Origin of the sequence: Streptomyces sp. AB3(2024) (assembly GCF_041862025.1) — a bacterium.
In the GTDB taxonomy this organism is placed as follows: Bacteria; Actinomycetota; Actinomycetes; order Streptomycetales; family Streptomycetaceae; genus Streptomyces.
On record NZ_JBGWAB010000060.1, the window covers coordinates 1 to 43,981 of the forward strand.

The 43,981-nt window shown below is 72.7% G+C and carries 45 protein-coding genes and 2 pseudogenes; 30 read left to right on the forward strand and 17 right to left on the reverse strand.

Annotated features, from left to right (window positions below):
* Positions 1–196: pseudogene (locus ACEPPI_RS22665) on the forward strand (2-oxoacid:ferredoxin oxidoreductase subunit beta); the annotation flags it as partial.
* A 240-nt stretch (positions 197–436) separates the two neighbouring features.
* Positions 437–1,300: a polysaccharide deacetylase family protein gene (locus ACEPPI_RS22670; protein ID WP_373917120.1), complete on the forward strand. Its 864-nt coding sequence runs from the start codon at positions 437–439 to the stop codon at positions 1,298–1,300.
* Between the two features lie 3 nt (positions 1,301–1,303).
* Here the strand turns inward: ACEPPI_RS22670 and ACEPPI_RS22675 are convergent, their stop codons facing one another.
* Together ACEPPI_RS22675 and ACEPPI_RS22680 are read right to left on the reverse strand one after the other, a co-directional pair.
* Positions 1,304–2,146: an alpha/beta fold hydrolase gene (locus ACEPPI_RS22675; RefSeq protein ID WP_373917078.1), complete on the reverse strand. Its 843-nt coding sequence runs from the start codon at positions 2,144–2,146 to the stop codon at positions 1,304–1,306.
* Entirely contained in the window at positions 2,146–2,769 is a 624-nt protein-coding gene (locus tag ACEPPI_RS22680; protein ID WP_373917079.1) for a TetR-like C-terminal domain-containing protein, read from the reverse strand. The genes ACEPPI_RS22675 and ACEPPI_RS22680 overlap by 1 nt, the downstream gene beginning before the upstream one ends.
* Positions 2,770–3,125: 356 nt before the next feature.
* On the opposite strand from ACEPPI_RS22680, the gene zapE reads away from it, so the two are divergent.
* Entirely contained in the window at positions 3,126–4,178 is a 1,053-nt protein-coding gene (gene zapE / locus ACEPPI_RS22685) for a cell division protein ZapE (RefSeq protein ID WP_373917080.1), read from the forward strand.
* Positions 4,179–4,243: 65 nt separating this feature from the next.
* Here zapE and ACEPPI_RS22690 read toward each other — a convergent pair whose 3' ends face one another.
* From ACEPPI_RS22690 to ACEPPI_RS22700, 3 genes are all read right to left on the reverse strand, one after another.
* Positions 4,244–5,029 (reverse strand): aminotransferase class IV, encoded by a 786-nt coding sequence (locus ACEPPI_RS22690; RefSeq protein ID WP_373917081.1) that lies wholly within the window; start codon positions 5,027–5,029, stop codon positions 4,244–4,246.
* A gap of 183 nt (positions 5,030–5,212) precedes the next feature.
* On the reverse strand, positions 5,213–5,626 hold the full coding sequence (locus ACEPPI_RS22695; protein WP_373917082.1) for a rodlin: 414 nt from the start codon (positions 5,624–5,626) through the stop codon (positions 5,213–5,215).
* A 130-nt stretch (positions 5,627–5,756) separates the two neighbouring features.
* On the reverse strand, positions 5,757–6,245 hold the full coding sequence (locus tag ACEPPI_RS22700; RefSeq protein WP_373917083.1) for a DUF3515 family protein: 489 nt from the start codon (positions 6,243–6,245) through the stop codon (positions 5,757–5,759).
* 131 nt (positions 6,246–6,376) lie between these two features.
* On the opposite strand from ACEPPI_RS22700, the gene ACEPPI_RS22705 reads away from it, so the two are divergent.
* The 5 genes from ACEPPI_RS22705 (at position 6,377) to ACEPPI_RS22725 (ending at position 8,813) form a co-directional block, all read left to right on the forward strand.
* Positions 6,377–6,667, forward strand: a complete 291-nt coding sequence (locus tag ACEPPI_RS22705; RefSeq protein ID WP_373917084.1) for a DUF4287 domain-containing protein — start codon at positions 6,377–6,379, stop codon at positions 6,665–6,667.
* A 91-nt stretch (positions 6,668–6,758) separates the two neighbouring features.
* Positions 6,759–7,169, forward strand: a complete 411-nt coding sequence (locus ACEPPI_RS22710; protein WP_356225169.1) for a VOC family protein — start codon at positions 6,759–6,761, stop codon at positions 7,167–7,169.
* 32 nt (positions 7,170–7,201) lie between these two features.
* On the forward strand, positions 7,202–7,666 hold the full coding sequence (locus ACEPPI_RS22715; protein ID WP_373917085.1) for a helix-turn-helix domain-containing protein: 465 nt from the start codon (positions 7,202–7,204) through the stop codon (positions 7,664–7,666).
* Between the two features lie 5 nt (positions 7,667–7,671).
* Positions 7,672–8,301 (forward strand): glyoxalase, encoded by a 630-nt coding sequence (locus ACEPPI_RS22720; RefSeq protein WP_373917086.1) that lies wholly within the window; start codon positions 7,672–7,674, stop codon positions 8,299–8,301.
* Positions 8,302–8,360: 59 nt separating this feature from the next.
* Positions 8,361–8,813 (forward strand): hypothetical protein, encoded by a 453-nt coding sequence (locus ACEPPI_RS22725; RefSeq protein ID WP_373917087.1) that lies wholly within the window; start codon positions 8,361–8,363, stop codon positions 8,811–8,813.
* Between the two features lie 749 nt (positions 8,814–9,562).
* On the opposite strand, the gene ACEPPI_RS22730 is transcribed toward ACEPPI_RS22725, so the two are convergent.
* Positions 9,563–10,300: a TetR/AcrR family transcriptional regulator gene (locus ACEPPI_RS22730; protein ID WP_373917088.1), complete on the reverse strand. Its 738-nt coding sequence runs from the start codon at positions 10,298–10,300 to the stop codon at positions 9,563–9,565.
* A gap of 133 nt (positions 10,301–10,433) precedes the next feature.
* Here ACEPPI_RS22730 and ACEPPI_RS22735 point away from each other — a divergent pair, with 133 nt between their 5' ends.
* From ACEPPI_RS22735 to ACEPPI_RS22750, 4 genes and pseudogenes are all read left to right on the forward strand, one after another.
* Positions 10,434–11,576: an FAD-dependent oxidoreductase gene (locus ACEPPI_RS22735; RefSeq protein ID WP_373917089.1), complete on the forward strand. Its 1,143-nt coding sequence runs from the start codon at positions 10,434–10,436 to the stop codon at positions 11,574–11,576.
* 203 nt (positions 11,577–11,779) lie between these two features.
* Positions 11,780–12,154, forward strand: a pseudogene (locus ACEPPI_RS22740) (hypothetical protein); the annotation flags it as partial.
* A 124-nt stretch (positions 12,155–12,278) separates the two neighbouring features.
* Positions 12,279–13,121 (forward strand): hypothetical protein, encoded by an 843-nt coding sequence (locus ACEPPI_RS22745; protein WP_373917090.1) that lies wholly within the window; start codon positions 12,279–12,281, stop codon positions 13,119–13,121.
* 32 nt (positions 13,122–13,153) lie between these two features.
* On the forward strand, positions 13,154–13,420 hold the full coding sequence (locus ACEPPI_RS22750) for a DotH/IcmK family type IV secretion protein (RefSeq protein WP_373917091.1): 267 nt from the start codon (positions 13,154–13,156) through the stop codon (positions 13,418–13,420).
* A 77-nt stretch (positions 13,421–13,497) separates the two neighbouring features.
* On the opposite strand, the gene ACEPPI_RS22755 is transcribed toward ACEPPI_RS22750, so the two are convergent.
* A complete protein-coding gene (locus ACEPPI_RS22755; protein WP_373917092.1) occupies positions 13,498–14,298 on the reverse strand; it encodes a response regulator transcription factor in 801 nt (266 codons plus the stop codon).
* Between ACEPPI_RS22755 and ACEPPI_RS22760 the strand changes: the two genes are divergently transcribed.
* The gene (locus ACEPPI_RS22760; protein WP_373917093.1) at positions 14,275–15,198 is read left to right on the forward strand and encodes an amidase family protein; all 924 of its coding nucleotides are present in this window, start codon (positions 14,275–14,277) and stop codon (positions 15,196–15,198) included. The genes ACEPPI_RS22755 and ACEPPI_RS22760 overlap by 24 nt on opposite strands.
* 2 nt (positions 15,199–15,200) lie before the next feature.
* Here the strand turns inward: ACEPPI_RS22760 and ACEPPI_RS22765 are convergent, their stop codons facing one another.
* A complete protein-coding gene (locus tag ACEPPI_RS22765) occupies positions 15,201–15,860 on the reverse strand; it encodes a nucleotidyl transferase AbiEii/AbiGii toxin family protein (protein WP_373917094.1) in 660 nt (219 codons plus the stop codon).
* Positions 15,857–16,222 (reverse strand): hypothetical protein, encoded by a 366-nt coding sequence (locus tag ACEPPI_RS22770; protein ID WP_373917121.1) that lies wholly within the window; start codon positions 16,220–16,222, stop codon positions 15,857–15,859. The genes ACEPPI_RS22765 and ACEPPI_RS22770 overlap by 4 nt, the downstream gene beginning before the upstream one ends.
* 651 nt (positions 16,223–16,873) lie before the next feature.
* On the opposite strand from ACEPPI_RS22770, the gene ACEPPI_RS22775 reads away from it, so the two are divergent.
* From ACEPPI_RS22775 to ACEPPI_RS22790, 4 genes are all read left to right on the forward strand, one after another.
* Positions 16,874–17,149: a hypothetical protein gene (locus ACEPPI_RS22775; RefSeq protein WP_373917095.1), complete on the forward strand. Its 276-nt coding sequence runs from the start codon at positions 16,874–16,876 to the stop codon at positions 17,147–17,149.
* Positions 17,150–17,284: 135 nt separating this feature from the next.
* Positions 17,285–17,944 carry a hypothetical protein gene (locus ACEPPI_RS22780; protein ID WP_373917096.1) on the forward strand — a complete coding sequence of 220 codons (660 nt, stop codon included), beginning with the start codon at positions 17,285–17,287 and terminating at the stop codon, positions 17,942–17,944.
* Positions 17,945–18,209: 265 nt separating this feature from the next.
* The gene (locus ACEPPI_RS22785) at positions 18,210–18,560 is read left to right on the forward strand and encodes a beta/gamma crystallin domain-containing protein (protein WP_373917097.1); all 351 of its coding nucleotides are present in this window, start codon (positions 18,210–18,212) and stop codon (positions 18,558–18,560) included.
* Positions 18,561–19,039: 479 nt separating this feature from the next.
* Positions 19,040–20,254, forward strand: coding sequence for a Tn3 family transposase (locus ACEPPI_RS22790; protein ID WP_373917098.1), 1,215 nt, complete (start codon positions 19,040–19,042; stop codon positions 20,252–20,254).
* Here ACEPPI_RS22790 and ACEPPI_RS22795 read toward each other — a convergent pair.
* Positions 20,230–20,988: a hypothetical protein gene (locus ACEPPI_RS22795; RefSeq protein ID WP_373917099.1), complete on the reverse strand. Its 759-nt coding sequence runs from the start codon at positions 20,986–20,988 to the stop codon at positions 20,230–20,232. The two genes, ACEPPI_RS22790 and ACEPPI_RS22795, sit on opposite strands and share 25 nt — an antisense overlap.
* Before the next feature lie 296 nt (positions 20,989–21,284).
* Here ACEPPI_RS22795 and ACEPPI_RS22800 point away from each other — a divergent pair, with 296 nt between their 5' ends.
* Positions 21,285–21,704, forward strand: a complete 420-nt coding sequence (locus tag ACEPPI_RS22800; protein WP_373917100.1) for a universal stress protein — start codon at positions 21,285–21,287, stop codon at positions 21,702–21,704.
* A gap of 84 nt (positions 21,705–21,788) precedes the next feature.
* Here the strand turns inward: ACEPPI_RS22800 and ACEPPI_RS22805 are convergent, their stop codons facing one another.
* The 3 genes from ACEPPI_RS22805 to ACEPPI_RS22815 form a co-directional block, all read right to left on the reverse strand.
* A complete protein-coding gene (locus ACEPPI_RS22805) occupies positions 21,789–22,502 on the reverse strand; it encodes a cation transporter (RefSeq protein ID WP_373917101.1) in 714 nt (237 codons plus the stop codon).
* A complete protein-coding gene (locus tag ACEPPI_RS22810) occupies positions 22,499–22,837 on the reverse strand; it encodes an ArsR/SmtB family transcription factor (RefSeq protein WP_373917102.1) in 339 nt (112 codons plus the stop codon). The genes ACEPPI_RS22805 and ACEPPI_RS22810 overlap by 4 nt, the downstream gene beginning before the upstream one ends.
* 365 nt (positions 22,838–23,202) lie before the next feature.
* Positions 23,203–23,934 carry a hypothetical protein gene (locus ACEPPI_RS22815; protein ID WP_373917103.1) on the reverse strand — a complete coding sequence of 244 codons (732 nt, stop codon included), beginning with the start codon at positions 23,932–23,934 and terminating at the stop codon, positions 23,203–23,205.
* A 370-nt stretch (positions 23,935–24,304) separates the two neighbouring features.
* Between ACEPPI_RS22815 and ACEPPI_RS22820 the strand changes: the two genes are divergently transcribed.
* The gene (locus ACEPPI_RS22820; protein ID WP_373917104.1) at positions 24,305–25,024 is read left to right on the forward strand and encodes a hypothetical protein; all 720 of its coding nucleotides are present in this window, start codon (positions 24,305–24,307) and stop codon (positions 25,022–25,024) included.
* A 105-nt stretch (positions 25,025–25,129) separates the two neighbouring features.
* Here ACEPPI_RS22820 and ACEPPI_RS22825 read toward each other — a convergent pair whose 3' ends face one another.
* The 3 genes from ACEPPI_RS22825 to ACEPPI_RS22835 all read right to left on the reverse strand — a co-directional run bounded on the left by ACEPPI_RS22825 (position 25,130) and on the right by ACEPPI_RS22835 (position 31,591).
* Positions 25,130–26,518 carry an oxygenase MpaB family protein gene (locus tag ACEPPI_RS22825; RefSeq protein ID WP_373917105.1) on the reverse strand — a complete coding sequence of 463 codons (1,389 nt, stop codon included), beginning with the start codon at positions 26,516–26,518 and terminating at the stop codon, positions 25,130–25,132.
* 224 nt (positions 26,519–26,742) lie between these two features.
* Complete coding sequence (locus tag ACEPPI_RS22830; RefSeq protein ID WP_373917106.1) at positions 26,743–27,387, reverse strand: TetR/AcrR family transcriptional regulator; 645 nt, start codon at positions 27,385–27,387, stop codon at positions 26,743–26,745.
* 244 nt (positions 27,388–27,631) lie between these two features.
* Entirely contained in the window at positions 27,632–31,591 is a 3,960-nt protein-coding gene (locus tag ACEPPI_RS22835) for a type I polyketide synthase (protein WP_373917107.1), read from the reverse strand.
* 412 nt (positions 31,592–32,003) lie between these two features.
* Between ACEPPI_RS22835 and ACEPPI_RS22840 the strand changes: the two genes are divergently transcribed.
* Positions 32,004–33,248 carry a hypothetical protein gene (locus ACEPPI_RS22840; RefSeq protein WP_373917108.1) on the forward strand — a complete coding sequence of 415 codons (1,245 nt, stop codon included), beginning with the start codon at positions 32,004–32,006 and terminating at the stop codon, positions 33,246–33,248.
* Between the two features lie 51 nt (positions 33,249–33,299).
* Positions 33,300–34,127 carry an alcohol dehydrogenase gene (locus tag ACEPPI_RS22845; RefSeq protein WP_373917109.1) on the forward strand — a complete coding sequence of 276 codons (828 nt, stop codon included), beginning with the start codon at positions 33,300–33,302 and terminating at the stop codon, positions 34,125–34,127.
* An 81-nt stretch (positions 34,128–34,208) separates the two neighbouring features.
* On the opposite strand, the gene ACEPPI_RS22850 is transcribed toward ACEPPI_RS22845, so the two are convergent.
* Complete coding sequence (locus ACEPPI_RS22850; protein WP_373917110.1) at positions 34,209–35,816, reverse strand: FAD-dependent monooxygenase; 1,608 nt, start codon at positions 35,814–35,816, stop codon at positions 34,209–34,211.
* 255 nt (positions 35,817–36,071) lie between these two features.
* Between ACEPPI_RS22850 and ACEPPI_RS22855 the strand changes: the two genes are divergently transcribed.
* From ACEPPI_RS22855 to ACEPPI_RS22895, 9 genes are all read left to right on the forward strand, one after another.
* Entirely contained in the window at positions 36,072–37,145 is a 1,074-nt protein-coding gene (locus tag ACEPPI_RS22855) for an aldo/keto reductase (RefSeq protein WP_373917111.1), read from the forward strand.
* A 159-nt stretch (positions 37,146–37,304) separates the two neighbouring features.
* A complete protein-coding gene (locus ACEPPI_RS22860; protein WP_373917112.1) occupies positions 37,305–38,378 on the forward strand; it encodes a ScbA/BarX family gamma-butyrolactone biosynthesis protein in 1,074 nt (357 codons plus the stop codon).
* A 28-nt stretch (positions 38,379–38,406) separates the two neighbouring features.
* On the forward strand, positions 38,407–39,093 hold the full coding sequence (locus ACEPPI_RS22865) for an HAD family hydrolase (protein ID WP_373917113.1): 687 nt from the start codon (positions 38,407–38,409) through the stop codon (positions 39,091–39,093).
* A gap of 82 nt (positions 39,094–39,175) precedes the next feature.
* Positions 39,176–40,210 (forward strand): 3-oxoacyl-ACP synthase III family protein, encoded by a 1,035-nt coding sequence (locus tag ACEPPI_RS22870; RefSeq protein ID WP_373917114.1) that lies wholly within the window; start codon positions 39,176–39,178, stop codon positions 40,208–40,210.
* 3 nt (positions 40,211–40,213) lie between these two features.
* Positions 40,214–40,417, forward strand: coding sequence for a hypothetical protein (locus ACEPPI_RS22875; RefSeq protein WP_373917115.1), 204 nt, complete (start codon positions 40,214–40,216; stop codon positions 40,415–40,417).
* A gap of 137 nt (positions 40,418–40,554) precedes the next feature.
* Positions 40,555–41,754 (forward strand): MFS transporter, encoded by a 1,200-nt coding sequence (locus ACEPPI_RS22880; protein ID WP_373917116.1) that lies wholly within the window; start codon positions 40,555–40,557, stop codon positions 41,752–41,754.
* Between the two features lie 125 nt (positions 41,755–41,879).
* On the forward strand, positions 41,880–42,185 hold the full coding sequence (locus ACEPPI_RS22885) for a putative quinol monooxygenase (RefSeq protein WP_373917117.1): 306 nt from the start codon (positions 41,880–41,882) through the stop codon (positions 42,183–42,185).
* Positions 42,186–42,234: 49 nt separating this feature from the next.
* Positions 42,235–43,080: a cyclase family protein gene (locus ACEPPI_RS22890; RefSeq protein WP_373917118.1), complete on the forward strand. Its 846-nt coding sequence runs from the start codon at positions 42,235–42,237 to the stop codon at positions 43,078–43,080.
* 78 nt (positions 43,081–43,158) lie between these two features.
* Positions 43,159–43,884 carry an SDR family oxidoreductase gene (locus tag ACEPPI_RS22895; RefSeq protein WP_373917119.1) on the forward strand — a complete coding sequence of 242 codons (726 nt, stop codon included), beginning with the start codon at positions 43,159–43,161 and terminating at the stop codon, positions 43,882–43,884.
* The last annotated feature ends 97 nt before the right edge of the window (positions 43,885–43,981 follow it).

The window sequence follows — 43,981 nt, forward strand, 5'->3', positions numbered from 1 at the left end:
CTTCGCCCTCTCCCGCCTCGCCGACCCCGACACCCTCCACCACACCCCCATCGGCGTCTTCCGCGACACCACCCGCCCCGTCTACGACACCCTCATGGCCGACCAGCTCGAAGCGGCGGTGGAGCAGTACGGGAAGGCGGACCTCGGGGCGCTCCTCACCGGCACCGATTCCTGGACGGTGGCCTCGTCGCACTGAGGCGGTCGAAGGTGCATGGGAGTGCGGGCCCGGACACCCTCGGTGACCGGGACCCGGCCCCGGTCACCGGCGTGACCAACGACACCCCGGCGGCCACGGGCCGATCGCCGCAACGGTTCCGGGCGCTCCCGCCGCCCCGGGAGCCGATCGGGGGAGGCGGTCCCGAAGGCGCCTGACCTAGCCTGGAGCGGCAGTACGAGATCCGGGGGCCGAGCGCAAAGGAAGAGCGCGTCCATGGGCATGACCACCAGTTCCGTACGTCGTCGGCGTGCGGGATCCGCCGTGACGGCGGCCGTCCTCGGCCTCCTCGCGGCAGCCGCCGCACCGGCCCTCGCCGCCACGGACGGCCCGGCCGGCACTCCGGCACAAGGCGCCCACGGCTCGGCCCACACCGCCGTGCAGGGCGCGCAGGGCAAGGCCCACACCGCCGTGCAGGGCGCGCAGGGCTCCGCGCACGAAGCCGCCCGGGGTGCCGTCGAGGGCGCCGCCCGGACCCCGCTGGGGATCACGAGGCTCGCCCAGGGCCCGGGTCACGCCGTCGCGATCACCATCGACGACGGCCCCGACCCCCGCTGGACGCCGCAGGTCCTCCAGGTGCTGCGGCAGAACCACGTCAAGGCCACCTTCTGCATGATCGGGACCAACGCCCGGAAGTACCCGGACCTGGTGCGCGCGGTCGCCGCCGACGGGCACCGGTTGTGCGATCACACCGCGGACCACGACGAGACCATGGACCACAAGCCCGTCGCGTACCAGCGGCAGCAGATACTCGACGGCAAGGCCATGATCCAGAAGGCCGTGCCGGGCGTCGCCGTCGACTACTACCGCGCGCCGGGCGGTGCCTTCACCCCCGACAGCCGTGCGGTGGCCACCGAGAGCGGGATGCAGCCCCTGGGCTGGAGCGTGGACCCCAGGGACTGGAGCCGTCCGGGCCTGCCGGCGATCGTGTCCGCCGTGGAGGGCAGGCTGCCGCAGCAGCCGACCGTCCTCTTCCACGACGGCGGCGGCGACCGCAGCGAGACCGTCGCGGCCCTCAAGCAGTACCTGCCCTGGCTCACCGCGCGGGGCTACGCCTTCACCTTCCCGGTCCGCGCCACCCCGTAGACCTCAGCGGTCCCCGTCCCCCAGGACCTCCAGCAGCTGTTCCGCGAACTCCCGGGGCCGTTCCGTGCAGCCCAGGTGCCCGCCCGGGAACTCGGCGAAGGCGGCCCCCGCCAGCTCCGCCAGCCGCCGGGCCGGCCCGTACAGCGCCGGCTGCGGGCGCGAGTCCCGTCCGGCGGCCGTGACCAGCCGTGCGGAGGCCTCCCGCAGGGCCGGCAGGTCCGGGGTACTGCCCGTGAAAGGGCGCAGGACGTGTTCCAGGAAGAACGGCATGTTGCCGTACGCGCGCGGCATCATCTCCAGTACCTCGGGGGCCGGTTCGTCCGGCTCCCGCTCCGGCCGGGCCTCCCCGAGGCCCTCGCCGAAGCGCTTCATCGCGGGTCCGCCGCCCTCCTCCAGGAACAGCGCCCGGACCTCGGCGAACAGGGCCCGGTACGGTGCGGGGTCCTCCAGCACCTCCACCAGCGGCGGCTCGTGCGCCACCACCCGGCGCACCCGCTCCGGGTGGCGGGCCAGCAGGTCGAGCGCGACGATCGCGCCCGCGCTGCAGCCCAGTACGTACGCGGGTTCGTGCGGGGAGACCACGTCGAGCAGGCGGCGCGCGTCGTCGGCCCAGTCGGCGGGCCGCTGTTCGGCCGGGGGCCCGTCGAGGGTGCTGCGGGACTGGCCGCGCGGGTCCTGGGCGACGACGGTGTACCCGGCGTCGGCGAGCGCGGGGGCGATCGCCGCGTACACGGCGGCGTCGGCTCCGCCCCCGGGGATCAGCAGCAGTACGGGGCCGTTGCCCCGCGTCTCGTAGTACAGGGTCGCGCCGGGCACCTTGAGGGTGCGGGCGGTGGGCGTGTCCATCAGCGGTCCTCCCCGTCGTCTTCCGTGCCGTCTTCCGTGCGGTCTTGAGCGTCTTCGCGGGACGGCCAGTTCTCCAGCGTCACGTGCAGCGCGTCGAGCGACCGTGCCCAGGACTCCCCGACCGTGCGGGAGTGGTTGAACCCGCCGCCGAGTTCGAGGTGGATGAAGCCGTGGAAGGCGCTGCGCAGCAGCCGGCCCGCGTCGGTCAGGTCCGGCTCGCGGAGCCCGTAGGCGCGCAGCATTCCGTAGGTCAGCTCGACGCTGCGCCGCAGGGCGGCGGAGTCCACCACCTCCTCCGGCCGGAAGCGCATCTGCGTCGCCTCGTACCGGCCGGGGTGCGCGAGGGCGTACGCCCGGTAGGCGTCGGCGAAGGCGACGAGCGCCTCCTTGCCGGAGCGGCCCGCGACGGCGTCCGCGATCCGCCCGGTCATCTCCTCGGAGGCCAGCAGCGCGACCCGCACCCGCAGGTCCCGAAGGTTGCGCACGTGCGAGTACAGGCTCGCGTCCTTGACCCCGAAGCGCCGTGCCAGCGCGGACAGCGTCACCTTCTCGATGCCCGCCTCGTCCGCCATGGCGGCTGCCGCCTCCACGACGACGGCGGCATTGAGCCCCGCACGTACCACGGGACACCCCCTCGATTCTTGCCTAGACCATCTAGGCAGAAACCTAGGAGGTCTAGGTTCTGGTTGTCCAGTCACATGTGACCGAATGGCTGACCAACGGTCACGGCATCTCCAAGCCGCACGCACCCGTACGGCTGTTCTGCCTTCCGTGGGCCGGCGGCAGCGCGGTGACGCACCGGCGCGGCCGGCCCCGCGCGCCGGCGCCCGACGTCGACGTCGCCCGGATCAGAGGTGCGGACGGGGCAAGCGGTGATCCGGTCTTGGAGGGGTCCTGCGCGTCAGGAAAGATGATCGTCTCTTGACCGCTCGTGCGGATCAGGATTCGGTACCGAGGGGAAACGGGTGATCATCAGGTGATGCGGGAGTTCGAGAACGCCGCCCGGCAGGCCGGCTTCGTCCTGGACGACGCCCAGCGACAGGCCGCCACGAGGCTCGGTGAACTCGGCGCGGACGTCACGCGCAAACGGGGACTGTTCGGCCGCGGCGCCAAACCCCCGCGCGGGGTGTACCTGTGGGGGTCGGTCGGCCGCGGCAAGAGCTGGCTGACCACCACCCTCTACGAGGCCGTGCCCCTGCGGAACAAGCGCCGGCTGCACTTCCACGACTTCTTCCGCGAGTTCCACGCCGCCTACCACCGCCACCAGGGCGACCGCCGGGTCACCGACCTCGCCGTCACCGAGCTGCTGGGCGACTGCCGCTTCCTCGTCTTCGACGAGTTCCACGTCCACGACGCCGGTGACGCGATGCTGATCGGCCGCGTCCTGCGATCGATCCTCGACCAGAGGATCACCCTGCTCACCACCTCCAACTACCCTCCGGCCGCTCTGCTCCCCAACCCCGTCTTCCACGAGATGTTCCTGCCGACGATCAAGATGCTCGAAGAGACCATGGACGTCGTCGAGCTCGGCGGCGGACGGGACTACCGGGCCGAGTACGCGTCGGGCACCGCCCGCTCCGAGTTCGAACGCGGGGCCTACCTCTGGCCCGGCACCGAGGAGCAGCTCGCCGGACAAGGCCTCCGCCTGCCGCGGGCCGGCGACCGGCAGCAGGTGGAGGTGACCGGCGGCCGCACCGTCCAGGCGCTGGCGGTCGACGACGAGCGGATCTGGTTCGACTTCCACGACCTGTGCGACCGGCCGAACTCGACCGGCGACTACCTCGCGCTGACGGACCGCCACCCCGTCTGGGTGCTCTCCGGCCTTCCCCGCCTGGCCGACGAGGACCGCGACGCGGCCCAGCGGTTCGCGAACCTCATCGACGTGCTCTGCGACCGGGACGTACGCCTCGTCCTCGTCGGAGAGGCCCCGCTCGACGAGGTCCTGTGGGGCGAGTCCCTGCCGCTCGACGTCAACCGGACCGCGAGCCGCCTGTCGCTGCTGTCCGCCACGGCCGACTCCGGCGCGCACTGAGCGGGGCCCGGACGGTGCGGAACGCGCGGCCCCCTCCGCAGCACCGCCTGCCCGAACCGCTGCCGCTACCGGGGCAGCGGCACCGCGCCGTCCGCCCAGGCGGCCCGCCACTCCTGAACCCGCGGTGCGGGGCCGACGGCCACGTCGGCCCCCACCCACCCGGTGACCGGCCGCAGCCCGTGCAACGCGTTGGTCACCCACACCTCGCACCCGTCCAGCTCCGCCGGACGCACCCGGCGCCGCCGCACCGCGACGCCCAGTTCCCCGGCGCGCCGCACCACCCAGGCGGCCGTCACCCCCGCGAGGACCGGCAGGGCGGGATCGACGACGCACAGGACGTCCCCCTCCCACCACACCAGGCTCGCCGTCGCGGTCTCCAGCACCACCCCGTCGTCGGAGACGAGCAGCGCGTCATCGGCGCCCGCCGCGACGGCCGCCGCCCGCAGGGCCCCGAGCGCCCCCAGGTCCGGCCCCTTGCGCCGCGGCGCCCGCCGGGGGTCCTCGCCCCCGGCCCACAACCGCACCGCGTCCGTCCGCGGGGGCGCCGGCCTCACCCGCACCTGCAACCGTCCGCCGACCAGTTCCACCCGGGGGAACCAGCATCCCCGCCGGGGCAGCGCCGCGACGACGGCCTCCGGGAAGCCCGCCGGGTCCGGCCCGCCCGCCTCGGCGACGGCCGCCGCGAACCGCCGCCAGTGCGCGGGCAGTTCCCGTACCCGGCCCTCCTCGACGAGCCAGGAGTCGGCCGCCGCCAACGCCCCGGCCGCCTCCTCACCCTCGACGAGCCCGCCCGCCCCGTACAGGAGCACCCGCTCCCCGCCTCCACCGGCACCCGCCGACCCCGTTGTCATGACCCGGAGCATAGATCGTCGGGCAGTCCGGACCCTCGCCCCCCGACGCGCCCCCGGGCACGCCGGGCCCCGGGCACGCCGGGCCCCGGGCACGCCGGGCCCCGGGCACGCCGGGCCCCGGGCACACGGAAGGGCCGGCCGTGGGGGCTCGTGCGGACCCCCACGGCCGGCCCTGTCGGCGGATCAGCTGTTGGCGGAGACGTTGCCGGAGAGGACCGGGATGTTGTCCAGGATGTGCGAGAGCGGCTCGTCGCCCTTGGCCTGGGTGGAGTTCTCGGTGCACTGCTGGTTCTGCGGGTTGGCGAGGACGTTGACGTCCTGGACGCCGACGTTGGCGAGGATCGCGATCAGGGACTGCGCGTTGACCTTGACCGGCAGACCGACGCAGGGCTTGTTCAGGGTGCCCTGGATGGCGCTGAGCTGCGGGCTCATGTCACCGGCGGTCTTCTGGTTGCCGTAGATCTGGGAGGCGCCGTTGCCGTTGACGGTGTTGATCCCGTTGTCGTTGCCGATGGCCATGGCCGGCGCGGCAGCGGCAGCGCCCGCGCCGATCGCGGCGGCGGTGGCTGCTGCGGTGACCATCATCTTCTTCAGCATTCTCAAGCAATCCTTCGCTAGAGCGGAAACGGGCCCCTGCTGGGCGAGTCGACCTTCTAACGCCGACGTGCCACCGCCCGTGGCGGTCTGTCACCCGAATGCGCGCGCTCCGCCCCGCTTCGGCGCTCCCTCACGTGTCGCTCAGCGCCAGGCACTTGGAGTTCTGCGGGAAGCCCCGTACCCCGTTGTTGACCGCGATCAGGGCGTCGCCCGCCGGCCGGGAGCCCCCGGTGAACGCGACCTCGACGGCCGGCTCGCGCCCGTAGGTGGTGAACGCCCACACCCCGCTGCGCCCGGCCCGCTCGTCGTCGAGCACCCAGTCGACACCGTCGACGTTCACACAGGTGTCCACGGTCGGGGCGAGGGGCCGCACACCGCACCGCAGCACGATGGCCCCACCACCCCACCCGGCGGCCCCCACGCCGTCGACCGCGTCACGCCCCTGCCCGAGAAGCGTCCCCGGCAGACCCGCGACCACGCCCGCGCACGGGGCGCCGCGCGCGAACGGCCCGGCCGGCACGTCGTAGCCGGTCAGGGTCCCCACCACGGTGGCGCCGACCGCCACGACCGCGCACACCACCGTCCTCCGCCCACGCACCACCACGTTCCCGCCCCCCACCGGCGCTCCGTCGAGCCGCCGTCCCCTCCCACCCTGGGGACCGCCGAAAATCCATCGCCCACCGACCGATGAGTTTAGCTCCCGGCCCCGGTCCATACTCCGTAACGTCCGTCCGCCCCAAGGGAGTCCCCATGTCGTTCCAGGCCTACCTCGACACCATCGAGACCAAGACGGGCCTCACGCCCCGCGCCTTCATCGCCCTCGCCCGCGAGCGCGGCTACGACGACCCGTCCACCAAGGCGGGAACGGTCCTCGCCTGGCTCAAGGAGGACCACGGCCTGGGCCGCGGCCACGGCATGGCGCTGGTCCACGTCATCAAGAACGGCCCGAGGATCGACGCCAAGCACGTCGGAACCACCGGCGTCCACCGCGACGCGTCCGACACCCTCTGGCTGGACGGCAAGGCCACCCGCCCCGCCTGACCCCCGGCCCATCGGGGCCGCCGGCGGCCCGTGTCACGACCGGTCAGGAATGGAGAAGCACGGGCCGCCCGACCACCCCTAGCCTGACGCCATGAACCTCACCATCCACACCAGCGCCCTCCCGCACGACGACCCGGACGCCTCCCTCGCCTTCTACCGCGACGCCCTCGGCTTCGAGGTCCGCAGCGACGTCGGACAGGGCAGGATGCGCTGGATCACCGTCGGCCCCAAGGGGCAGCCCGACACGTCCATCCTCCTCGCGCCGCCCGCCGCCGACCCCGGGATCACCGAGGACGAACGCCGCACCATCGCCGAGATGATGGCCAAGGGCACCTACGGCTGGATCCTCCTGGCCACCCCGGACCTCGACGCCGTCTTCGACAAGGTCCAGGCCTGCGACGCCGAGGTCGTCCAGGAGCCGACCGAGCAGCCCTACGGCATCCGCGACTGCGCCTTCCGCGACCCCGCGGGCAACCTGATCCGCATCCAGCAACTGCGCTGAGCCGTACGGCCCCCGACGACAGGAGTCCTCTCGTGTGCCACCCCGCATGGGGCCGCGCCCGCATCGCGGCGCAGCGCCTGAACGACCTCGCCCGACTGCGCCGCGTACGCGACCGGATCGACCGGGAGTACGCGCGGCCGCTGGACGTCGAGGCCCTCGCCCGCGGCGCGGACCTCCCCGCCGGGCACCTCGGCCGCCGGTTCCGGCTCGCGTACGGCCAGTCCCCGTACGCCTACCTCATGGCCCGCCGCGTCGAACGCGCCACGGCGCTGCTGCGCCACGGCGACCTCGGCGTCACCGAGGTCCGCTCCGCCGTCGGCTGGACCTCGGCGGCCACCTTCGGCACCCGCTTCACCGCACTGGTCGGCATGTCCCCCGACACCTACCGCCGCCTCGCCGCCGACACCCGGGCGGGGCTGTCGCCGTGCGGGGAGGCGCGCGCGGCCGAACCGGTCAGGAATCGAGAAGCACCCCTCCCGCCGCCGCACCTGGCGTGATGACCATGACCTCCATCGAATGCGTCACCCTCGACGTGGCCGACCCCACGGCCGCCGACCGCTTCTACACCACCGCCTTCGGCCTGGGCCGGCACGTCCGCCTGCGGGCCGCCCAGGCACCCACCACCGGGTTCCGCGGTTTCACCCTGTCGCTCACGGTCTCCCAGCCGGGCAACGTCAACCGCCTCGTCGACGCCGCCCTCGACGCCGGCGCCACACCGGTCAAGCCCGTCGCGAAGTCCTTCTGGGGCTACGGCGGTGTCGTACGGGCGCCGGACGGGGCGATCTGGAAGATCGCCACCTCCGCGAAGAAGGACACCGGCCCGGCCACCCGGCAGGTCGACGGCATCGTGCTCCTCCTCGGCGTCGCGGACATCGGCGCGAGCAAGCGGTTCTACACCGGGCAGGGCCTGACGGTGTCGAAGAGCATCCCCGGCACGTACGTGGAGTTCGCCGCCGGGGAGGGCCCGGTCAAGCTCGCCCTCTACAAGCGCCGCGCCCTCGCCAAGGACGCCGGCGTGGCCCCGGACGGCACCGGCTCCCACCGCCTCACGATCGGCGCGTCCGCCGCCGGCTTCACCGACCCGGACGGCTTCGCCTGGGAAACCGCCCCACCGTCCGACGTCCTGTCCTGACACACACCCGCACCACACCGCACCACACCCATACGCACACCACACCCGGGGAGTTCGCCATGGCCGGCACCGAAACCACCACCCACGAGGGATTCAGCGCCGAGGAGAAGGCCGCGATGAAGGCCCACGCCCGCGAACTGAAGCAGGAGGCGCGCCGCAAGTCGAGCGCGGACAAGGCGGCCGAAGACGAGCGGGACGTGCTCGCGAAGATCGCCGAGATGCGGGACCCGGACCGGATCATGGCCGAGCGCGTCCACGCCGTCGTCACGGCCGCCGCCCCGGCCCTCGCCCCGAAGCTCTGGTACGGCATGCCCGCCTACGCGCTGGACGGCAAGATCGTCTGCTTCTTCCAGAGCGCCGAGAAGTTCAAGGCACGCTACGCCACCCTCGGGTTCAGCGACCTCGCGAACCTGGACGACGGCCCCATGTGGCCGGCCGCCTTCGCCCTGACCGAGGTGACGCCCGAGGTGGAGACCCGCATCGCCGCCCTCGTCGAGCGGTCGACGAACTGACCGGCCGACCCGGGCCCCCGGATAAGGGTCCGCGGCGCGGGCGACGTCGGTTACCGGCCCTCCTCCATGGCGGATTGGCCGGTAAGGGACGCTCCCCAATGGCCCCACCCGGGAGAATCGCAACCATGGGCGATGACTTCTGCGAAGTGATGTTCCTCCCCGCTGCCCAGTGTGATCACTGCCGGTCGGCCGGATCGGAGCTTCCCCTCAGGGTGTATGTCACCAAAGGCGGAAGCGTCTACCACCGCAGGCCTGACTGCGAAGGGATCAACGACGGTCAGCGGTACGCCCGGTGGAGGGGCGACGAGATCCACGACGTCCGGTCCGTCCCGCGCAGCGAGGTACAGGCGAAAAGGGGCCCCTGCGAGATTTGCCGTCCCGATCTGGCCTCCCGCCGGGACTGAGCGGCCTCCCGCGTGCGGCGAACCGGGTTCCCCGGCCCGCGCGGCGGGCACCTGTGGGGAATGACAGGCGTCGGAATCTTCCTCGCGGTGGTCGTTTCCATATCCTTCTGGCTCCCGGCGTCCGCTTTTCTGCTGGGGGAGTGGGACACCGGATGGAGGCGTGTGGTGGCGATCCTGTTGGTGCTGGCCGTAGCGGCCGGCATCTGGGGTCTGGCCGCTCTGCTGCCGGAAGGGCGCTCCTGCGACGACCGGAACGACCCCGGCTGCGTCTACACGGGGCCGTGACGGTCACCCCCTGCGCCACCGGCGCGGGCACGACGCGAGCGAGCGGAGCCTTCGCCCGCGCTAGGCCGGAGCCGCCAGGCCGGTCAGGATGACGTCCAGGCCGGCGGCGAACATCGCGGCGGGCTCCTGGTCCGCGCCACGGGTCACGAGGTGGGCGAGGGCGGGGTACCGGCCGGTGGCGATGAGGCGCCGGAGGTAGGGGCCGGAGGCGGCCTGCCACTGGCGTTCCGTCTGGCCGCTCTCGCGTTCCGCGCGCAGTTCGACGATTTCGTGGCGGACCGCGCCGAGTACGTAGCCGTTCACCGCCTGCAGGGCGCGCATCAGGGCGTTCGGGTCGTCCTCGGCGATGCCAGGGGCGCGGCGCAGGGCGGCCAGGATCGCCTCCAGGTGACCGAGGGCCGCGGGGCCGAACTGCGGGCGGCCGCCGAGGAGGTCGGCGAACCACTCGTGGCGCAGTGCCGCGCCGCGCAGGCCGTGGGCGAGGGCCCGTACGCGCGCCTCCCAGTCCGCCTCGTCCGCCCTGTCCGCCTCGTTCCCCTCGCCCTCCTCCTCGGGTTCGGGCACGGGGATCTCGGCGTACACCGCGTCGACCATCAGGTCGAGGAGTTCCTCCTTGGTGTCCACGTAGCGGTAGAGCCGCATCGGGCCGGCGTCCAGCGCGGCGGCGACCTTGCGCAGCGAGACCGCCGGCAGTCCGTCGCCGTCGGCCAGGCCGATCGCGGCCCGCACGATGCGGTCGCGGCTCAGCGGGCTGAGCGACGACCGTGCGGCCGGCTCGGGCCGTTCCCAGATGAGCACGGGCTCCCCTGCCTCTCCTCGGGTCCTCGGACCCCCTGTGTCGATACAGTGTATCGATATTTCGCCGATACGATGTATCGTCGCAATACGGCGTATCGAAATCGAATGCGATCCCGACCGAGGGAGCACACCCATGTCACGCATCGCCATCATCGGAGCCGGACCCGGCGGCCTGCTCCTGGCCCGCGTCCTCCACCTGCACGGCATCGAGGCCGTCGTCTACGAGCGCGACGCGTCGCCGACCGCCCGCACCCAGGGCGGCATGCTCGACCTGCACGCCGACACCGGCCAGCGAGCGCTGCGCGAGGCCGGACTGGAGGCGGAGTTCCTGACCATGGCCCGGCGCGAGGGCCAGGACCACCGCCTGCTCGACCACACCGGGACGGTCCTGCTGCGGCAGGACACCCCCGACGACGCCCCGCTGGACCGCCCCGAGGTCGACCGCGCGGACCTGCGCGCGACCCTCCTCGGCTCGCTGCCCCCCGGCGCCGTCGCCTGGGACCACGGCCTGGAGCGGGCCGAGCCGCTGCCCGGGGGCCGCCACCGCCTGCACTTCTGCGGAGGCCGGACCGCCGAATGCGACCTGCTCGTCGGGGCAGACGGCGCCCATTCCCGCGTACGCCCCCTCGTCACCGACGCCCGGCCGACCCCGCTCGGCGCCCATGTCGTGGAACTGGGCGTCCCCGACCTCGTACGCGCCCGGCCCGACCTCGGCGCCCTGGTGGGACGCGGCAACTACTGGGCCTTCGGCCCGGGCCGCTCGCTGTCCGCCCAGCTCAACGGCGACGGCCGGCTGCGCGTCTACCTGACCTTCCAGGGCCCCGAGGACTGGCCCGCCACCTGCGGCATCCCCTTCGACGACCCGGCCCGCGCCCGGCCCCGGCTGCGGGAGCAGTTCGCCGACTGGGCACCGGAGTTCACCGACCTGATCGACGCGTGCGACCAGACGCTCACGGTCCGCTCCCTGTCCACCCTGCCGGTCGGCCTGGCCTGGGACCACGTGCCGGGCGTCACCCTCCTGGGCGACGCCGCCCACCTGATGCCGCCGTCCGGAGAGGGCGCCAACGCGGCCCTGCTCGACGGAGCCGAACTCGGCCTCGCCCTCGCCGCCGACCCGCACGCCCCCGACACGGCCGCGCACCACTACGAACGGGCCATGTTCCCCCGCGCGCAGGAGGTCGCCCGCCACTCCGCCCGCATCCACGAGATCCTGATGTCCCCCGACGCCGCGCGGCGTCTGGTGGCGATCCTCCAACCCGCGCAATGGGAATCTTGACTTCTCCGATCTGCTGCGGCTGATCGACGAACGATCGGCCGCCTTCCGCGCGGCCATCGCCGCCGCGCCCGGGCCGTCCCCGCAGCCGTCGAGCCACGGGACGGGCCTGCGGCACGTTCCGCATGACGCCATAGCGTTCACTTGCGATCCATTGCAACGCTTAGAAGTTCGACACCACCGCCCCGGTCTCCGTCGTCCTCGACATCCCCGCAGGACGCATCCGGCTCGTCGCCGCCGACCGGGCCGACACCACCGTCGAGGTCCGGCCCGCCGACGGCTCCAAGAGCCGCGACGTGAAGGCCGCCGGGCGGACCACGGTCGAATACGCCGACGGAGTCCTGCGCATCGGGGCCGCCGAGGCCGACAACCGGTTCCTCGGCAACTCCGGATCCGTCGAGCTGACCATCCGGCTCCCCGCCGGCTCCAACGTCGAGGCGAAGGCCGCCGCCGCCGAACTCCGGGGCGTCGGACGCCTCGGCGACGTGACCTTCGAGGGCGCCCAGGCCACCGTCAAGCTCGACGAGACCGCCGGCGCCCGCCTCACCGTCCAGGCCGGTGACATCACCGCCCGCAGCCTCTGACCCGCAGCCGCCCTCGCCCCCGGCCGGCGCGGTCGACGGGCCGGACCGCACCGGGCCCGACCTCGGCGCGGCACGGCGGGCCTGCTCCGTCCACAGCCGCCCGCGGGGCTACGCTCGGTCCGTGGGACAGCCCGATCAGCGCGCCGAAGGCGCGGGACCCTTCACCACCCGGCTCACCTGGGAGGGCCCCGAAGGGGGAACGGTGGTGTGGGAGTCGCGGGTCGCGCGCAGGCGCGGGGCACTGTCGGTCCGTGGCCCGGGAGACTCGCTCACCCTGTCCCCGGCGGCCGACGCCGAAGCCATCGGCCGCCTGCGCAGGCTCAACGCCGTCGCCTCGGGTGCGTTCGTCATCGGCGGAGCGCTCTTCGCCCTCGGCGCCGCCGTGGCCCAGTTCGGCTCGGGCGACCCGCTGGAGAGCGCCTCGATCTACTTCGCGGGCGGCCTGTTCTTCAACACCGGCGGCTACACCTCGCTCCTGCAGGTACTGAACGCGCCCCGCCACACCCACGGGGGCGGGCCACTGGTCACGGCCGGGTGGAGGTGGTGGGGGTACGAGCCGATGCGCGTGGCCTGGCTGAGCGCCTTCGTGCTGTTCGTCGGGACGCTCGTGTTCGGCGTCAACCTGTTGGACTCCTTCCTGCAGGGGCTCACCGTGCAGCAGACCAACCGGCTGATCTGGACGCCGGACGTGATCGGATGCGTGCTGTTCCTGGCCTCGGGGCACCTGGCGTTCGTGGAGATCTGCCACCGGGCCCGGCCGTGCCTGCGCTCGCGCAGCCTCGGCTGGTGGGTCGTCGCGGTGAACCAGCTCGGTTCGGTGCTCTTCATGGTCTCCGCGCTGGCCGCCTTCACCCGGCCCGCCACCGGAAGCCTGATCAACACCGACATCGCCAACTGGGGCACGCTCACCGGCGCGTTGTGCTTCTCGATCGGCGGCGTGCTCCAGGCCTTCGAAAGACCGTAGCCGCCGGCCGGCTCCGGACGTAGGCTTCGCGGATGGCCCAACACGTCACGCTGATGAACGTCCTGGAGGGAGTGGTCCCCCGGCGGGCCGTGGCGCTCCGAGTGAGCGGTGGCCCCGCACAGGCCTGGCTCTTCGACCACCACGTCTACCTGCGGACGCGCCTCACCCTCGTCTTTCCGGCCTGGAGCGCGACGATGTCCTCTCCCGACGGGACGAGGGCGTACGAGATGCCGAGGTCCCCCCTCCTGCTGGGCTCCGCGGACGGGCGAACGGTCCGGCTGGAGATCGAAGGCCTCTGAGACGGCGGCCTCGGCGGCGACGCCACCCCCGCCCCCGAGGGCGGGCTCGGGGGATTTCGTGACGGGACCGTGTTTCGTCACGCGCCGGCGGCGGATCCGGCGTCCCCGGCAGCCGGCTTGCGGCGGGCCCGGTAGGCCCGCGCCCGGCAGGCGCCCGAGCAGTGGCGGGCCGGCCGGCCCGGCGCCGGGCGGCGGCCTCCCGCCGCCGGAAGCCCCACACCGCAGCCGGGACAGCGGGAGGGACCGTCCACACCGGCCACCACCGCCTCCGCCCCACGCGCTACCGCCGGCTGCGGCTGCGGCTGCGGGGCGGTGCCGGTGCCGGTGCCGGTGCCCGGAACCGCGGCCGGTGCCCCCTGTTCCGGTGACGGCCTGCGCGTCTCCGTCAGACCCTGCCGTTCGGCGATCACCCCGGCCTGGAAGCGGCTGTGCGCCCCCAGCCCGAGCAGCAGCTCCGAGACGTGGCGACGCCAGGTCCGCAGCGATATGCCCAGCCGGCGCGCGATCGAGTCGTCCTTCAGGCCCTTGGCCAGGAGCGCCAGGATGCTCTGCTTGACCGTCTCCGAGATGTCGTGCGCCGCCTGCGGGCCCGTCGCGAACGGCGCCGCGTACTCCCAGTCCCGCTGGAAGACGTCCAGGAGATAGCCGAGCAGGTCCGGCTCCCGGATCAGCAGCGCCCCGCCGGACCGGGACGGCAGGAAGCCCAGCTCCCCGTCGACGACGATCTGGCGCTCGCCGTCGAACCGCTCCTGGAGGGCTCGTACCTGTGGGCCGAGTCCCTCGAACCGCTCCGCCGGATCCTGCGGACCGCCCGGGACCAGGGTCACCTGCGTGCGGCGGGCCGCGCCGGCCACGTGCTCGGCAGCGCCCTGGCCCACCTGGGACGGGTGGACGAGGCGGACCGGATCCTGGACGCCGCCGAACACGCGTCACGCGCGGTCGGGGACGACGTGGTGCACACCGGGATCCTCAACCGCCGGGCCCACGTCTGCCAGTACCGGGCGCGATGGCACCAGGCCGACGAGGTCTTCAGCGGGCTCGCCGTCCACGGCGCCCTCAGCCGCTCCGTACGCGACAGCGCCGCGCTGCTGGACCTCGTCCACGGCCCCGAGGCCGGTGACCCCTACGCCGCCCAGCGGCCGACGCGGCCCTACGCGCAGGAGGTCACCCGCTCCCCGGGCAGCCTCAGGATCGGCCTCCTCACGCGGCCCTGGGGCGGCCGGGCCGTCGACTGGGAGGAATTCGTCCTGGCCAACGCCCGCATCTGGAGCACCCACCTGGTCACGTGGATCGACGGCCTCGCCGCCGCCCATGCACGACCCGTCGACTCCACCACCGTCGAACCCGAGGCACTGGCCGCATACTCCTACGGACGGCAGGTCGGCGGAACCGAGTTCGTCCACGCGCTCGCGATGCGCAACGGCGTCGCGCGCGCGATCGGCCGCTACTTCACCGCGTACGACCTGCTGCTCACCCCGACCCTGCCCGAACCGCCCGTCCCCCTGGGCACCTACGCCGAGGGCGCCGACGGCCCCGGCTGCATCGGGCAGCTCTTCCACCGCTCGTCCTTCACCGCCCCGTTCAACGTCGCGGGCACCCCCGCCATGTCCGTCCCCCTGGAGACCGACCCCGCCACCGGATTCCCTGTGGGCGTCCAGTTCGCCGCGGGATACGGACGCGAGGACGTCCTCTTCCGTCTCGCCGGACAGCTGGAACGGGCCGCCCCCTGGGCGCGGCGGACCCCCGCCGTGTGGGCGGGCGGTCACGACGGCGCCTGACGTCAGTGCGTGTCGCGGTCGAGCCGCCGTCCGACGTCGGTGGCCCAGCGCCGGGCCCACGCCCGGATCTCCGCGACGCCGGCGGACTCCACGCCGTAGGCCAGGAACTCCTCGTCGTCGTACCAGTCGGCGCCGACCAGCCGGTCGCGCAGGTCTTCGAGGCGGAAGCCGTCGCGCCCGTGGCGCCTGCCGAGGCGCTCCAGCTCGGCGGCGCCGCGCAGGAGGGACGCGGCGTGCACGTCGATGAGGTCGCGCACGAATCCCCGGTCGGCCAGCGCGCGGACCTTGGTGCCGATCACGTCGTCGAGGGCGAGGACCGGACCGTACTCGGTCTGTTCCGGGGCTGACCAGAGGTTCTCCTTGAGGACGTCGACCTCGCACGTGGCACCGTCGGCCGGGTCGGTGACCAGCAGGCGGGCGGAGAGCGGGTCGACGCCGACGACGGTGACGCGCCAGCCGCGCTTGCCGAGTCCGTGGACCAGGTCCGCGGCGATGTCGTCCATGGGGGCCGGGTTCTCGGTGGCGACGTCGAGGTCCTGGCTGAGGCGGTCGACGAGCCCGTGGGCCTGTACGGCGTACCCGCCGGTGATCACGAGCGGGTAGGGGCTGCCGATGGCGATCACGTCGGCCAGGAGCCGGCGGTGGAGTGCGCCGAGGTTCACGCCGCGGAGGACGTGCCGGCCGCGAGCTGCGGGAAGCGCTCCTCCCACACCTGCCGGACGTGCCGGCTGACCAGGGTGCGCAGGGCCGGCCACTGCGCGGTGAGCAGGTCGCGGTCGAGGAAGGCGACGAGGTCCTCGTACTGCCCCTCGGCGAGCACCGTGCGGTACAGGCTCATGCGCTGGCGGGGGCGGTCCAGGTCGTACGTCCGCAGCCCGGACCAGGCCACGTGGAGCGGCAGCTCGACCGGGCCGGAGACGGGACCCGCCAGGTCGTGGAGGGAGGCCGGCAGACGGCCGGCGTACCGGGCGCGCAGTACCTCGCCGGCCAGTGCCGGTGGGACGGGGGAGGACAGCTGAGCCATGCGGCCAGTATCCCGCGTCGCACCAGCCCCTGGCACAGCAGATCCGCCGCACGGATGACGGACTCCACGGATGACGGTCCTCGCCCTCCCCGCCGGCCTGGACGCCCGGCACCCCGCCGAAGAGGACCATCCCCGACTGCTCGCGGTACGGACACGTGAGGGGGCGGTCTCCAGGGCGTGGCCGGGCCCGGGGAACGCGCGCTGCCGCTGCCCCGGCTCCGGCCCTGCACGGGCAGGGTGTCGGCCGCGCGCGACGGGCGGTCGGGCGACGGCCGGTTCGAGTACGCCCCGGTCGGTCTCCGCCGTGCGCACCGGGTAGTCGGTGCAGCCATCGCTCCCGCCACCGTGGAACGTGCCGTCCTCGCGCAGCCGGTTGAGCGGGACGCCGGTCCGCAGCCGCTCGACCAGGTCGGGGTTGGCCAGGAACGACCGCCCGAGGGAGATCGGTTCGGCACCGGCGGCCGACAGCCGCTCGGCCGCGGCCCTTCCCCCGTCCTCGGGCAGCGGCCCGCCCCACCCCGGCACCGGGTTCGCGATCAGCGTGCCCGGCCAGGCCCGCCGGACCTCCCGGAACAGCGCGTCGTCGGGGTCGGCGAAGACCACGTGCAGACAGGCGAGCCCGTGGCGGGCGAGCGCCGGCACCAGCTCCCGGTGGATGTCCTCGGTGTCTCGACCGCCTTGCGGGCGGACCCGGCGAAGTCGGCGACCGTGGCGGCGATATCACCACCCGGAGGCCGCCGCCGACGCGGCCCGCCGGACCGCCGGGGCCCGCTCCCCCCGGCCGAACGCACCGACGTCGACCGGATCACCGCCTCGGCCGTCGCCGCCCTCGGCCCCGACGCCTTCGCGGCCGCCTTCACCCGGGGCGGTACGGAGCCGGGGTTCCCGGGCCCGGAGGAGGACCGCCAGACCTTCGCGATCATGTAACCGGTCTGCGACAGCGTTGTCCTGGAACGAAGACGCCGGTATCCCCGCGGCCCACAGCTCCCTCATAGTGATCGAACCAGCACGGGGAAGCGGATACCGCCTCGGCCCCGCACACCGCTCACCCAAGGGGATTTCATGTCCGCCAACCGCCGCAAGGCCTTCCTCGTCTCCACGGCCGTCGTGTGCGGCGCCCTGATGATGACGGCCTGCCAGGACACGGACACGGCCGCAGGCGCGGGTGCGGCGCAGGGTTCCCCGTCCACCCCCGCGGCCGCCGGGGCGGCCACCCCGCCCGGCGCACCGGCAGCGGGCGCCTCCAAGGGGTCCGACACCACGGGCAAGGGGACCAAGGGCGGGACCGGGACCGGCTCCGGCGCCGGCGAGGGGAAGCCGGTCGGGCAGGCCTGCGGCGCGAACGACATCGCCTGGAGCACCAAGTCCGAGACCCAGGCGGGCGGATACATCCTGATCACCGCGAAGGCGAAGCCCGGGATCACCTGCGTCCTGCCGGCCGCGCTCCCCACGGTGGCGTTCGGTTCCGACGGCACCCAGGCCGGTCCCGCGGAGCAGGCCGTCGGCAAGCAGATCACGCTGAGCGGGAGCACCGCCGCCTACGCCGGGGTGAACCCGAAGAGCACCAAGGCGAACGGCGGCAAGGAACTGGACAGCATCATCGTCGCCGTCGGTGACCACGACCCCGACCCGGTCTCCCTGCCGGTCGGCACCATCACCGTGGACAAGCCGGTCGTCACCAACTGGCACACCTCCCCGAAGGACGCCGTTCCCGCCGGCTGAGCAGGCCCGCGGCGAACATCCGGCCCACGGCCCGGAGCAGCCGAACTGCCAAAACGTTTCAACTGCGCACCAGAAGCTCAAATCGGGACATCATGGTGCGGATTCCAGCCGAGCGCAGCCAAGCCGATTGCGGAGCGTACCGACCGCACGGGAACCTCGATGTGCAACCGCGAAGGCCTGCGAGTGGTCGGTCGCGGTGAGGGTGGCCGCCGTGCCCGCGGGCACGGGGCGGCCCTCCCCACCGGGTTCCCGTGAAGGAGAGATCGTGCTCTTGAAGTCGACGAGGTTCGTCCGATCGGCCGCCGTCGCGTTCGTCGCGGCGGCATCGCTCACGCTGACCACCCCCGGAAACGCCTTCGCGATCGACCACGTCGAGTGCCGGGGCGGCGAGAACTTCCTGAAGATCTGGTCCCACAGCGGCGGTCGGCAGAGCGTCGACTGCTACGCGAACAGGGGGCGGATCGGCTTCGGAGGCTGGTGGGTCGACAAGATCTCCACCGGAAACAACGACCTGATCTACTACGACGCCAACGGCGACTCCGTACGGATCGACCGCTGGACCGAGATCTCCTTCCCGAACCGCCCGCCCCAGGTCGGCTCCATCGAGATCCTCTGACACCCCGACGCCCCTCCCCGTGCGAGCATGCCCGAATGAACGTCACCGAGCCGACTCTCCGAAGTCCGGTGCGGGTGGTCGGCGGTACGGGGATGCTGCTGCGGGTCGCGGAGGCGGCGTTGTCGGAGCCGTCCGGCTCGGTGCGGCGGGTGATCTTCCCGGTGGTTGGCGGGGAGAAGACGCTCAAGGCCCTGGCGGCGGATGCTCTCGCCGCTGCTGAAGGCGCTGGAGCTGAAGTGCAACAACACCGCCTACCGGCCGGTGATGGACGCGATCGACCTGCTGGGGCGGTACCTGGAGCAGCCGCTGAAGGAGGGCGCGTTCTTCGATCCGGCGGAGACGGTGCCGCTGGAGGGGGTGGTGCCTGAGCAGTGGCGGGCGGCGGTTGTGGACGACAAGGGCCGTGTCGAGCGCATCCCGTATGAGCTGTGCGTGCTGGTGTCGCTGCGGGACGCGCCGCGGCCAGGCGGGAGATCTGGGTGGTGGGCGCGAACCGGTGGCGCAACCCAGAAGATGACCTGCCCACCGACTTCGAGGACAACCGGGACGTTCACTACGCCGCTCTGGGGCAGCCGCAGGACGCCGGCGAGTTCATCACCGCCCTCCAGAGCAAGCTGCGGGCCTCGCTGGACCGCTTCGAGCAGGCCTTGGCCGAGGGCACCACGGGCGGGGTCGCGATCGTCAAGAAGCACGGCGAGCCGTGGATCAGGGTCTCGCCGCGTGGCAAGCAGGAGGAGCCGGAGTCCCTGGTCGCCATCAAGGGCGAGATCGAGCGGCGCTGGGGCACCATCGACCTCCTGGACATCCTGAAGTACGCCGAGTTCGACACCGGCTTCATCTCCGAGTTCACCTCGGTGGCCACCCGGGAGAACCTGTCCAAGGAAGTGCTGCGGCGCCGGCTGCTGCTGGTGCTGTTCGGACTGGGCACCAACATGGGCATCAAGCGGGTCGCGGTGACCGGCAGGCACGGCGAGAGCGAGGCGACGCTGCGCAGGGTGCGGCACTTGTTCGTCAGCCGGGCCAACATGCGTGCCGCGCCGGTGAAGCTGGTGAACGCCGCCTTCGCCGCCCGCGACGGGATGTGGTGGGGCACCGGCACCGCGTGCGCGTCCGACAGCCGCAAGTTCGGGGCCTGGCCCTCGAACCTGATGACCGAGTGGCACCAGCGCTACCGGGGCCCCGGCGTGATGATCTATTGGCATGTCGAGCGGAAGTCGGTGTGCATCTACTCCCAACTCAAGTCCTGTTCGGCCTCCGAGGTCGCCTCGATGATCGAGGGCGTGCTGCGGCACTGCACCGACATGGAGGTGGACCGGCAGTACACCGATACCCACGGAGCGTCCATCGTCGGCTTCGCATTCGCCCACATGTTCGACGTCAAGCTGACGCCAAGACTGAAGAACATCGGCTCGGCGAGGCTGTACCGGACGGCGGCCGGGGAAGATGACAACTGGCCGAACCTCGCGCCGGCGCTGTCGACCAAGACGAGCAGCTGGGACTTGATCCGCCAGCAGTACGACCAGGTCGTGAAGTACACCACCGCCCTGCGGCTGGGCACAGCCGAGGCCGAGCAGTTCCTGCGGCGCTTGACCCGCGGCGGACCGAAGCACCCCACCTACCAGGCGATCGAGGAACTGGGGCGGGCGGTGCGTACGTCGTTCGTCGCCTGTCAGCGCTCGCTGGTGGCGATGTAGGTGCCGTGCCAGGTGTGGGGCCATACGGCACCGGTGGAGGCGTCGACCGAGAGCATGCCGGTGATCTTCCCGTTGCGCAGGGTGTGCAGGGTGTAGTAGCCGGGGAACGCCTCGGCCTCGCCGACGGTCAGGTTGCTGCCTCGGTCGTGCAGCCACTGCTGGGCGCGGTCCTGGGCCTGGTCGGGGGAGATGCGGGTCTGGGTCTGGCCGCCGCCGTGCATGCCGTAGTCGGTGTTCCACATCATTGCCGGGCCGTACTCGATCCCGGTGTCGCCGTCGGCCGGGTCGACGAGGATCTCGGTGGCCAGCTTGCCGCTGGGGGTCTCCAGTTCGGCGTAGAAGTTCTTCGAGAACTGCATGACCTCACCGACGCGCAGGTCAAGCCGGCCGGCGAAGGCATCAGCCCGCTGCCGGGCCTGGTCCAGGGTCGTCACCGGGGTGCCGTCGCCCCGCTGCCAGTAGTGCCCGCCCATCATGCCCGGCCCCCACGAGCAGTCATTGCGGCCCATCATGCCCGGCCCCATGCCGGGCCCCCACGAGTCCCAGTCGTCCCAGTCGTTGCCCGATGTGCCCGACCTCCAGCAGTCGCTGCCGGAGGGGCTGGGTTGGGCGGCGGCCGGGCGCATCGAGGCGCCGCTGGAGGTGTTGTCGCCTGCCGAGTATCCAGCGGCCAGGGTGCCGGTCAGCGCGAGGGCCGCCAGCGCGGCGGCGGTCCGCCTGCTTGTGCTGGGCATGATCATCACCCTTTCGGGTCGTTCCCGCGGCGGCCTCCCGACCCGGTGTCCGCGGGTCTGTACCCTCCAGCCTCTCGCCGGGCACGAGGTCCGCCCAGGGCCGTCCGGACCCGTCCGGTGTACCGATCGGCCCGTACGCAGAGAAGACGGCGCTTGTACACGACGGCCGGAGGTTCTTTCCCAGGCCGGGTGGCTGTCTGATCCCTCTCGGGCAGACAATGGTGCGGGTTCGAGCATCCGCCGCAGGTCGTGGGCCTGGCGAGCGGGGCATTGGCATCCCACCCGCAGGGGGCACCATGGGCGCCATCGTTGTCGGCATCGACGGTTCGCCGGCCTCCGAGAAGGCGCTGCGCTGGGCCGTGAAGGAGGCTCGTCTACGCGCAGCGACGCTGCGGGTGGTCCATGCCTGGGCGTCCCCCTACCACGGCAGCGAGATCGCCCGGCGTGCCTCCGAAACGGTCCACGAACCACTTGAGCGGGCGGCCATGGAGGCGATCGACGCCGCCGTGGACCACATAGTGGAGGCGGACATCGCAGTCGAGCGCCATGTCGTTGAGTGCCCGCCCGCCCAGGCCCTGCTCGAGGCGGCCCAGGACGCCGACCTTCTCGTGGTCGGCGCGCGCGGCCACGGCGGCTTTGCCAACCTGCTCCTGGGCTCGGTCAGCCACCAGTGCGCCCTGCACGCTCCCTGCCCCGTCGTAATCGTGCACGGGTAGCCTCCAGACTGCGCCCCGCCGGCAGTAGCGGCCCCGAAACGGGGGCCCCGGTTGGTACCAGGGCCCTCTCTGCGTCTGTGACGGTCAGTCGCAGCAGTCGCATCCGGGCGGGCAGCTGCCACACGCCTTGGCGTCGGCGGAAGCGGCCGCGGCGGTGGTGGGGGGTGCGCAGCCGCAGCCCTTGCCCTGCCAGGCGTCGCGGCCTTCCTTGACGGCGACGGCGGCGATGACGAGGGCGGCGATGGGGTCGGCCCAGGACCAGCCGAGGGTGGCGTTGAGGAGCAGGCCGACCAGGAGGACGGCGGACAGGTAGGTGCAGAGCAGGGTCTGCTTGGAGTCCGCGACGGCGGAGGCGGAGCCGAGTTCGCGTCCGGCCTTGCGCTGGGCGGCGGACAGGAACGGCATGATGGCCAGGGACAGGGCGGCGAGCACGATGCCGGGGATGGAGCGTTCGGCCTCGCCGGTGCCGGTCAGGGCGCGGACGGCATCGATGGTGACGTAGGCGGCAAGGGCGAAGAACGAGACGGCGATGATCCGCAGGGCCCTCTTCTCGCGGGCCTCGCGCACGGTGTGGTCGCGGGCGGAGAACTGCCAGGCGACGGCGGCGGCGGAGGAGACCTCGACGATGGAGTCCAGGCCGAAGCCGACCAGGGCGGTGGAGGAGGCGATCGTGCCGGCGGTGATGGCGACGATCGCCTCGATGACGTTGTAGGTGATCGTCGCGGCGACCAGCAGGCGTATCCGCTTGGCCAGCGCGTCGCGGCGGGCCGGGGACGGCCCGAGGGATATCGCGGTCATCGGCAGCACCCCTGGGTCTCGGCGTCGACGCACGCCTTGTCGCTCTCCACGGCCACCACCGCGGTGCGCAGGTCGTCCAGCGCGTGGCCGAGCCGGGGATCGGCGAGTTCGTAGCGTGTGCGGCGGCCGTCGGGGACGGTGACGACCAGACCGCAGTCGCGCAGGCACGTCAGATGGTTCGACAACCGCGTACGGGAGACCCCGAGCGCGTCGGCGAGATCGGACGGATAGGCAGGGGCATCACACAGGGCGAGCAGGATGCGGCAGCGGATCGGATCGGCAAGCGCACGCCCGAACCGCGCCAGCACCTCGATGTCAGAGGCAACGGTCAGCACACCATGACAGTACAGGAGATCCTGAATCCAGGATCTCGTGGATTGCTTCAGGACGGGATGCCGTGCTTGGCGAGCGCGTCGAGCTGGGAACGGCGGAGAGGTTCCCGAGCCCCGAACTGAAGCAAAGGCGGACGTCACGCTGAGGTACTTGTCCCCTCGCCGTAGCTATACGAGAACAGGGCCTACTCGCCGCGCTGCGGGCTCCCGAGGACGACCGGCCCCGCGTCGTCGGACGGGTTCGCCCCTGGGAGGACCGCCCGTCGGCATGGAGGGCCGCCGGCGCACGGCCCGGGGGTTCCTTCGGCCGAGCCTGCCGTCGTGCACCGGTCCCGGACGGCCCGCGACATCGCCGGGCCCTGCCGGCGTCACAGGTCCAGCGCGGCGAACGCGGCGTCGAGGAAACCGTCCGGCAGCCCCGCGCCCGTCCGGGTCCAGTCGAACGGGCTCACCGCCTCGGCGGCTTCCTCGACGGCCGTTCCCGCGCCGGCGGGGTCTTCCACGGGCAGGCCCAGGGCGACCACCGCCCAGGCCGCCAGGGCCTCGACATCCAGGTACTGCCACCATTCGGCGTCACCCCAGCCCCGCCGTTCGGTGGCCTTGTCCGTCCAAGCCGTGCGCAAGAGCAGGGTCAGCGTGGTGCGGGGATCGGCCGAAGCGGCTTCGACGGCGCACCGCACGGCCCGCAGCCGCTCCAACTCCCCGGCCCAGGGATGCATCGCGAAGAATTCCAGATTGCGGCGAAGGGTGGGCCGGAACGCCCGCCCCCGGCCACGGTTCCAGCGCTCGGCCGGTGCCCACAGGCCGCCCGGGCCGTCGCCCAGACGGGCGGCCCGCGCATCCGCCGTGACATCGCCGAGCACCGCGTCGCGCCATCCGAGCCCGTACGCCTTCTGAGCGGCAACGATCGCGTGGATCTGCCCGTCGCCGGCCGGCGCGTCGAGAAGCGCGTCGTCGCAGCCGTCCCACAGCACGGCGAGCGCCGCGGTCACCGCCTCCGCGCAGCGTGCGTGCAGATCACCCATGGGTACGCGGGTCCAGGGCAGCAGCGCCAGATACGTCCTGTCCCGCAACTCCCGCCCGCTCGTGTTCCCCGACATGGCCCGCCCTCGTGGATCGAAATGTCGGTGCGCGATGCCAAGGCCCCGCCGCACCCATGCGATTGTCGACGATCGGCCGACGGCCGAGGACCCGGACACGAGCCCGCCCACCGCCCACAGGGGCGACCCGGAGGCGCGGCGACCCGCCGAAGGGCGGTCGAAGCCGCTGCCGTCCGCTGCCGTCCACGGTCGCGCGGTTCGACCGCGCCGTCGCGCTCGGGGCGCCGGGCCGGCCTCGACCCGGCCGCCACCCGGATGGCAGCTCGGCAGCCGGCGGTTTCGGAATGTCCAATTCCGGGGACGGTGTCCCAGTATCGCCGTGATCGTCCTCGCGCCATGACGGCACCCGACACGACATCCGAGGGAGCCCATGGGTTGGCAAGGCACACGCCGGACGGCCACGGCGGCCACTCTCGCCGCACTGGCCGCCTTCGGCCTGGCGGCTCCGCCCCCGGTCGCCGCCGCACCCCGGACCGGGACCGCGCCGTCGTCCGGGACGGTGGCCGCGCGGTCGCAGACCTCCCCGACGCCGCCTCCGCCCCGCCTCCCGCGCGACTTCCGCGGCAAGGGCGAGTGGATCGTCCGCGACCTGGACATCACGGTTCCGTTCACCTGGGAGGGGAGGGGCGGCGACAGCCAGATGACCGCGGGCGGCCCGCAGTATCCGATCTGGTTCACCAACCTGATCTACCACGACACGCTCTACACACTGACGTACAAATGGCCCGGCCTGACGGAGCATCCCTGCTCACGCATCCCGGGCTTCAACCTGGATGCGCTGAACAAGGTATTCGAGAACGCCAGGTTCGTCGGGCCGGAGACCCTGCGGCGCACCCCGCAACGGCACGTGAACCACTGGAGGGTGGGTGCGGTCCTGCCGGAGCTGCCTCCCGGTAATCACCCCCGTCTGCCACTCGCGCTGGGCGACATCTACGTCGACGAGGGCGACCGCGGCACCTTCTGGCAGGTGCTGCAGTTCGGTGTCCAGAACCTCTACGACCCCGAGCTGGACGAGTGGCTGGTCATGGACACCTTCGAGCACCGGCCCGGCACCGTGACCCTTCCCCGGCGGTGCGAGCCGCCCCGCTGAGCGTCGCCCCGGCCCAGGCCGACGCCGACTTCCTCGTCGCCCCCGCCGCCGTACGGCCCCGCCCGCCGACGGCGGCGCCCCGGTCGCGGATCCGGCCGCCGCGTTTCACGCCCGGCCGAGCAGGCCCGCTCCGGCGGTGCTGTCGGTCCGGGCGGTGAAGAAGTCGCAGAACGCGGCGACGAACTCCGCCTCCTCGACCCGTCCGTCCCCGTCCGCGTCCATCTCCCGGAACCCGTCGTTGAGTTCGGCCGGGTGCACCCGGGGGCCCCCGAACAGCAGCCGGTACTCGTCCGCCCCCAGGCAGCCGCTGCCGTCGGCATCGGCGGCCCGGAACAGCGCCCGCACCGCCGGTACGAGGCCGTTCTCCAGGTACGCCGGGTCACGGTCCACCCCGGCCAGCATCGCGGACACGAACTCGCGGCAGTCCACGCCCCCGTCGCCGTCGCCGTCCGCCGCCTCCCGGAGCTGGTGCCACCAGCCCTCGAACGCGGCGTAGACCTCGTCCTCCCGTTCGGCGGGCAGTTCGAGCCGCCAGCACACGCCGTGCACCATGGCCTGGAGGTCGGCGGAGTCGACCCGGCCGTTGCCGGTCTGGTCCAGCACCTGGCGGAAGAACGCCTCCAGCCGGGCCGGACGGGAGTCGCCGCCGCTCCGGGCCCTGGGCACCACCACCCGCGCGGGCGCGCCGCTCACGGAGCGGCGGCGGTAGCGCACCCGATCGGGAGCCAGGCGCATGGCGTGGCGCAGTCCGTGGTGCAGCGTCCACGACAGCGTGGCGCCCCCGGGCCCGCGCGACGTCCCGAACTTCTCGTGCCAGGCCGGTGGCAGGTCGCTGACCGTGAGGGCGGCCAGTGCGCGGGCGATCACCACCCGCAGCAGCGGCCACGCGGGTGCCGCCCGCCCCAGCCGGCGCGGGGCGGGGGCGTTGCGGAGCATCCCGTGGAGCAGGTCGTGGACTTCGGGGCCGTACTCCAGGACCTCCCGCACGGTGCGCTCGACGTACGCCGGGACATCGGCGGCGCCCGCCGGGAGCACCTCGCCCGGAATTCCGAGGGCGGCGCACACGTCGAGGAACTCCGTGTACAGCACGTCGCGTTCGGCGGGCGACAGCGGATCCCCGGACAGTTCGCGCATGGCGGTCATGGACTCGTACAGCGTCACCATCACCCAGCCGCGGACCTCGGGATCCTCGGCGCTGTACACCCGCCTGGCCGCGTCGGTCCCGTGGATGCGCCGGTGCGTGCGCTGGAGGCGGGCCACTTCCAGGCGCCGCTCCTCGGGCCCGGCGAAGAACAGCCGGCTGCCGCTCTCCATGGTGTGCTCGATCCGCCGCCAGGGGTGGGCGCGGTAGGTGGAGTACCGGTCCATGCCGGCGGCGACGACGGGATGGGCGATCTGCAACACGAGCAACCGCCATGCCACGAGCCCGATGCGCCGCTCGCCGAGGGTCCGCCGCAGCAGGGTCTCGACAGCGGGTGAGGCCACAGAGGTCACAGGAACTTCCTTCTTTCACGGGGACACCGACACCCCGTACAACGCTCCCGCCCCCTGCCCGGCCCGCCCGGACTCCGGCCTCCACCCTGACGTGCGTCTCCCCGAACGCCCGCACGCCCGAACACCCGCCCCGCCCGCCGCATGGAGACCGAAGCCCCGTGGCACTCCCGCGCGCCGGGTGATCACCCCGCCCGACGCCCCGTCGCGGGCGCCGGGCGGGGCGGTCACCGCACGCTGGCGCAGCGCGGCACCAGCCCGTCGAGGACGGCGGTACAGGCGGCCTGCAAGGAGGCCTCCAGGTCCGCCGCGTCCTCCGGGCCCCGCGTCCACTGGTAGAGCGTGCCGAGGTAGATGTCGCGCAGCATGTGGCCCGCCAGCTCGACGTCGACGTCCCGCGGTACGTCGCCCCGCTCGCGCCCCGCCCTGATGAACTCGCTGAACATGTGGGCCGCGTACGGGTGCTCGTGGAGCGGGAACCCGGCACGCACCCAGGCGGTCAGCATCGCCTTGGTCTGGGCCGGGTTCCGCAGGCTGATGTCCGCGAGGATGCTCATGCACCGGGACAGGACCTGCCGGGTGGCCTTGTCCTCGGAGCTGGTGAGCCCTTCCGCCTCCAGGCCCTCACGCAGCAACTCCCTCCGCTCCTGCCCCCATTCGGCGATGAGGTCTTCCTTGCGCTGGAAGTGGTTGAAGAAGGTGCCGCGCGCCACATCGGCCCGCTCGGTGATCTCGTCGACCGTGGTCTGGTCGTACCCCTGCTGCGTGAAGAGGACCAGCGCGGCCTCGTAGATCCGGTTCTTGACACGCAGTTTGTTGCGTTCGCGACGGCCCTGCGGTTCCGTCGCGGTGGTGGCCGGTGTGTCTCCCATGCGTACTCCTGTCGCGCGCGGTGTGCGGGGTGGCTCGTCCCGGCTGCCGCCGCCCGTGTTGTGAACGGGGAGCGGGTTCATTCGACCTAGGGCGTGACGGGGTGCCCGCACGGGCCGTCCCATCCACTTGTACCAAGATCCATGAATGAACAATAGTACATTTTTGTGTCCTGTCCGGAATCGGTGAACGGGAGCGCTGGCGTCCGGCCGGCACCGCTCCCACCGGCCTGTTTTCCGGGGCCGGTCAGCCCACGGACCGCGCCGCGGACACCTCGGTCGCCAGACTCCGGAGAGTCTCCCCGCCGAGCAGCCGGAGCAGCGCGATGTCCCGGCCCGTTTCACGTCGTACGCGCCCTCGCAGTTGCGCCGCGGTCACGGAGTCGATGCCGTACGCCTCCAGGGTGCGGCGCAGGTCGAGGCGGTCCCGGGGCATGCCCAGAACCTGGGCTGCCGCGTTCAGGAACACCTCCCCGGCGTCCGCCGCCCCGCCGCTCGCAACCGCGGCCCGCGGCGGCGCCGGAGTACCGGTCCGCTCCTGGAACGTCCCGACGGCGGCGACCGCCGGCGCCGGCAGCCGCACCGGATCGGCGTGCCGCATGGGATCGGCCTGCCGGCCCGCCGCGGAGAGGCGGTCCACCACGCGTGTGAGCGCCCCCATCGGCATGCGCACGCTGTCGCCGAACCACCGCGCCGACCGGTGCACCCGCTCCGGCGATGGCCCGCCGCGGCCGGACGCGCCTCCGAGACGGTGCAGCCGGATCCCGCGGAATTCGGCGAGAACCGTTCCCTCCAAGTCCCTCACCACGACCTCGGCACGAGCCTCCCGGCCCGCCTGACCCGGCGCGAACCGCGCGTGCGCCCAGACCTCGTCACTGAGCGGGCGGTGGAACCGCACCTGCTCGAACGAGGTCACGGCGTAGGTGCTGCCGGCCGGCAGCGACACGGGGACGGCGGCCAGCAGCACCATCAGGCAGCCTTCCCAGGCCGCGTGCGGCGAGGTCGAGGGCCGCCCCAGCTGAGCGACCGCCTCCCCGTCCCTGCGCCACAGGTGCCGCACGGTGCGCAGACCCGGGCCAGGGACGTATCCGCGGCGGGCGACGGCGGCGAAGAACCGGTCCGGTGTCACGTGCGTGGTGCAGCGACCGAGAGCGTCGGCGAGGTGCCCCTGCGCCCACGGTCCCGCGCCCTGCCCCGCGGCCGGTGCGCCGTCGAGGCGTACCCGCGCGCTCAGCCCGGTCCGGGACGTGTCGCCCGCCGTCCGGACCTCCGCGCGCAGCGGACCGGCCCCGGACTCCGTCGCCACATCCAGCGTGAGGACCCCGCCTTCAGGGACGTCGACCACGTCCCCGACCTTCACGTCTTCCAGTAAGACGGAGCCGGCGGGGGCGCTGTCGGCGACCGCCTCGTGCAGCACGGCCAGTTGGAACGTCGGGGGTACGGGGGCCAGCCCGCGCAAGCGGACCACTGCGCCGTCCAGGTCCGCGCTGATCCGGGTGACGCGGACCGCGGGCCGGGCGGGGTCGGCGGACGGCGTCCGGCGCAGTGACTCCGCGTCCCAGGGATAGGCGGGCAGCTTCACCCGACGGGCTGTTCCCCTGAACCAGCGCTCCCAGTCGACCCGGCCTCCGGCGGCGAAGAAGGCGCCGAGCGACCGGGCGAGCGTCAGCGCCTCGTCGGCGGTACGCCGTGTCGTGGAGGCGACGACGGCCGACGCTCCACCGGCCTCCAGGGCGGTGTCCTCGATCGCCGTCAGCAGCAGGGGGTGCGGGCTCATCTCGACGAAGACGCTGTCGGCCTCCTTGACCAGCCGGCGGATGCTGCCGAGGAAGCGGACCGGGCACCTCAGGTTGTCCATCCAGTACGCGGCGTCGAGTTCCGCCCCCGTCAGCATCGATTCGCGGACGGTGGAGTGCAGCGGGATCCGGCCCTCGCGGGGTGCTATGCCGGCCAGCAGCGCGAGCAGGTCCTCGCGCAGCCGGTCCATGACGGGGGAGTGGGAGGCCACGTTCACCCGCACCGAACGGTGGAAGACACCCTCCCGCTCCAGTCGGCGCCCGATGCGCTCCAGGGCGGCGGCGTCCCCGGCGAGCACGGTCGAGGTGGGGGAGTTCTCGGCGGCCACGCAGACACCGCCCTCTTGGGCGGCGACGTCCGCGGCCTGCTCGGGTGACAGGTCGACCGACAGCATCGCGCCCTGCCCCGCGGTGCTCTGCATCAGGGCGCTGCGCCGGCAGATGACGGCCGCGGCGTCGGCGACGCCGAGCGCGCCGGTGACGACGGCGGCCGCGCTCTCGCCCATGCTGTGCCCTACGCACACGTCGGGCTCGACCCCCATGTCGCGCCAGGCGGCGGCCAGGGCCACCTCCATGGCCCACAGGGCGGGCTGGACCGCCGCGACGTCATCGGGGAACTCCCGGGTCGCCGAGGCGAGTACCTCGCGCACCGAGCGGCCCGTCTCGCGGTGCGCGGCCTCGTCGCAGTCCCGGAACGCGCGCGCGAAGGCGGGGGTGGTGGCCATGAGTGACCGGCCCATTCCCGGCCACTGCGAACCCTGCCCGGGGAAGACGAAGACGGTGCGCTTGTCCGTGCCGAAGCCGGCGTCACCGGTACCGGCTCGCTCCGTGACCCGGCCGGCGGCCACGTCGGCCAGTGCGGCGGCCAGTTCGGCGTGATCGGCGCCGGTCGCCCACAGCCGGAGGGGATGGGCGTCACGGTGCAGCGCGGCCGTGGCGCACAGGTCCCACAGCGGCAGCGCGCTGCCGGCCCCGCCGGGGGAGAGGTGATCGGCCCAGGCCCCGGCGAGCCGGCGCAGGGCCTGCTCGGAGCGGGCGCTGAGCACGAGCAGATGGGCGGGCCTGCCCTCGGGCAGTTCCGTGGGGCCGTGTTCGGGCTGAAGGGGCGGGCGTTCGGGCTCGGTGACCACGACGTGCGCGTTGGTTCCGGACAGGCCGAAGGAGCTGACGCCCACGACGGCGGCGCGGCCGTCGGTCTCCAGGCGCTCGTTCCCGGTCACCAGGTGCAGCCGGTTCGCCCCGTCCGTGAGCAGGGGCTGGGGATCCGTCAGGTGCAGGGAGGCGGGGATGATGCCGTGCCGGGCGACGAGGACGGCCTTGATGAGACCGGCGACGCCGGCCGCCGCTTCGGCGTGCCCGATGTTCGACTTCACGGATCCGCACCTCAGCGGCCCCCACCGCGGCCCCCGTTCGCGCGCGGCCGCGGCCAGGACCTGCAGCTCGACGGCGTCGCCCACGGGCGTGCCCGTGCCGTGGGCCTCCACGTAGTCGAGGTCGGAGGGCTCGACGCCCGCGTCCCGCCACGCCCTGCGGACCATGTCGTCCTGGCCCGCGACCGCCGGTTTGATCAGCGATCCGCTGCTGCGCCCGTCGTTGGTCACGGCACTGCCCGGCAGCAGGGCGAGTACGGGGTGGCCGGCCCGCTCGGCGTCTTCGAGACGGCTGAGGACGACGACGCCGATGCCCTCGCTGCGGACGAAGCCGTCCGCGCCGGTGTCCCCGAACTTGCAGCGGCCGTCGGGCGACAGCATGGCCGCCTGGGAGAAGGCGATCGCGTCCAGGGGCGAGAGGATGATGTTGACACCGCCCGCGATGGCCAGGTCCGTCTCGCCGCTCAGCAGGCTCTGGCGGGCCATGTGGACGGCCACCAGGGAAGACGAGCAGGCCGTGTCGACCATCATGCTGGGCCCGCGCAGGTCCAGGTCGTAGGACAGGCGTCCCGAGGCCATGGCACGGAAGTAGCTGCCGGCCGCCTCGCGCAGGCTGTTGCCGTCGACGGTGCTGTGGCGGCCGTAGTCCGCGGTGGCCTGTCCGATGTACACGCCGGTGGCGGAGCCGGCGAGCGTGGACGGGCGTATGCCGGCGTCTTCGAGCGCTTCGCGGACCACCGGAAGCAGCAGCCGGTGCTGCGGGTCGACACTGGCGGCCTCCGCCGGCGAGATCCCGAAGAAGCCGGCGTCGAAGAGGAAGGGGTCGTCCAGGAAGCCGCCGAAACGGCTGACGGTGCGGCCCGGCGTGCCGGACCGCTCGGCGACGTAGGGCGTGATGTCGAAGCGTTCGGGCGGTACGGGCGTGATGCAGTCCCTGTTCGCGATCAGGTTGTCCCAGAACTCCTCTATGCCGCGGGCCTGCGGAAATCTGCACCCCATTCCTACCACCGCGATCACTGTCTCCCCGGTGCGTGCACTCATGAGAACCCCCCTGTCTGCGGTGACGCGGTGGGACCGCGTCAGGGCGCTGCCCCCCGGCAGCGCCGCGCGAGATCGTAGTTCAAGTCTGGACCCCAGGACAATGATGGGCTGAAAGTTCACCTTTGGCTTGAAAGGCTCCGCCCGATGTCACCCGATGCCGCCCGGGCCGCCGGCGCGTCGCCCACCAGGCGTGATGCGGATTCGAGGTGATTGATCGTCACAATCCCGTCGTTGAAAGGGGGAAGAACGACCATGGGCAGCGCGCAGAAACTGGTCTATGGTAAAAACTCGTACTCCAGACCAAGAAAGCACGCCGGTCGTAACATGGATCGCAGGGCAATAAACTGGCGGGTGCTGTACCGGCCACCAGCCCTGCACCGGCCGACCACAGGAACGAGGAGGGGGACCTCGGATGGTTTCGTACGTACACCGACCAGCGCCTTTGCCGAGTGCGCCGGAGCGCCTCGGCGAGGGCACCGCTGGTCCACGGGGACCGGGGACCGGCGCGCCGGCCCCCGTACTGGAGGGGCTGCTGCACCAGGCGGCCCGCCTCCCGTCACTCGCCGCCAAGTACGAACGGGAGCTCGGGCGGCGCACCTTCGCCCTCGCCGACCTCCCCGTACTCACTCCGGGCGAACTGGCCACGGCGACCGCCGAGGCCCTCGCGCTCAACACGGGTGAGGGGCTGCTGTGGGCACACGGCGGCACGCTCGACACCCCGGACCTGACCCTGCTGCCGGAGCAGATGTTCGCCTCCGAGATCCGTAGCGCCTGGAACCCGCTCCACACCGCCGACGTCGTCGCGAACCTGCACCCCGCGGGGAGGATGCAGCCCGACCACTACTTCTTCAACCGCTTCGCCACCGAGTCCGGCGCCACCGTCCTGCCGCTGGGTCCCTTGCCCCAGGGCGCCGAAGACGACTGGCTCCGCTTCCTCGCCCGCCACCACGTCACCGCCATCGCAGCGCCCCCGCAGGCCGTTTCCCGGCTGCTGCGGGCCAGCGTGGCCGGACGGCCGCTCCCGTGGCTGCGCACCCTGATGCTGGGCGGCGCCGCCCACGACACCACCGACGACGGCCTGCTCGCCGCCCACTTCCCCTACACCGCGGTGTGGCGGCTGTACGGCACCCCCACGGCCTGGGTGATCGGGCAGCGCGGCCCGCTCTGCCTGGCCGGCATCTACCACCCGCTGCCCCACCAGCACGTCGAAGCGGTGGACGGGCGGTTGCTCGTCACGACCCTCACGCCCTCGCGGACCCCGGCGCTCATCCGCTACGACACCCAGGAGCGCGGCGAGTTCGCGCACTGCGCGTGCGGCAGGCCGGGACCGGCCCTGCGGGTCCTCGGTACCCGCCCGCCGCTCTTCCGCTTCCACGGACACACCCTGTCCGCCCGTGAACTCGTCGACGTGGCCACCGCCCTCGACGAGGTCACGGCGGCCCAGGTCGCCGTCACCCCCGAAGAGCGGATCCAACTGCGCGTGCGTCTCGCCCCCGGCGTCCCCGAGGACCACCACAGCAACGCCTGGATCAGGTTCCGGGTGGTCGAGAACCATCTCGCCCTCGCGGCGTGCGTCCTCGACCAGCCGGACGAGTTCGAAGTGGTCGCCGTGCACGGGCTCACCGGCACATCCGTCCTGACCACAGAGGAGCGCTGACGTGCCGCACGGCGCCAACAAGGAAACGTCACACCGATGAGAGGAATTGTCATGCCCGATCAGCTCACCTCCATGCAGGACACGGTCACGGCCCAGGCGGACGACGAAATCCTCGTCGCGGTGCGCGCGGTGGCTCCCGAAATCGACGAGATGATCAAGGCCGAGCCGCTGCCCGAGGGCTGGCTGCGCGGCTGGGACGTCGCCGGCGTCGTACTGCGCGCGGCCCCCGAGGGCTTCAGCCCCAAGCCGGGGGACCGGGTCGTGGCCGTGGCCACGAGCACCGAGTGGTCGTCCTGCATGGCGCTGCCCACCGAATACGCCACCGTCCTGCCCGACCACGTGAGCTTCGAGCAGGCGGCGGCACTGCGCGTGGCGGTCCTGACGGCGCTGCGCCTGGTGCGCAGCGCGGGATCCGTCAGCGGCCGGTCCGTCCTGGTGACCGGCGCCGGGGCCGGCATCGGGCGGCTGCTGGTGGAACTGCTCGCCGCGCTGGGCGCCGACGTCACGGCGCTGGTGGCCGACGCCGGCCAGGCAGCCGAGGCCGCGGAGCTGGGCGCGGCGCGGGCGACGGCGGACCCGGCCGGGGTCACCGGCTCCTTCGACATCGTCTACGAGGCGGCCGAGGCGGGCCGGACGGCCGCCGGGCGCGGTTTGACGGCCGACGGAGGCACGGTCTACCTCTACGAGAGCTTCGCCGCGCGCCATGTTGACATCGGCTTCTTCCGGTTCTTCGGCGGCCCCGAGCAGGCCGGCCTGCGTCATTTCGTCTTCCGTACGGCCACCCCGGAGGACCGCGGCCTCGCGCAGCTGCTGGACCTGCTGACCACCGGCGAGCTCTCGCTCGGCCCGGTCGCCGTCGCGCAGACGGCCACGGCCTGATCACATGTGACGGCCTGATGACACGTCATGGGGGGTGCGGCCGTCGGGCCGCACCCCCCATGACGCTTTCGCGTCCCGGCGTCAGCGGGTGGCGCGGGCCACCGGGCCGAGCCACCGGGTCAGTTCGGCGTACAGCCGGTCCGAGTCGCCGGCGTGACCGTGGGCGGCTATGTGCCCGTCGGGCCGCACGAGGTAGTAGCCCTGCCGGCCGCAGCCCGTCGAGGGGCGGGCGGATCCCGCCGACACGTCGACGGCCCGCACCTGCGGCCACGGCGCGGCGAGCGCGCGGGTCTGCGCGCGCCAGGCCGCCCCGTCGCCCGCGCAGGTCACCACCAGGCTCCAGCCGGCGGGCTGTTCGCCGGGGCCGGCGATCCGGTGCGGCAGGGCCAGCTCGCGCGGGAAGACCGCGCCGACGACCAGGCCGCCGGGCAGCTTCGAGCGGAACCGGCACGGCGGACGCCCGGAGGGCACCTGGGTCTCGCGCGTGGCGGGATAGGCCAGCCGGCGGCCCGCCATGACCGGCGCGTAGAGCCCGAACAGCCCGCTCCGCTCGGCCATGCGGAAGGCGACGTCCCGGGCGGCGACCGCGGCGGGCTTCTGCACCATCCACCCGCGGGTCTGGATGTCGGTGTCCCGCACCACCCGACGTGCCACGGCGGCTCGTTCGGGCCCGTAGGTGAGCAGCACGTCGGAGGGAGCCTGACCGTGGAGCACCGCCGCGATCTTCCACGCCAGGTTGTGGGCGTCCTGGATCCCCGTGTTGAGCCCCTGCCCGCCGGCGGGGCTGTGGACGTGCGCCGCGTCCCCCGCGATGAAGACCCGTCCCAGCTGGAACTCGGTGGCGTGGCGGGCGTGGATGCGGAATTCGCTGACCCATACCGGCTCGGTCAGCCGCACGCCGCGCGGCCCGCGTTCGTCCACGATCTTCTGCATGCGCTCGACGCTGACCTTCTCGCCCGCGGGCAGGCTGGAGAAGAACCGGAAGACACCGCCCGGCAGGGCCACGATGACCAGCGCGCCGGCCGACGACTGGTAGTACAGGGCCTGGTCCGGCGGCAGGAACCCCTCGATGCGGGCGTCGACGAGGGCGAAGGCGCTCTCGTACGTACTGCCGGTGAACCCGCCGCCGAGTTGGCCCCGCACCGCGCTGCCCGCGCCGTCGGTGCCCACGACGAACGGGACGCGGGTGCGCTCGATGCGGCCGTCGCCGTGTTCGAGCACGGCCGTGACGTCGGCGGTCGCGTCGATGCGGCCGGAGAAGTCGACGCCCTCCAGCGTGAGCAGCCGCACCCCCCGTTCCACCTTGCCGCCCAGGCTCGCCAGCCGGTCGCGCAGGATCCGCTCGGTCTCGTTCTGCGGCAGGCACACGGGGCTGAGGTGCTGCGGGAAGTCGAACCCGGCCAGGCGCCGGCGCTCGGAGAAGTAGCTGAAGGTGTTGATCTGGATGCCCGCCTCGCGCAGCTCGCCGAGGACGCCGAGGTCCTCGAAGAGGTCGATGCTGCGCGGCCACACCAGCAGGGCCTTGGGGAAGGGCGAGGGCTCCGTCGCGCGGTCGATGATGCGCACGCGTACGCCCCTGCGCAGCAGTTCGCACGCCGCCGTCATCCCGGTCGGCCCCGCCCCCACGACGAGCACGTCGCAGGGCTCGGGCGCCACGGCCGTCCGCGCCGGTTCTGAGGTGCTCGGCATATCTGTTCCGCCTCTCATTGACGACAACCATCAAATCTCTTATGTTTCTTCGAAACCTTACATGCCGCTTCGAGGCCTGGCGAGAGGAACGGGCCATTGAAGCGGACACCTCGCCGACGCCGCTCGACACGGCGTCCCCACCGATCGGGAGCGCCTGGCGATCCCCCGTTACCCAGGCGCTCCCTCCCCCCTCCCGGGCACCCCCCTCCCGGTCACCCCCCCCCCGCACCCGAACACCCATCGACCGAAAGCAGGATGAAGATGCGATACCGCTACCTGGGCGACACCGGACTGTCCGTGTCGGAGCTGTGCTTCGGCGCCATGACGTTCGGCGGCGGGGCCTCCTTCCTGGGCGCCGCCGACCGCAACTGGTCGGAGTTCGGCACAGTCCAGGACGGGAACGTCGAGCAGATGATGAGCCAGGCCCTCGACGCCGGCATCAACTTCTTCGACACCGCCGACGTCTACAAGAACGGCATGGGCGAGGAGTTCTTCGGCCGCACCCTCGGCAAGGTCCGCGACCGCGTCATCATCGGGACCAAGGGCCGCTGGCGCATCACGGACGACCCGAACGACATCGGCGCCACGCGCCACCACCTCTACGCGGCCGTCGAGAACAGCCTCCGGCGCCTGAACACCGACTACATCGACCTCTACCACATCCACGGCTTCGACCCGCGCACCTCGCTCGACGAGACGCTGCGCGTCCTCGACGACCTGATCCGCTCGGGCAAGATCCGCTACATCGGCGTCTCCAACTTCGCCGGCTGGCAGCTCATGAAGGCCCTTTCGGTCTCCGACCGCCGCAACCTCAGCCGCTTCGTCTGCTACCAGGGCTACTACAACATCGCCGCCCGCGACCTCGAACGGGAGATCGTGCCGCTCGCCGTCGACCAGAACGTCGGCATCACCGCCTGGTCCCCGCTGGCCGGCGGGTTCCTGACGGGCAAGTACCGCCGCGGCGAGGGCCGTCCCGAGGGCAGCCGTCTGTCCCAGCGCACCCCCGCCGAATCGGCTCCGCTGACCGACGAGGACCAGGCCTACGACATCGTCGACACCATGGCGCAGGTCGCCGAGGAGCGCGGCGCCACCGTCGCGCAGGTCGCCATCAACTGGGTGCTCGCCAAGCCCGGCATCACCTCGGCCGTCATCGGCGCGACCAAGCCGCACCAGCTCGCCGACAACCTCCGGGCGATGGAGTGGACGCTCAGCGAGGACGAACTCGCCCGCCTCGACAAGGTCAGCGAGACCGTCGCCCCCTACCCGTACTGGCACATCGGCACCGTCGGCGCCGACCGCAAGCAGCCGGGCGACGTCTACCCGGCCTGATCACCACCACCTGGCGCGCTGCGCGGGCGACAACTGCGCAGCCGTGGAGGGACGACCCGTCGTGTCGTCCCTCCACCCGCTGTGCCCCGCGCCCGCGTCGGTCCGTGCACCGACAGTGAGCAGGAACCCTCACCGCGAACAGAAAGCCAGGCCACCACCATGACCATTGCCACCGAGGTCGCCACCGAGGCGCTCCCGGAACTCGACTACGCCCGTACCGTCGACCGCCTCCTCGTCCACCGGGACGCCCTGGGAGAGGTGTTCCTGACGGACCTGCAGCCACTGGGTGACACCAGATACGCGGCGGCGGCGCAGCTGCCCCGCTCGCACGCCTACTACGGCGACCACCTGCTCCGCCCCGCCCACCACGATCCCCTGCTGATACTCGAAGCGTGCCGCCAGGCCACCCTCGCGGGCGCCCACCGCTTCTTCGGCGTACCGGCCGACAACAAGTTCATCCTCACCCACCTGGGCCTGCGTATCGAACGCCCCGAGCTGGTGTTCGTCGGCACCGCGCCGTTCCGCCTCGCCATGCACGTACGCATCGTCAAGCGCATGGAACGCGAGGGCCGGGTCACCGGCCTCGACTACGAGATCACCCTGTCCGGCGGCGGCGCCGTCTTCGGCACCGCGTCCGTCGGACTGCGGTTCAAGGACCCCAACGGCTACCTCACCCTGCGGCTGAACAACCGTGACGGAATGGCCCTGCCGTCCTCCGCCTCGTACCCGGCCGTCACCCCCGGCGCGCCCATGGCCCCGCACCTGGTGGGCCGCGCCAACCCCGACAACGTCGTCCTGCTGGACGGCGTCGTCGTCGGTGAGAGCGCGCAGGCGCTGCTGCGCATCCCGGCCCGGCACGCCAGCCTCTTCGACCACCCGCAGGACCACCTGCCCGGCATGGTGATCGCCGAGGGCGCCCGGCAGCTCGCCCTGTTCGCCGCGCTCGAAGTCCGCGGGCTCTCCGCCTCCAAGACCCTGCTCACCGCGCTCGACGTGCGGTTCACCCGTTTCGGGGAGCTGGAGGACGACACCGTGCTGAGCGCCGTCGTGGGCAGCTCCGGCCGTGGCCACCACCCGGCCGAGGCCCCCGTCGACTACACCCTCGGCGGCGTCCTGGCCGCCGTCGACGAGGAGGAGCAGCGACCCGAGGACCTGCGGGTCGGCGTCGAGGCGACGCAGAAGGGAGAGGTGCTGTGCACCTTCGCCTTCACGCTCACCCGCATGACGGCATGACCCGCGCTGCGCCGACGAAGGGGCCGAGATGACCAGCACCACACGGACCGCGGCGTTCTCCGACGTGGACGAGACGCTGATCCGCGTCAAGAGCATGTTCCGCTTCCTGGAGTTCTACCTGCGCGGGCGGGGGGAGCCGCCGGCCACCTTCGAGCGGCTGACGGGCGAACTGCGGCAGGCCGCGCTGCGCGGCGCCGCACGCGCGGACGTCAACCGCCGCTACTACCGCCTGCTGCGCGGCGAGAGCGCGAGACGGCTGGCGGACGAGGGGCGCCGCTGGTTCGCCACCGAGTGGCGGGAGCTGGCCGAGGGCCTCTACGTGCCCGAGGTCGAAGAGGCCCTGGCCGCCCACCGCAAGGCCGGACGGGACGTGGTCCTGGTATCAGGATCCTTCTTCGGCCCGCTCGACCCCATCGCGGCGGACGTGGGCGCCTCGGCCGTCCTGGCCACCCGTCCCGTGATCCGCCGGGGCGAGCTCACCGGAGATGTGCTGGCCCCGATGATCGGCGAGACCAAGGGGCGCGCCGTCCGCCTGACCGCACCGCTCGCCGGGCTGGACCTCGCCGGCAGCTGGGCGTACGGCGACCACGGCAGCGACCTGCCGATGCTCAGGGCGGTCGGCCATCCTGTGGTCGTCGGCTACGACCCGGAGCTCGCGGTGCACGCTTCCGCGCCGGGATGGGGACGTCTGCTGCCCGGACCGGCGCGGCGATGACAACGGCCGGGCCCCTCGCCAGGGCCCGGCGCCACCAGCGGGCCGCACCCGGCGGTCCGTCCGGAACAGGGGGAGTGACCCAATGACCCGCATCGGAATCGTGTCCACCGGCTCGTACCTGCCCGACACCGTGGTCGGCAACGAGGAGATCGCGCGCGGAGCGGGGGTGAGCGACGAATGGATCGTCCGCAAGACCGGCATCCGTGAGAGGCGCCGGGCCGACGACCGCGACGCCACCTCGGACCTCGCGGCCCGCGCCGCCCTCGCGGCGCTGGAGCAGGCGGGCGTGGAGCCGCAGGACGTCGCGTACATCGTGCTCGCGACCTCCACGCCCGACCATCCACAGCCCGCGACCGCGAGCATCGTGCAGCACCTCATCGGCGCGGTGAACGCCGCCGCCTTCGACATCAACGCCGTGTGCAGCGGCTTCGTCTACGCCACGACCGTCGCCGAGCGGCTCCTGCGCGCCGCGGAGGAGGGCCGCTACGCCCTGGTCATCGGCGCGGACATCTACTCGCGCATCCTGGACTACTCCGACAGCAAGACCGCCATCCTCTTCGGCGACGGCGCGGGCGCGGTGCTGCTCGGCGCGGTGCCCGAGGGCCGCGGCATCACGGAGACCAGTCTGCTCAGCCGTGGCGACCAGTACCGGCTGATCAGCGTTCCGGCCGGTGGCAGCCGCATGCCGGCGAACGACCGCACGCTGAGCGAGGGGGCCCACTTCTTCCGCATGGACGGCCGCGGGGTGCGCTCGTTCGTGCAGGACAACCTGCCGTCGGCCCTGCACGAACTGCTCGACCGGGCCGGGGTGGAGCGCGAGCAGGTCCGGCACTTCGTACCGCACCAGGCCAACGGCGTCATGCTCGGCGAGGTATGGCCCGAGCTGGGGCTGCCCCGGGCGACCATGCACCTCGCCATGGAGGAGTACGGCAACACCGGCTCCGCTTCGGTGCCCATCACGCTCGACGCGGCACACCGGCGCGGGGAGTTCGCCGACGGGGAGACCGTACTGATGGCCGGCTTCGGCGGCGGGATGACGGTGGGGGTGGTGCTGACCCGGTGGGCGCCCACCGCCTTCGCGCGGCCCCGGAGCCAGGAACTCACGGCGGTGGTCTGAGCCGTGGCCGAGCACCCCACCGCGACGGCGTCCGTCGCACACGACCCCGAGCTCATCAGGCTGATCGAACGGTACGTCGCCCGGCGCAGGCGGGAGCGTCTGCGCCGGGCCGTCGAACGGTCCCTCGCCGAACGGCTGCTGGGCGAGGCCCAGCCGCACGGGCGGCACGGGCCCCACTCACCGGAGTATCAGCTGTCGAGTGGATAGCCTATGGCGAACAGGCATAAGATGTCTTATGCTCTGTTGAAGTCATCCGACCATGCGCAATCACGCAACTCTCAAGCAGGAGGAGAACTGTGTCCGACCACAGTTCAAACGGCCGCCCCAGCACCATGGCGATCACCGTGGGCCTGTTCTTACTGGCACTGAACTTACGACCGGCGCTCGGCGCCGTATCCCCCGTACTCAACGACATCCAGGGGTCCTTGAACCTGTCCGATTCGGCGGTCAGCCTGCTCACCACCCTGCCCGTGGTGTGCCTGGGCGTCTTCGCCGCCGTCTCGCCCGCCCTCTCCCGCCGGCTGGGCACCCCCGTCGCGCTGGTGCTGGGCTTCGTACTCCTGATCGCAGGCATCCTGATCCGGCTCGAAACCGCCGCCTGGGCCATGTTCCTGGGCACCGCGCTCGCGGGAGCGGGCCTCGCCATCGGCAACGTCCTCATGCCCGCGGTCATCAAGAGCGCCTTCCCCGACCGGGTCCGGCTCTACACCGGCATCGCCACCGCCGCGCTCAGCGCCGGAGCCGCACTGTCCGCGGGCATCGCGGTACCCCTGCGGGACAGCGTCGGGGGCTGGAGCAACTCCCTGGCCCTGTGGGCCCTTCCCGCCGCCGTAGGCCTGCTGGTCTGGCTGCCCCTGTCCAAGCGGTCCTCCCGGCCCGCGGCCACCGCCGCCCCCACCGGCGACAAGGGATCGCTGCTCGGCGACGCCATGGCCTGGCAGGTCACCGGCTACCTCGCCCTGCGCGCCCTGGCCTACTTCACGGCCCTGGGCTGGCTGCCGACCGTCCTGGTCGACTTCGGCTACAGCAACTCCTCGGCCGGCGCCATGCTGTCCCTGGCCATGCTCATCAGCGTGCCGGGCGCCCTGGTCGCTCCGGTGCTGGTCGGGCGCAGCGGAACCGCCCCCATCGTGACCGTCATCGCCGTCGCGGGCGCGGCGAGCCTCCTCGGCCTGCTGTTCCTCCCGGGGGCCGCCGTCCTGTGGGTCGCCCTCCTGGGCCTGACGCTCGGCGCCGGCCACGCGATGGCCCTGACCTTCATCGGTCTGCGCTCCGAGAACCCGCAGACCGCCGCGCAGCTGTCCGGCATGGTGCAGACCATCGGCTACCTGGTCGGCGGCATCGCCGGCCCGCTGCTGCTCGGCCTCCTGCACGGCGCCACCGACAGCTGGACCGTCTCGCTGGTCCTCCTCGCCGTCTTCACCCTGCCCGAGCTGGTCTTCGGCCTGTGCTCCAGCCGCAACCGCTTCGTGCGCCCCCGCCGCACGGCGCAGCAGCCGGCCGCCACCCCCGCCCCCGCCCCGAATCCCGCACTCGTCGACTGACCGCCCCCCCCGGCGAACACACCCCCACCCCCCCACACACACCCACATCCCCCGCGACGCCTCGCCCCGCCGCCACTGCGGTGAGGCGGCCGAGGCGTGCCCCGTACCCACCACCAGGAGATCCCGTGTACCACGTCGCCGTTGCCTTCGACGTCCTGCCCGAGCACCACGAGGAGTTCATCGCGGCCAGCCACGAGGACGCCCGCGAGTCGGCCGTGGACGAACCGTTCACCCAGCGCTTCGAGCTCGTCGTCGACGAGAACGACCCCAACCGCTTCTACCTCGACGAGGTCTACGACGACGCGGCCTCGTTCGACAAGCACATGGCCGGCCCCCACTTCGCCCGTTTCTTCGAGCGGATCGGCGACATCGCCGAAGGCCCCACCTGGCTCATCCGCGGCACCCGCGTCATCGACCCGACCAGCACCTGAGCCCCCCCGGCCGGACCCGACCGGCCCGCAGACCACAGAGGAGGACTCCATGTGCAGTCCCGACGTCATGAAGCTCGTCCACGGACAGGACGGCCACCACTGCGGCGGTCATCCCGGCACGGACACCGAAACCGCCACGACCGCCGAGGCCCGGGAGGCCCCGCGCCCCGCGCGCGCGCCGGCCCCGCTGATCCGGGGCAGCCGGGTCAGCGACCTCACGCACACCTTCGGCAACGATTTCCCCGTACTGGAACCGATCGTCCTCAAGCCCAACATCGACCACTTCGCCCACATCGCGGACGAAGGGTTCAACGCCAACAAGCTGGAGATCGACGAGCACACCGGAACCCACGTGGACGGCCCCGCACACCTCGTGGACGGGCCCATCTACACCGACGAGATCCCCATCGACCGCTTGATCGCCCCGCTCTGCGTCATCCGCATCGGCGAACGCGTCGCCAAGGACCACGACGCCACCCTGACCGCCGACGACATCCTGGCGTACGAGAGCCGCCACGGCCGGATCCCCGACGGCGCCCTGGTCGTCATGGACTCGGGCTGGTGCGACCGGATCAACACACCGGGGGCCTACATCAACCGGGACGCCGACGGCGTTCCGCACTTCCCCGGCCTGGGCTTCGACGCCGCCGAGTTCCTCGTGCGCGAGCGTTCGATCGTCGCCGCCGGCACCGACACCCCCAGCCTCGACGCCTCGAAGAACCTGCAGATCGACGACCCCGGCGCACACCGCATCATCCTCGGCGACATGCGCTACGGCGTCGAGAACATCGCCAACCTCGACACCGTGCCCGACTTCGGGGCCACCGTCCTCGTCGGACTGATCAAACACCGCAAGGGCTTCGCCGGCCCCTGCGGGGTGTTGGGCATCTACTGACCGGACCACCTCGCGGGGGGGGGGGCGAACCGGCGCGCCCCCCCCTCCGCCATGCGACAGGAAGCAGGAAGGACCCCCATGACGAAGCCGGACCGCCGGTACGCCCTGATCACCGGTGCCAACAAGGGCCTGGGCCGGGAAACCGCACGCCAGTTGGGCCGGATGGGCATGACCGTGCTGATCGGCGCCCGTGACGCGGCCCGCGGCGAGAAAACCGCGGACGAACTGCGCCACCACGGCATCGACGCCCGCTTCGTGCACCTCGACGTCACCGACGAAGCCACCGTCCGGGCGGCCGCCGCGGCCGTCGAGGAGGACTTCGGGCGCCTGGACGTCCTGGTCAACAACGCCGGCATCGTCGAGGACGACATCGAACCCAGCGCCACGACGGCAGGTCTCGCCCGCGACATCTACGCGACGAACGTCTTCGGCGTCATCACCACCACGCACGCCCTGCTGCCCCTGCTGCGCGCATCGCCCGCGGGCCGTGTGGTCAACCTCTCCAGCCGCCTCGGCTCCCTCGCCAAGGCCGCCGACCTGTCATCACCACACCGGCAGCTGCTCGCCTACAACTCCTCCAAGGCGGCGCTCAACTCACTCACCCTGCACTACGCACGCGAGTTCGCCGGCACCCCCCTGAAGATCAACTCCGCCACACCCGGGTACGTGGCCACCGACCTCAACGGACATCAGGGCACCCGCACCGTCGAGGAGGGCGCCCGCATCGTCGTCCACCTGGCCACCCTCGACGAGAACGGCCCCACCGGCGGCTTCTTCGACGAGGACGGCCCCGTCGCCTGGTAGGTCCCGAAGAACCTCGGCGGGGGGGCGGCCGCGGGGGGGGGGGGGGGGGGGGGGGGGGGGGGGGGGGGGGGGGGGGGGGGGGGGGGGGGGGGGGGGG

What these genes read in the sequence shown, in the direction of transcription:
- ACEPPI_RS22670 (WP_373917120.1), top strand. Translation starts at nt 437, where the DNA reads ATGACCACCAGTTCCGTACGTCGTCGGCGTGCGGGATCCGCCGTGACG.
- ACEPPI_RS22675 (WP_373917078.1), bottom strand. Translation starts at nt 2,146, where the DNA reads ATGGACACGCCCACCGCCCGCACCCTCAAGGTGCCCGGCGCGACCCTG.
- zapE (WP_373917080.1), top strand. Translation starts at nt 3,126, where the DNA reads ATGCGGGAGTTCGAGAACGCCGCCCGGCAGGCCGGCTTCGTCCTGGAC.
- ACEPPI_RS22690 (WP_373917081.1), bottom strand. Translation starts at nt 5,029, where the DNA reads ATGACAACGGGGTCGGCGGGTGCCGGTGGAGGCGGGGAGCGGGTGCTC.
- ACEPPI_RS22695 (WP_373917082.1), bottom strand. Translation starts at nt 5,626, where the DNA reads ATGCTGAAGAAGATGATGGTCACCGCAGCAGCCACCGCCGCCGCGATC.
- ACEPPI_RS22705 (WP_373917084.1), top strand. Translation starts at nt 6,377, where the DNA reads ATGTCGTTCCAGGCCTACCTCGACACCATCGAGACCAAGACGGGCCTC.
- ACEPPI_RS22710 (WP_356225169.1), top strand. Translation starts at nt 6,759, where the DNA reads ATGAACCTCACCATCCACACCAGCGCCCTCCCGCACGACGACCCGGAC.
- ACEPPI_RS22720 (WP_373917086.1), top strand. Translation starts at nt 7,672, where the DNA reads ATGACCTCCATCGAATGCGTCACCCTCGACGTGGCCGACCCCACGGCC.
- ACEPPI_RS22725 (WP_373917087.1), top strand. Translation starts at nt 8,361, where the DNA reads ATGGCCGGCACCGAAACCACCACCCACGAGGGATTCAGCGCCGAGGAG.
- ACEPPI_RS22735 (WP_373917089.1), top strand. Translation starts at nt 10,434, where the DNA reads ATGTCACGCATCGCCATCATCGGAGCCGGACCCGGCGGCCTGCTCCTG.
- ACEPPI_RS22750 (WP_373917091.1), top strand. Translation starts at nt 13,154, where the DNA reads ATGGCCCAACACGTCACGCTGATGAACGTCCTGGAGGGAGTGGTCCCC.
- ACEPPI_RS22770 (WP_373917121.1), bottom strand. Translation starts at nt 16,222, where the DNA reads ATGGCTCAGCTGTCCTCCCCCGTCCCACCGGCACTGGCCGGCGAGGTA.
- ACEPPI_RS22780 (WP_373917096.1), top strand. Translation starts at nt 17,285, where the DNA reads ATGTCCGCCAACCGCCGCAAGGCCTTCCTCGTCTCCACGGCCGTCGTG.
- ACEPPI_RS22795 (WP_373917099.1), bottom strand. Translation starts at nt 20,988, where the DNA reads ATGCCCAGCACAAGCAGGCGGACCGCCGCCGCGCTGGCGGCCCTCGCG.
- ACEPPI_RS22800 (WP_373917100.1), top strand. Translation starts at nt 21,285, where the DNA reads ATGGGCGCCATCGTTGTCGGCATCGACGGTTCGCCGGCCTCCGAGAAG.
- ACEPPI_RS22805 (WP_373917101.1), bottom strand. Translation starts at nt 22,502, where the DNA reads ATGACCGCGATATCCCTCGGGCCGTCCCCGGCCCGCCGCGACGCGCTG.
- ACEPPI_RS22815 (WP_373917103.1), bottom strand. Translation starts at nt 23,934, where the DNA reads ATGTCGGGGAACACGAGCGGGCGGGAGTTGCGGGACAGGACGTATCTG.
- ACEPPI_RS22820 (WP_373917104.1), top strand. Translation starts at nt 24,305, where the DNA reads ATGGGTTGGCAAGGCACACGCCGGACGGCCACGGCGGCCACTCTCGCC.
- ACEPPI_RS22830 (WP_373917106.1), bottom strand. Translation starts at nt 27,387, where the DNA reads ATGGGAGACACACCGGCCACCACCGCGACGGAACCGCAGGGCCGTCGC.
- ACEPPI_RS22835 (WP_373917107.1), bottom strand. Translation starts at nt 31,591, where the DNA reads ATGAGTGCACGCACCGGGGAGACAGTGATCGCGGTGGTAGGAATGGGG.
- ACEPPI_RS22840 (WP_373917108.1), top strand. Translation starts at nt 32,004, where the DNA reads ATGGTTTCGTACGTACACCGACCAGCGCCTTTGCCGAGTGCGCCGGAG.
- ACEPPI_RS22845 (WP_373917109.1), top strand. Translation starts at nt 33,300, where the DNA reads ATGCCCGATCAGCTCACCTCCATGCAGGACACGGTCACGGCCCAGGCG.
- ACEPPI_RS22850 (WP_373917110.1), bottom strand. Translation starts at nt 35,816, where the DNA reads ATGCCGAGCACCTCAGAACCGGCGCGGACGGCCGTGGCGCCCGAGCCC.
- ACEPPI_RS22855 (WP_373917111.1), top strand. Translation starts at nt 36,072, where the DNA reads ATGAAGATGCGATACCGCTACCTGGGCGACACCGGACTGTCCGTGTCG.
- ACEPPI_RS22860 (WP_373917112.1), top strand. Translation starts at nt 37,305, where the DNA reads ATGACCATTGCCACCGAGGTCGCCACCGAGGCGCTCCCGGAACTCGAC.
- ACEPPI_RS22865 (WP_373917113.1), top strand. Translation starts at nt 38,407, where the DNA reads ATGACCAGCACCACACGGACCGCGGCGTTCTCCGACGTGGACGAGACG.
- ACEPPI_RS22870 (WP_373917114.1), top strand. Translation starts at nt 39,176, where the DNA reads ATGACCCGCATCGGAATCGTGTCCACCGGCTCGTACCTGCCCGACACC.
- ACEPPI_RS22890 (WP_373917118.1), top strand. Translation starts at nt 42,235, where the DNA reads ATGTGCAGTCCCGACGTCATGAAGCTCGTCCACGGACAGGACGGCCAC.
- ACEPPI_RS22895 (WP_373917119.1), top strand. Translation starts at nt 43,159, where the DNA reads ATGACGAAGCCGGACCGCCGGTACGCCCTGATCACCGGTGCCAACAAG.